This is a genomic window from Pseudomonas fluorescens (genome assembly GCF_002837185.1).
Taxonomy (GTDB): domain Bacteria; phylum Pseudomonadota; class Gammaproteobacteria; order Pseudomonadales; family Pseudomonadaceae; genus Aquipseudomonas; species Aquipseudomonas fluorescens_AM.
Genome location: NZ_KZ478015.1, coordinates 1 through 56,306 on the forward strand (window position 1 = coordinate 1; position 56,306 = coordinate 56,306).

A 56,306-nucleotide genomic window follows, 5' to 3' on the forward strand; every position below is an offset into this window, starting at 1 on the left:
GACCCGCAAATCCTGAGTCAGACGCGGATCAAAATGTGGGAGGGGGCTTGCCCCCTCCCACATTTGTTATGCCGCGTTGCTTAGAACGAGGCGTCTTTCAAACCGTCGAGGTAACGCTCGGCATCCAGGGCCGCCATGCAACCGGCGCCGGCCGAGGTGATGGCCTGGCGGTACACGTGGTCAGCCACGTCACCGGCAGCGAAGATACCTTCGATGTTGGTAGCCGTTGCATTGCCTTCACGGCCGCCCTGCACCACCAGGTAACCGTCTTTGGCTTCCAGCACGCCTTCGAACAACGACGTGTTCGGGGTGTGGCCGATGGCAATGAATACACCGTCGACTTTCAACTCGTCGAAGCTGCCGTCGTTGTTCTTCAGGCGAGCGCCGGTCACGCCCATGTTGTCACCCAGGACTTCGTCCAGCGTGGCGTTGAGCTTGAGGATGATCTTGCCTTCAGCGACACGGGCGTGCAGCTTGTCGATCAGGATCTTCTCGGCGCGGAAGGTTTCGCGGCGGTGCACCAGGGTCACGGTGCTGGCGATGTTGGCCAGGTACAGCGCCTCTTCCACAGCGGTGTTGCCGCCACCGACCACCGCCACCGGCTTGTTGCGATAGAAGAAACCGTCGCAGGTCGCGCAGGCGGAAACGCCCTTGCCCATGAACGCCTCTTCCGAGGGCAGGCCCAGGTAACGAGCGCTGGCGCCGGTGGCGATGATCAAGGCGTCACAGGTGTACACGCCGCTGTCGCCCGTCAGGCTGTAAGGCTTCTTGGAGAAATCGACCTTGTTGATGTGGTCGAACACGATCTCGGTTTCAAAGCGCTCGGCGTGTTCTTTCATACGCTCCATCAGCACCGGGCCGGTCAGGCCATGGACATCGCCCGGCCAGTTGTCGACTTCAGTGGTGGTGGTCAACTGACCGCCCGCCTGCATGCCGGTGATCAGCAGCGGCTTGAGGTTGGCCCGGGCAGCGTAGACGGCAGCGCTGTAACCGGCAGGGCCGGAACCGAGAATAATCACTCGCGAATGACGGGTATCAGACATGACTCACTCCTATCGACCGTCCGCACAACAAGACGGCTGGAATAAAAAAGGGACCACGAAGCACTTGGGGAAGGCTTGAACTCGCAGGCCCTGAAAATAATGGGTGCAGCGTATCGAGGGGGGCAAGATTAAGGAAATACGCAATAACAATCCAGCTCATAGGTGGTCTCTATGCAGTCGGCTCGGCCAATCGAGGTGATTGTTACCGCTGATGTCGCCGCTTTCCCCCGGAATACAAAGCCGGTAAGGTCGGCCCGTTCGTCACTATGCTCGGAGTTTTCCATGCCCGCCCCCGCTCTTTCCGGCCCGCAATACCTGCGCGAAGGCCTCAAACTGGTGCTGAGCCCCGGCCTGCGCCTGTTTGTGCTGCTGCCGCTGGCGATCAACCTGCTGCTGTTTGTGGGATTGATCTATTTTGCCGGGCACCAGTTCAGCTTATGGGTTGACCACCTGATGCCCACCCTGCCGAGTTGGCTGAGCTTTCTGAATTACCTGTTATGGCCCTTGTTTGTCGCGCTGGTGGTGCTGATGGTGTTCTTCACCTTCACCATGCTCGCCAACATCATCGCGGCGCCGTTCAATGGCTTTCTATCGGAGAAAGTCGAAGTGGTGGTGCGTGGCACCGACGACTTCCCCGCGTTCAGCTGGGCCGAATTGATCGCCATGGTCCCGCGCACCCTGGCCCGGGAAATGCGCAAGCTGGGCTATTTCCTGCCGCGGGCTGTCGGCCTGTTCATCCTGTCGTTCATTCCAGTGGTCAACCTGATTGCCGCGCCGTTGTGGCTGCTGTTCGGCGTGTGGATGATGGCGATCCAATACATCGACTACCCGGCCGACAACCACAAGCTGGGCTGGAACGAAATGCTCGCCTGGCTGCGCCAGAAACGCTGGCAGAGCATGAGCTTCGGCGGCATCGTCTACCTGGTGCTGCTGGTGCCGGTGGTCAACCTGCTGATGATGCCGGCGGCGGTCGCCGGGGCCACGTTGTTCTGGGTGCGCGAGCAAGGTGCCGAGGCGATGGCGGGCCAGCAGGTAGCCCGGTCATAAATCCATCATCCCGGTGACACAATGACGACATGGCCCGCAGCGACACTGTGGGTCATGACGACAGCCTCGCTTCACATCACCCTGATCACCGAAACCTTCCCGCCGGAAATCAACGGGGTGGCCAACACCCTTGGCCGCCTGTGCGACGGTTTGCGCGCGCGCGGCCATCAAATCGAACTGGTGCGCCCGCGCCAGGGTGCCGACCAGAGCCGGCCGAGTGACGATGAGTTGCTGCTGTGCCGTGGCTGGCCGCTGCCCGGGTATCCAGGCCTGCAATGGGGCCAATCGTCGATGCACAAGCTGCTGCGACGCTGGACCCGTCAGCGTCCGGATGTGTTGTACATCGCAACCGAGGGGCCGCTGGGCCTGTCGGCGTTACGCGCCGCGCGACGCCTGGGAATCAGTGTGGTCAGCGGCTTCCATACCAACTTTCAACAGTATTCGAACCAGTACGGCTTGAGCCTGTTGAGTCGCCTGGTCACCCATTATCTGCGCTGGTTTCATAACCGGTCGACCTTGACGCTGGTTCCCAGCGCGAGTCAACGCCTTGAGTTGGAACGTCGGCATTTCGAGCGTCTTGGGCTGCTGTCCCGGGGAGTCGATAGCCGCCTGTTCCACCCGGCGAAACGCGACTACAGCCTGCGCGAAAGCTGGGGCTTGGAGAGCGACGATATTGTGGTGCTGCACGTAGGACGCCTCGCCCAAGAGAAAAATCTGGGGCTGCTCAAACGCTGTTTCGATGCTTTGCAGAGCACTTACCCCTCGCGGCGGCTGAAGCTGGTCATTGTCGGCGACGGCCCGCAGCGCAGCCTCTTGCAGCGCGACTTGCCCGAAGCAGTGTTCTGCGGCGCCCAGCGCGGCGAGGAGCTGGCACGGCATTACGCCTCGGGCGATCTGTTCCTGTTTCCCAGCCTGACCGAAACGTTCGGCAATGTGGTGCTGGAAGCCATGGCGTCCGGGCTGGGTGTGGTGGCGTACGACCAGGCGGCCGCCACCCAGCATGTTCGCCACGGCTACAACGGGGTACTGGCGATGCCAGGGGATGAGAACGCATTTTGCGATGCGGCCGTGTGGCTGCTGGAGGAACGCGAGACCTTACGCCGAGCACGTTTGAATGCCCGACAACATGCCAGCCGTCAGGGGTGGCCGGCCATCATCGAGCAGTTCGAGCGTCAGTTACGCGGTGCGTGCAATGACGGGCAACCGGCCCCCGTCTTGTCGCCGCTTACACCAGGCTCGTCAACGCCTCACGACTGAAGGGCAGAATGTCCGCCTCACGCCCCTCGCGTACCTTCACTGCCCAATCCGGGTCCACCAGCAGCGCACGGCCCACGGCGACCAGATCGAACTCATCGTTATTCAAGCGTTCCAGCAGTTTCTCGAGGCTGGCCGGCTGCGCGACTTTGTCGGTATTGACCATGAACTGCAGGAATTCGCCGTCCAGGCCGACACTGCCCACGGTAATCGTCGGCTTGCCCGTCAACTGGCGGGTCCAGCCGGCCAGGTTGAGGTCGGAACCTTCGAACTCCGGTTCCCAGAACCGGCGCGTGGAGCAGTGGAAAATATCCACGCCGGCGTCGGACAACGGCTTGAGGAATTCACCCAACGCCTCGGGCGTTTGCACCAGGCGCGCCGTGTAGTCCTGCTGCTTCCACTGGGAAAAACGCAAGATGATCGGAAAATCCGGGCCAACCGCCGCGCGGGTAGCCTGGATCAGTTCGATGGCGAAACGTGACCGATTGGCCAGGCTGCCGCCGTATTCATCGGTGCGCTGGTTGCTGCCTTCCCAGAAGAACTGGTCGACCAGATAGCCGTGGGCGCCGTGGATTTCCACACCGTCCATGCCGATGCGCTGGGCGTCTCTGGCCGCCTGGGCGAAGGCATTGATCACGTCCTGGATGTCCTGGGTGGTCATGCCGTGGACAACGACGCTGCCCTCCTTGAGTTTTTCCATCGGGCCATAGGCAGGCACGCTGGCGTCAGGTTCGGTCCCGATACGGCGCACACTGCCCACATGCCACAACTGCGGAACAATCTTGCCGCCTTCGGCGTGCACCGCATCCACCACTTTCTTCCAGCCGGCCAACGCCGCTTCGCCGTAGAAGTGTGGAACGTTGGGGTAGCCGTTGGAGGCTTGATGCCCCACCACTGTGCCTTCGGTGATGATCAGGCCCACACCGGCGGCGGCGCGGCGGCGGTAGTACTCGATAACCTTGGAATTGGGTACACCGCCGGGTGAAAACGAACGCGTCATGGGCGCCATCACCACGCGGGTCGACAGTTGCAGTGCACCGAGCTGAAAAGGTTTGAACAAGGCTTGGACGGGCATGGAGCACTCCACATGAGGCGAATTTATGATGTGGATAATATGCACGCCAAAGCTTGCTGGGTAGCACTATTGATCTGAGTGATTAAGGCGATAAAAACAACCGAATACCTGTAGGAGCGAGCTTGCTCGCGAAGAGCCGGAGGGCAGCGCGTAAATCCAGAGTGTACGCGTCACCGTTGGCGATTTTCGCGAGCAGGCTCGCTCCTACAGAGGGGGGATTCAGGCCAGGGCTTTTTCGATGGCCTGAACGATTGAAGGATCTTCCGGCGGCGTACGCGGCGAGAAGCGCGCAAGCACACGGCCATCTTTGCCGAGCAGGAACTTCTCGAAATTCCAGGTGATATCGCCTGGAAATTCGGCGCCCTCGCCCGCCAGCAGGCGGTACAGCTGGTGACGATCAGGGCCATTCACCTCAAGCTTGCTGCCCAGGGGGAACGTCACCCCGTAATTGAGGCTGCAGAATGCCTGGATCTCCTGCTCGGTACCCGGCTCCTGGCCTGCAAACTGATTGCAGGGAAGGCCCAGCACGGTGAAACCCTGATCCTTGTATTGCTGGTAGAGGTTTTCCAGGGCCGCATACTGCGGGGTCAGACCGCATTTGGAGGCGACGTTGACCACCAGTACGACGTGGCCCTTCAAGGGCGCCAGCGGCAGCTCTTGTCCGTCCAACGCTTTGAGTTTCAGGTCGTGGAAAGCACTCATGACGAACTCCAGATATCCCATGTTCTTCGCATTGCGGCCGTTCGAGATTACAGACCACAGGCCTGCAATCATAGATGCCTATTGAAAAACTCGCCCGCCGGTTACTGAGCGGTTGGCCATGGCAAAATCGGGATCGCCGTCACCGCGTTCTGCGGGCTGCCTTCGATCAGGCGGTCGCTGTAGACCAGATACACCAGGGTATTGCGCTTCTTGTCGAGGAAACGCACCACCTGCATGGTCTTGAACACCAGCGAGGTGCGCTCCTTGAACACTTCGTCGCCGTCCTTGAGCTCGCCCTTGAAGTGGATCGGGCCCACCTGGCGACAGGCGATCGAGGCTTCGGCGCGGTCTTCGGCCAGGCCCAGGCCACCTTTCACGCCGCCGGTCTTGGCGCGCGACAGGTAACACGTCACGCCGTCGACCTTGGGGTCATCGAATGCTTCGACGACGATCCGGTCATTGGGGCCGACAATCTTGAACACCGTCGACACCTGTCCGACTTCTTCGGCCGAGGCCAGCAGTGGCATGGCCAACAGCAGGCCGAGCAATCCCTTCACTAAACGCATCGTGTATTCCTTTGGTTAAACCAGGATCAGGTTGTCGCGGTGAACCAGTTCCGGCTCGGCCATGTAACCCAAGAGTCCGACAATCGCGTCGGACGATTGTCCAATAATCTTCTGCGCTTCCAGGGCACTGTAGTTCGCCAGGCCGCGGGCGATCTCACGACCGTCCGGCGCCACGCAGACCACCATCTCGCCTCGGCGGAAGCTGCCTTGCACCCGCTTGACGCCCACCGGCAGCAAGCTCTTGTTACCCTGGGACAGCGCCGATACCGCGCCTTCGTCCAGCACCAGGGTGCCACGGGTTTGCAGGTGCCCGGCCAGCCACTGCTTGCGCGCCGCCAGCATGCCACGCTCCGGCGACAGCAGCGTACCGATGCGCTCGCCCGCCTTGAGGCGATCCAGCACGCGCTCCAGGCGCCCACCGACGATGATGGTGTGGGCGCCGGAACGCGCGGCCAGGCGCGCGGCGCGCAACTTGGTCTGCATGCCGCCACGGCCCAGGGCACCGCCGACGCTGCCGGCCACGGCGTCCAGCGCCGGGTCATCAGCCCGGGCTTCGTAGATAAGCTGGGCGTCGGGATTGTTGCGCGGGTCAGCGTCGAACATGCCGTCGCGGTCGGTGAGGATCACCAGCAGGTCGGCTTCCACCAGGTTGGCTACCAGCGCCGCGAGGGTGTCGTTGTCGCCGAAACGGATTTCGTCGGTGACCACGGTGTCGTTCTCGTTGATCACCGGGATGACCTTGAGCTCCACCAACGCACGCAAGGTACTGCGGGCGTTGAGGTAGCGCTTGCGGTCGGACAGGTCGTCATGGGTCAGCAGGATCTGCGCCGTGTGGCGGCCGTGCTCGGCAAAGCTGGACTCCCAGGCTTGCACCAGGCCCATCTGGCCGATGGCGGCGGCGGCTTGCAGTTCGTGCATCGCGCTGGGTCGCGCGGTCCAGCCGAGGCGGCTCATCCCGGCGGCAACCGCCCCGGACGAGACCAGCACCAACTCGACACCGGCCTCATGCAAGGCCACCATCTGCTCGACCCAGACGCTCATGGCTGCACGGTCCAGCCCCTTGCCATCCGCTGTCAGCAACGCACTGCCGATCTTCACGACCCAGCGCTGCGCACCTGTCACTTTGCTCCGCATCATCTTCAACCTTAGAGTGAGGGCCGCGCGACCCAGCGCCGCCCATAACGTTATACCCGGATACCAAAACGCCGCTCTATAAGGAGCGGCGTTCAAGTTTATCGCAACGAATCAGTCGCGCACGTAAATGATTTCCGGACCGTCTTCGTCATCCACGTCTTCTTCGTCCCAATCATCGTCACCGATGTCGTGGACCGACTTCACGCCGCTGCGGCGCAGGGCGCGCTGGTCGTCCAGGGCTTGCAGCTGGGCGCGGGCTTCGTCTTCGATCTGCTGGTCGAGTTCGGCCAGCTCGGCCTTGAATACCGGGTCGGCCGCCAGGCGGTCGGCGCGGTCTTCCAGGTAGCGCATGATGTCGCGGGTCAGGCGCTCGGTGCCTTCTTTGGCGATGGCCGAGATCACATAGACCGGACCTTCCCACTCCAGGCGGTCGACGATTTCCTTGACGCGCTCTTCATGCTCTTCCTCAAGGATCTGGTCGCACTTGTTCAGCACCAGCCAACGGTCACGCTCGGCCAGGGCCGGGCTGAACTTGGTCAGCTCGCTGACGATCACTTCGGCGGCGTCGGCTGCACTGGTGTCATCCAGTGGCGCCATGTCGACGAGGTGCAGCAGCAAACGGGTGCGCGACAAGTGCTTGAGGAAGCGAATCCCCAGGCCTGCGCCGTCGGAAGCACCTTCGATCAGGCCTGGGATGTCGGCGATCACAAAGCTCTTCCAGCGGTCGACGCTGACCACGCCCAGGTTCGGCACCAGGGTGGTGAACGGGTAGTCGGCAACTTTCGGCTTGGCGGCCGAGACCGAGCGAATGAAGGTACTTTTGCCGGCGTTCGGCAGGCCCAGCAGGCCTACGTCGGCGAGTACTTTCATTTCCAGCTTGAGGTCGCGCTGCTCGCCCGGCTTGCCTGGGGTGGTCTGGCGCGGTGCACGGTTGGTGCTGGACTTGAATCGGGTGTTACCCAGACCGTGCCAGCCGCCCTGCACCACCATCAGCTTCTGGCCGGCCTTGGTCAGGTCGCCGATCACTTCCTGGGTAGCGGAGTCGATAATCGTGGTACCGACCGGTACGCGCAGTACCAGGTCTTCGCCTTTTTTACCGGTGCAGTCGGTGCTGCCGCCGTTGGAGCCACGCTCGGCATCAAAGTGCCGGGTGTAACGGTAGTCGACCAGGGTGTTGAGGTTTTCGTCGGCCATCATGTAGATGGAACCGCCGTCACCGCCGTCACCGCCGTTTGGCCCACCGTTTTCAATGAACTTTTCGCGACGGAAACTCATGCAACCGTTACCGCCGTCGCCTGCTTTTACTCGGATGGAAACTTCATCAACGAACTTCATAACAAAACGCCTCTCGCCGCACGGACGAGCTTAAGAAACCAAGACATAAGACTCTTGCAAAAATGAGCGCAGCGACCTCAATCAGCGACCGCAAATCCAGCCCCGGAGCCCATCACAAACAGCTTTGCAAGAGACTCACCCCATAAACGAAAAAGCCCCGTCGCGAGACAGGGCTTTTCCAGCGATCGCGCAATTAAGCGGCGACAACGCTCACGTAACGGCGGTTGAACGCGCCTTTTACTTCAAACTTGATCACGCCTTCGATTTTAGCGAAGAGGGTGTGATCCTTACCCATGCCAACACCGTAACCGGCGTGGAATTGGGTGCCGCGCTGACGCACGATGATGTTGCCCGGAATGATTTTCTGGCCGCCATACATCTTCACGCCAAGGCGTTTGGCTTCTGAGTCGCGACCGTTACGGGTACTACCACCAGCTTTTTTGTGTGCCATGAGTCAATTCTCCTAGTGAGGAATTAGGCTGAAATTAAGCCTGAATACCGGTGATTTTGATCTCGGTGTACCACTGGCGGTGGCCCATACGCTTCATGTGGTGCTTACGACGACGGAACTTGATGATGCGGACTTTATCGTGACGACCTTGGGAGATCACTTCAGCCACAACGGTAGCGCCAGCAACAACTGGAGCGCCGATGTTCACGTCATCGCCATTGGCGACCAACAGAACGCGATCAAACGTCACGGATTCGCCAGTGGCGATTTCCAGTTTTTCGATCTTCAGGTATTCACCTGGGGCGACTTTGTATTGCTTGCCACCAGTAACAATTACTGCGTACGACATGGTATTTCTCCGATAATCCTGCTCACCCAGCGCTTTATAAGAAGAGGTATTGGCTGGCATGGCTGCATGGGATGGACGTCCCGAATGCAATTGCGTAAGGCAGGTGCTGCCCAGGAAGTTCAGGGTGCGCGATTGTACGCAAGGTAAATGGGTGTTGCAAGGGGCCGTCTATCGCGCCTTGACACTGCGGGGTCAGGGTCCTAGCATGCCGCGCAACCCTTCTGGAGCGACTGTCGCTGATGCAACCCCAAGCTTTCTACCGCGCGGTCGCGGACGATTTTAGCGCCGTCGACGGCATCATCAAGCAGCAGCTGACGTCAAAAGTGCCGCTGGTCTCCAAAATTGGCGACTATATTACGTCGGCCGGCGGTAAGCGTCTGCGTCCTTTATTAGTGTTGCTGTGCGGCAAGGCCCTGGGCCGCGAAGGCGATGACCTGCGCCTGCTGGCCGCCACCATCGAATTCCTGCACACCGCCACCCTGCTGCATGACGACGTGGTCGACATGTCCGGCATGCGCCGTGGCCGCGAGACCGCCAATGCCATGTGGGGCAACGCGCCGAGTGTACTGGTGGGCGACTTCCTGTACTCGCGCTCGTTCGAAATGATGGTTGAACTGGGCTCGATGCCGGTGATGAAGATTCTTTCACAGGCCACGCGCATCATCGCCGAAGGCGAAGTGCTGCAGCTGTCGAAGGTCCGCGACGCCAGCACCACCGAAGAAACCTACATGGAAGTGATTCGCGGCAAGACCGCGATGCTCTTCGAAGCCTCCACCCACAGCGCCGCGGCACTGTGCGGCGCCACCGCCGAACAGGCCGAAGCCCTGCGCACCTTTGGCGACCACCTGGGCGTGGCGTTCCAACTGGTGGACGACCTGCTCGACTACAAGGGCGACGCCGAGACCCTGGGCAAGAACGTCGGTGACGACCTGGCCGAGGGCAAGCCGACCCTGCCGCTGATCTACACCATGCGCGAAGGCACGCCGGAGCAGGCTGCACTGGTGCGCAAGGCAATCCAGAAAGGCGGGATCGAAGACCTGGAGGCTATCCGTGCCGCCGTGGAGGCGTCGGGCTCGCTGGAGTACACCGCACAACTGGCGCGTGACTACGTGGCCCGTGCGATCAAGTGCCTGGAAGCCTTGCCCGCCAGCGAATACCGGGATGCCCTGGTTGAGCTGAGTGAGTTTGCGGTCGCCCGCACTCACTAAAATCACCAGCGACGCAGGACAATGTGGGAGGGGGCTCGCCCCCGATAGCAGCAGGTCAGCCAACGTATAAGGTGGCTGACACGCCGCAATCGGGGGCAAGCCCCCTCCCACATTTGGATGTCATACAGCCTGCAAGACCACAAAACCCTATATAATGTGCGACTTTTAGCCATCCTGACTCCCAAGGAGCTTTAGTGAGCACGTTGCCACCCTGCCCGAAATGCAATTCCGAATACACCTACGAAGACGGCACCCAGTTGGTCTGCCCGGAATGCGCCCATGAATGGTCCGCCAATGGCGAGGCCGAAGTCGCGGGCGATGAAACCGTGAAGAAAGACTCTGTGGGCAACGTCCTGCAGGACGGCGACACCATCACCGTGATCAAGGACCTCAAGGTCAAGGGCACCTCACTGGTGGTCAAGGTCGGCACCAAGGTCAAGAATATCCGCCTGTGCGACGGCGACCACGATATCGACTGCAAGATTGACGGCATCGGTCCGATGAAGCTCAAGTCCGAGTTCGTGCGCAAAGTCTGAATCTGCTGCATCCATCCCGCGCCGGCCGCGGGATGGCGCTTGGCCCTCCTGTTGACCTGTCTCAAATACCCACACAAAAAAATCGCAAACCGCCAATAGATACTTGCTATTCTACGAATAAGAATTATTCTCATTGAAACCCATCAAGGAGAACGACCATGACTTATTTGATAGATGCCTGGCTGGACCGCCCCCATCCTTACCTGCGGATCCTGCATCGGGAAACCGGCGAAGTCTGTGCGGTGCTTGAAGAAGAAGCGCTGAATGAACTGCAGGACCAGGGCGACCTGGACGTGAATGGCCTGAGCTCCAGTGAGCCTGGTGTGCTGAAGGAAGTGGTAAGGAATCTGTTTTTGTTCTGCTATGCCCGAGCGTTGCGCCCGGCGACGGAGCTTAATGGCAAGTTCCATCCATGAAGAAACCGGCAAATCCCTGTTGGGGCGAACGTGTTCGCCCCAACAGGTAATCAACAACAGGTCTTACAGAACGTCGAGCAGCTCGACGTCGAATACCAGAACACTGTGCGGAGGAATGCTGCCAACACCTTGCGCGCCGTAAGCCAGTTCGCTCGGCACGTACAGGCGCCATTTGCTGCCGGCATTCATCAGTTGCAGGGCTTCGGTCCAGCCGGCGATCACGCCGCCGACCGGGAATTCTGCAGGCTGACCGCGCTCGTAGGAGCTGTCGAACACAGTGCCGTCGATCAGCGTGCCGTGGTAGTGAGTGCGCACTTGATCTTCACGGGTCGGCTTGGCGCCATCACCGGCAGTCAATACTTCAAATTGCAGGCCGGAAGCCAGTGTGGTGATGCCGTCACGCTTGGCGTTTTCAGCCAGGAATGCCAGGCCCGCGCCTGCTGCGGCTTCAGCCTTGGCAGCGGCTTCGGCCTGCATGATTTCGCGGATCACTTTGAAGCTGGCCGCCATCTGTTCCTGGTCAACACGGCTTGGCTTGCCGCCGAACGCGTCGGTCAGGCCGGCCAGGATCGCGTCCAGGCTGACGCCCGGCGGTGGGTTGTCGCGCAGTTGGTCGCCCAACTGACGGCCGATACCGTAGCTGACGCGGGTTTCGTCGGTGGACAGATTAACTTCGGACATGAAGAGGCTCCGCTGTAGGACAACGCTGTTTACTGCGCCATCCAGAACTAAAAGGGCCCGCAGACTAGCACACAAGACCGGCCCATGATCAGCCCCCTCCCCGGCTACCAGAGCGCCAGGTCGTAGGTCAGGTACAACCGGTAGTTGTCCCGGTCACTGGCATAAGTCGAGCGATAAGTGGCCTTACGCAACTCCACACCCAGGCCTTTGAACGTGCTGTCCTGGACCACATAGCGCAGATTCGTGTCGGACTCCCACTCACGCGCCTCCCGTCCCTTGAACTCGCCGTTTTGCCCTTTGTAGTAACGGGTCATGAAACTCAAGCCCGGCAGTACCGCCGCGAAGTCATAGTCGTAGCGCAGCATCCAGGTGTGTTCCCCGGCCTGAATGAACTTGCCCACGCCGGCGTTACTGAAGGAATACACGGTCGAGACGCTGGCATACGGCAACGCCGTCTCGCCGCTGACTTTCTGATAGCCAACACCCAGCGCCTGCGCGCCCAGGCGGTAAGTGAACAGACCGCTGAACATATCACTGTCGACCTCGCCGTTACGCGCTTCACCCGCTTGGTTGCTGATGAAGTAGCGCAAGTCACTGGTCAGCGTGCCGCTACCCAGCGGCTGCTTATGCACCAGGCCAAAGAATTGCTGGCGATAGAATTCGCGCATTTCACCGTAGTACCAGGTGGCGCTGAGCTTCGACGTAAAGGCATAAGTGGCGCCGGCAAAATCGAAGTCACTGCCCTTTTTTCCGCTGTAGCCCTGGGGATAAATATCCACACTGTCGGTGGAGTTACGCAGCTTGAATTGGTCCAGGTGCCCGGCGTGCAGGTACAGGTCGCGAAGGCCGGTGTATTGCACCTGGGTGCCCTGGAAGGTCTGCGGCAACAGGCGGCCATCGTTGTGCACCAGCAGCGGAATTTTCGGCAGTAACGTGCCGGTTTTCACCACCGCATCGCCCCAGCGCATTTTGGCCGTGACACCCAGGCTGGAAAATTCACTGGCCGCATGACCGTCGTCGTGCACGGGTAACAAGCCAGTACCGGCATGCGTCGGGCTGGAGTCCAGACGCAGGCCCGCCAGCCCCAAGGCATCCAGGCCAAAGCCCACGGCACCCTCGGTATAGCCTGACTGGAGGTTGAGCAGAAAACCCTGGGCCCATTCCTTGCGGTCTTCACCACCGTCGCGGTAACCGTCGTTGAAATAGACGTTACGCAAGGTCAATCGGCCATGGGAATCCTCCCAGAAACCCTGGGCCATCAAGGCCGGTGACAGGCTCGTCAGCAGCCCCGCCGAGACCATTCCTCCCTTCGTGAAAAACTCACGCATACACCCTTCCTCAATGCCATGTTGTGTTTTTTTATGGGCAGTTGCACCGCGCGCCAGGCTGGACGGCATGTCGCGTTGGAGAGGACACTAACGGCTCGTCGACAGCCCCACAACGTTATGCGAGAAGCGCATCAGGCTATGCGTGAAGCACCGGCCGCCCTTCCCAACCGACAGGAAAAACACGGTGAATCTCAAGCAACTCGAAGCCTTCAAGGCGATCATGTCCACGGGCTCGACCATCGGCGCCGCGACGCGCATGGGCCTCTCGCAATCGGCGGTCAGCCGCTTGCTGAGCCAGCTGGAAGAGCACTTGGGTTTTGCGTTGTTCCTGCGCAAGAAGGGCCGCCTGATGGCCACACCGGAAGCCGAGGAATTGCTCGCCGAAGTCGCCGGACTGGTGGATGGCATGCAGCGCATCCAGCGCCTGGCCGATGAAATGCGCGTAGGGCGCTCACGCAAAAGCCTGCTCAAGGTCGCAGTGCCCACCAGCATGACCCAGGAACTGTTGCCGCGCATCGTGGCGCAGTTTCTCAAGGGCCATGACGACACCGTCGTTGAGTTGTTGACCGGCTCCTACGACATGATCGAGCGTGCAGTGCTGGACCGTTCGGCCGACCTGGGTTTTGTGCGCCTGCCCACGCAAATCCCTGATTTCGATGTCGAGCCGGTGCTGCAAACCGAAGGTGTCTGTGTAATGCCCGCCGAGCATCCGTTGACCCGTCACGCCTGCATCGAAGTGCAGCACCTGCGCAACGTGCCGCTGGTGATGCTCGGCCGGCAACGGGCGCTGCGGGCCGAGCTGAACCAGGTGTTTCGTGCCGCCAACCTCACGCCGCAGGTGCGGGTCGAGGTGCACTCGGTCGGGGCTGCGTGCAGCTTCGTGGCCGAGGGCCTCGGGGTGTCGATCGTCAATGGTCTGCTGGCCAGCCACTTCCTGCATTTGCCCATCGTCATCCGCCCGTTTCGCCCGGCGCTGCCCTACGCATTCGGCCTGGCGTTTCGCGCCAATGAGCCCAGGTCGCAACGGGTGAACGCGTTTGCCGAACACCTCAAGCAGCGTCTGGCCGCACAAAACGCATAGCCCAACCCACCTCACGCATAACATTGTCGTCGTAAAAACTTTGCCCTAGTGTCCGCCCCACACGTGTCACCCCTATAACAATAACGGCGCACGCCGGGGCCACCAGCATGAGCGAATCCCAGAGCATCCCTACCCAAGCAGCGGTGGGAAATACCACGCAACGCAAGCAGATCAATCCCGCCATCATCCTGCTGAGCATCGTCCTGCTCGCAGTGGCGTTTACCTACGCGGTGAACTCGGGCACGTTCCAGCGCCAGAATGGCCTGGTGATACCGGGCTCTTACCAGGTCCTGGAAAAGCACGATTCCCTGGGCCAACTGTTCGCCCTGGAGCCGCGCAAAGCCGGCGATAGCGTGGCCCGCCCGGTGTCCCTGGTGGAAGGTTTCATGGCCATTCCCCAGGGCATCGAGAAGCGTGCTGCGCTGATTTTCATGGTGCTGTTCATCGGCGGCATGTTCGGCGTGCTGAACAAGGCCGGGGTGATCGACGCCGGGCTGGAGCGCATGCTGGGTCTGACGCGGGGCAATATCTATGTGCTGGTGCCGTGCCTGATGCTGGTGTTTTCCGCCGGCAGTACCTTCATGGGACTGGCCAAGGAATTTATCCTGATCGTGCCGTTGATGGTCGCCATGGCCAACCGGCTGGGGCTGTCGAACCTGATCGGGCTGGCCATCGTCACGATCTCGGTGAAGATCGGCTACCTGGCCTCAATCTCCAATCCGGTAGCGCTATCCGTCGCCCAGCCAATGGTCGGGCTACCGATCTTCAGTGGCCTGAGCATGCGCGTGCTTGCCTACTGCAGCTTCCTGCTGGTGGGAATCGCCTTCGTGCTGTGGAGCATTCGCAAGCACGGTTTCGATGCGACGGCGCAGATCACGTTCGAAAGTACACCGTTGCCCCTGCGCCATCTGATCAACCTGATCGTGCTGCTGACGGGTATCGCTTTGCTGGTCTACGCCTCCAACCGCTGGGGCTGGAAATACCATGAGCTGTCGGCGTTCTACCTGCTGCTGACGGTGGCCTTCAGTGTGATCGCCGGGCTCGGTGCGAGCGCTGCTGCCAGCGCCTTTGTCGATGGCATGAAGAAGGTGCTGATCGCCGGCGTCCTGATCGGCCTGGCCACCGCGGTGGAAATCATCCTCAGTACCGGCCAGGTACTGGACACCATCGTCAACAGCCTGGCCAACCTGGTGGGTGACCACGGTCCGATTGTGTCGGCCTACGGCATGTTCTTCGCGCAGTTGGGGCTGGATGTGCTGATCCCGTCCACCTCAGGCCAGGCGGCGGTGACCATGCCGATCTTCGGACCCTTGGGCCAGCTGTCCGGCGTCAGCCCACAGACCACGGTGTTCGCATTCTTGATGGGCAATGGCCTGACCAACATGATCACCCCTACCTCCAGCGGCCTGCTGGTTCTATTGGCCACCGCCAATGTCGGCTGGGGCCAATGGGCGCGCTACATCCTGCCGCTGTTCCTGATCTACGCCGTACTGGCGATGGCGTTGCTAGCCATTGCGGTGACGAGCGGGTACTGAATCGATGAGTGTTATCCCCATGCACATCCTGCGTAACCAAATGATCCCGATGCGTGACGGCATCCACCTGGCCACCGACATCTACTTGCCGGCGGCAGGCGGTGGACCGTTTCCGGTGGTGATCGAGCGCACGCCTTACGACAAGAGCAAACCCTCGCGCTCGGAAAAACAGCTCGACGGCCACCACCTCTCCCGCGAGCAAATGGCCGCACGGTTTACCGAGCAAGGCTTTGTCGCGATCTTCCAGGACTGCCGTGGCCGCTACGCCTCCGAAGGTAGGTTCATCAAGTACACCGCCGAGGGCGAAGACGGTTTCGACACCCTGGCCTGGATCGTCCAACAGCCCTGGTGCAACGGCAAGGTCGGCAGCATGGGCCTGTCCTACGCGGCCCACACGCAACTGGCGATGGCCTGCCTGCACCCACCGGGCCTGAGCAGCATGGTGCTGGACAGCGGCGGCTTCGCCAACGCCTACCAGTGCGGGATTCGCCAGGGCGGCGCCTTCGAGCTCAAACAGGCGACGTGGGCCTATCGCCAGGCCAAGGAAAGCCCGGCAGCCCTGGACGACCCGCTGATTCGCGAAGCGTTGGAGCAGGAGGATATTCATCAATGGTTCACACGTATGCCGTGGCAACCCGGGCAATCGCCCCTGCGCCATGTGCCGGAATATGAAGCCTACGTGCTGGAGCAGTGGGCCCAGGGCACCTTCAGCGAATATTGGCGACAGTCGGGAATTTACGCCGAAGGCCACTACGCGCAACTGCCCGATATCCCCGTGCTGTTCATGTCCAGCTGGTACGACGCCTACGTCAGCTCGACCCTGGCCAACTACCGCGCCTTCACACACAACCGTACGGCCCGCCAACGCCTGGTGATGGGCCCGTGGCTGCATGGCGACCGCAATATCAGCCACAGCGGCGATGTGGAATTCGGCCCGCAAGCTGCCTTTGACGGGCAGATCGATCAGGACTGGCTCAGTTGCCGCCTGGCCTGGTTCGAGCAATCGCTGAAGCCTTCGCCCCGCATCGCAACGGCCTGCGTGCAGGTGTTTGTGATGGGCGGCGGCAGCGGCCATCGCGACGAAAACGGGCGCCTGCACCATGGGGGCCGCTGGCTGCACACCACGCAATGGCCACTGCCCGGCAGCCAGACATTGACTCTCTACCTGAATGCACACAGGCAGTTGAGCCGCAAGGCACCTGTCGAGGCTGACGCCCACTTGAGTTACCGTGCCGACCCGGCCCATCCGGTCCCGACCATCGGCGGCGCGCTGACCTCCGGCGCCCCTGTGTTTGCCGGCGGTGCCTTCGACCAACGGGAGCGTCCCGACTTTTTCGGCACCCTGGGGGATAACCGTCCCCTGGCCCAGCGTGATGACGTGCTGGTGTTCCAGACCGATCCCCTCGACGACGACCTGATCGTCGCCGGTGACGTGCAGATCGAACTGTGGATCGACAGCGACACGCCCGACACTGATTTCACCGCCAAGCTGGTGGACGTGTATCCGCCCAGTGCCGACTACCCCGAGGGCTTTGCGATGAACATCACCGACGGCATCCGCCGCTGCCGTTATCGCGACTCATGGGAACAGCCGACGGCCCTGACGCCGGGTGAGCGAGTAAAGGTGCTGATCGAGCCGTTCGCCACCTGCAACCTATTCAAGCGCGGCCATCGGTTGCGCCTGGATATCGCCAGCAGCAACTTTCCGCGTTTTGACGTCAACCCCAACAGCGGCGAGCCTTCTGGCCAGGCCAGCCACCCTCGGATTGCCCACAATAGTGTGCATCTGAGCCACGCCGCCGCCTCCTGCCTCCGGCTTACCGTGGTGCCCAACACCGCGCTGTCCTGAGCCCACTGAGTCGCCATTGCCCAAGGGTGATGGCGACCCCACGTCACCGAGCAAGAAAAGCACTTCAGAATTTTCCCTTGCCGCCGATACAGCCCTACACATCTTGGCTGGCTCAAACAACAACACACCGTCCAGCAGACAGACATCACTCTTCAAGGAGCTTTCGATGAACAGCTGGTTCGGTAACATCAGCGTCAATCTCAAACTCGGCCTGGGCTTCGGCCTGGTGCTCGTTCTCACCTCGATCCTGGCACTCACCGGCTGGACCAGCCTGGGCGGCTTGATCGACCGCAGCAACTGGATGAGCGACATCACCCAGCTCAATGCGTCGTTGACCAAACTGCGCATCGTGCGCCTGCAATACATGCTGGCCAACGGCGATGAAGCCGTGGCGCAGAACGTGCAGACCAGTCTCGACGCCTTCGCTGCCCAGCAACAAAAACTGCTGGACAGTTTCAAGAGCCCGGAAAACCTCAAGCTGCTCAATGAGCAGAAAGCGGTCATCACGGCCTATCAGCAGTCCCTGAACAAAATGCGCGAGGCCTACCGCAACGGCAACGCTGCGCGCGAGGTCATGGGCGACAAGGCCGACATCGCCAACGCGCAGATCAACGCACTGGACGCCAGCGTGCAGCAGATGCCCGACAGCCCGGAGCGTTTCGCACAGTTCCAGGCCGTGACCAATGCCAAGGAAGAGTTCCTGCTGGCGCGTTACGACGTCCGTGGTTACACCAACAACGTCAACGCAGAAAACGAAGCCCGTGCCGCCGCACAAATCGAGAAAGCCATCGCCGGCTTGAAAAGCCTCACTGCCGTCTTCGGCAGCAGCCAACAGACCGCGCTGGGCTCGCTGGAAACCGCACTGGGTGCCTATCGCAGCGCTGTACAAAGCTATAAAGCCGCCAACGCCAACATCGTGACCGCCCGCGCCGAAATGACCACCCAAGGCGCCGACATCGTCACCATCAGCGACAAGCTCTACGACATCCAGCTGGAACGCCGCGACGCCGAAAGCGCCCAGGCCCGCAGCCTGCAATTGATCAGCACGTTGCTGGCCCTGCTGGTGGGCATCATCGCGGCCCTGGTCATCACCCGCCAGATCACCCGCCCGCTGCAAGACACCCTGGCTGTCGTCGAGCGCATTGCCTCCGGCGACCTCAGCCACAATATCCAGGTTACCCGCCGTGATGAACTGGGCGTGCTGCAACAAGGCATCCAGCGCATGGGCACCACCTTGCGTGAACTGATCAGCGGGATTCGTGACGGCGTGACCCAGATCGCCAGCGCTGCCGAGGAGCTGTCAGCCGTTACCGAGCAGACCAGCGCCGGGGTCAACAGCCAGAAGATCGAGACCGACCAGGTCGCCACGGCGATGCACGAAATGACCGCCACCGTGCAGGAAGTGGCGCGTAACGCCGAACAGGCTTCCCTTGCAGCAGCCGAGGCCGATGGGCAAGCCCGCGCGGGCGACAAGGTGGTGGCAGAAGCCATCGCTCAGATCGAGCGCCTGGCCGCCGAAGTGGCACGCTCCACTGACGCCATGGCTCACTTGCAGCAAGAGAGCAACAAGATCGGCAGCGTAATGGACGTGATCAAGGCCGTCGCCGAGCAAACCAACCTGCTGGCCCTTAACGCGGCGATTGAAGCGGCACGGGCCGGTGAAGCCGGTCGCGGGTTTGCCGTGGTGGCCGACGAAGTGCGCGGGCTGGCCCAGCGTACGCAAAAATCCACCGAGGAAATCGAAGGCCTGGTTGCCGGTTTGCAGAACGGCACCCAGCAAGTGGCCAACGTGATGAACAATAGCCGCAGCCTCACCGACAGCAGCGTGGACCTCACGCGCAAGGCCGGTGTGTCGCTGGAAAACATCACCCGAACGGTGTCGAACATCCAGTCGATGAACCAGCAGATTGCAGCGGCCGCCGAACAGCAGAGCGCCGTGGCCGAAGAGATCAGCCGCAGCATCGTGAATGTGCGTGATGTGTCCGAGCAGACCGCTACGGCCAGTGATGAGACGGCCAAGTCGAGCGTAGAGCTGGCGCGGCTGGGTAGCCAGTTGCAACAGATGGTCAGCCATTTCCGGGTGTAAACAACAGAAAAGCTCGCCCCGGACGCAGCCCCAGTCACTGACTGGGGCTGCCATTCATTCAATCCTCCCCTTCCTCGACAAACACCACCCGATTCCCAAACGGGTCCTTGATGCTCATCTCCCGCGAGCCCCAAGGCGTGTCCTCTACATCAGGCTTTGCGTAACGGTAGTCCTTGGCCTGCAATTGCTGCTGGTAAGCGTCTATTCCTTGGGCCTGTATCCGCACCGCAGCGCCCGGCGACGCATCGCCATGATGCTCGGACAGATGCAACACGCACTCACCCAGCGACACCTGCAGGTACAACGGAAAATTGGCCTCGAAGCGATGCTGCCAATCGACCTTGAACCCCAGGAAGCCGATATAGAATTCCAGCGCCTTGGCCTCGTCGAACATCCGCAGAATGGGGGTGACTTTTCCTAAGTGCATCGCAATCGCTCCATGTTCGAAAGCAGCCACTATAGTGGTGAAAAGCCTCGACGCAAATCCCCGTTACGCGCCAGGAACCGGCCCGCTCGTTGGCCGTTCGCCTGCCCTGCGCTGTAGCTCAACACCCCGTTGACCCACACCCCCTCTATCCCTTCGGCTGCACGCTGCGGCGTCTTGAAATCCGCCATATCGCGCACCCGCAACGGGTCGAACAACACCAGGTCGGCCCAGTGCCCTTCACGGATTTCGCCGCGCTCTGCCAGGCCGAAGCGTGCCGCAGAGAGCCCGGTCATTTTGTGCACTGCGGTGTGCAGCGGGAACAGTCCGACATCGCGACTGAAATGTCCCAGCACCCGCGGGAACGCGCCCCACAATCGGGGATGGGGAAACGGGTCTTCCGGCAACCCGTCGGAACCCACCATTGACAGCGGATGCGCAAGGATACGGCGCACATCCGCCTCATCCATTCCGTAATACACCGCACCGGCTGGTTGCAGGCGGCGAGCGGCGTCCATCAGCGCAATGCCCCACTCGGCGGCAATGTCCTGCAAGTCACGTCCACCCATTTCAGGATGGGGTGTGGACCAGGTGATGGTGATGCGGAACGCGTCAGTGACCTGCTTGAGGTCCAGCGTCGACGAACTGGCGGCATAGGGATAACAATCACAGCCCACCGGATGGGTTTTCGCCGCGGCCTCAAGCGACGCCAACAATTGCGGGCTGCGTCCCCAGTTCCCCGCACCGGCGCACTTGAGGTGAGAAATAATCACGGGCGCCCTGGCACGTCGGCCGATCAGAAACGCTTCGTCCATCGCGTCCAATACCGGCTCGAACTCACTGCGCAAATGCGTGGTGTACACCGCGCCATAAGCCGTCAGCTCTTCGCTCAGTTGCAGCACCTCATCGGTCTCTGCATTGACTGCGCTGGCGTAGGCAAGGCCAGTGGATAAACCCAGGGCACCGGCGTCGAGACTCTCCTGCAACTGCATGCGCATGGCCGCGATTTCATGCGCTGTGGCCGTGCGGTGCAGGTCGTCCATATGATTACTGCGCAGTGCCGTGTGGCCGATCAGTGCGGCGACATTGACTGCGGGGTGGGCGCGTTCAACCGCCGCGCGATAATCGATAAAGCGCGGGTAGGCAAAAGCCTCGGCATTGCCCAACAGGTTCATCGGATCGGGTGGATTGCCACGCAGGCTCACAGGTGAAGCGCTGATGCCACAGTTGCCGACAATCACCGTGGTCACGCCCTGGCTGAGCTTGGGCAGCATCTGCGGGTGGCGGATCACCACGGTGTCGTCGTGGGTGTGCACATCGACAAAGCCCGGCGCCAGTACATAGCCGGTGGCGTCAACTTCATGCACGGCCGTCGCCGCCGACAGGTCGCCGATCGTCTCGATACGCCCGTTGCGCAACCCCACGTCGGCGAGGTACCCAGGCGTGTCACTGCCATCAATGATCAGCGCCTGGCGAATCAGCGTGTCGTACGTCATTTCAGTCTCCAAGCGGCAGGCTGTCAGGGCCGCCGCGATAATCGTCCAGGGCGAGTTTGATCCGGCGCAGGCGTTCCTGGTTGGCGTCGGGCATGGCCAGCGCCAGCTCGGTGGCCAGCAGGTCGATGGCCAGCAGCATGCCGTAGCGCGCAGCCGTAGGCTTGTAGATAAAATGGGTTTCAGCCGGTTGCAGCGGCAGCAGCACGTCCGCCAGCCCGGCCAGCGGCGAATCGGCCAGGGTGATGGCGACAACGCGCGCGTCGTAGTTGCGCGCCAGTGTCACCACATCCAACAGTTCGGGGGTAAGTCCGCTCAGCGAGCAGACGATCAGCGCCTGTTCCGGTCCCAGGGTCGCGGCCGTCACTCGCATCATCACCGGGTCGTGGCAGGCCGCAATCGGATAGCCCAGGCGCACCAGCCGCACCTGCAATTCATCGCTGCACAGGCTTGACGGGCCGCCCATGCCGAACGCGTGGATCATCCGCGCCTTGCCCAGCAGGCTCACCGCATCGACAAAGCTGTGCTGATTGAAGCCAGCCAGGTGCTGGCGCAACGTCGCTTCGATATCACCGAGAATCTGCCGATGAAACGCCGACTGTTCCGGCAGCCCGGCCGGGTCCAGGAAGCGGCTGCCAACCCCGCTGGCCTGGGCCAACTGCAGCCGCAGGTCACGCAAATCGCGACAACCGACACTGCGGGCAAAGCGCGACAAGGTGGCGGTACTGACCTCGGCCCGTTGCGACAGTTCTTCCAGGCTGGCCGACGCGGCAAAGCCCACGTCGTCGAGCATCAGCCTGGCGATACGCCCTTCGCCGGCGCTGAAGGAATCCTGGCGGGCGCGGATCTGGTAGAGGATGTCCATGGCGGTTCCCGGTTACAAAAGGCAGGACAGACCGTAGGTCAGACCGAAGGCCACCACCGAAATCAGGGTTTCCAGCACGGTCCAGGTCTTGAAGGTCTGGATCACCGTCATATTGAAGTATTCCTTGATCAGCCAGAAGCCGCCGTCGTTGACGTGGGAAAAGATCACCGAACCCGCACCGGTCGCCAATACCAGCAATTCAGGGTGTGGATAACCCATGCCCAGGGCGACCGGGGCCACAACACCGGACGCCGTGGTCATCGCCACCGTGGCCGAGCCCGTGGCGATACGCATCAGCGCGGCGAACAACCAGCCCATCACCAGTGGCGACAGCTGGAACGCGTGGGCCAGGCCGAGGATTTCGTTTGTGACGCCGGCATCCACCAGGATGCGATTCAAGCCACCGCCCGCCCCCACCAGCAGCGTGATGCTTGCCGTGGGCGCCAGGCATTCATTGGTGAACTTGAGGATCGACTCACGGTTGAAGCCCTGGGCCAGGCCCAGCGTCCAGAAACTTACCAGGGTCGCCACCAGCAGCGCGATCACCGAGTTGCCGATAAATAACAGGAACTGGTTGAAGCCGGTGCCAGGCGTGGAAATCACATTGGCCCAACCGCCAATCATCATCAGCACGACCGGCAACAGGATGGTGCCCATGGTCAGCGCGAAGCTCGGCAAACGGGTACGCGGTTCGCGCTCGATAAACTGGCGTTCCAGCGGGTTTTCCGCCGGCAGGTGAATGTGCGGCACGATGAACCTGGCATAGACCGGGCCGGCGATGATCGCCGTAGGAATACCGATCAGGATCGCATACAGCACGGTCTGCCCGACCGAGGCGTTATACGCCAGCACCGCCATCATCGCCGCCGGGTGCGGCGGCACCAGCGCATGCACCACCGACAGGCCGGCGACCATCGGCAGGCCGACCATCAGGATCGACACGCCCACGCGCCGCGCCACGGTAAAGGCGATCGGCACCAGCAAAACGAATCCCACCTCGAAAAACAGCGGCAGCCCCACCAGGAACGCGATGCAGACCATGGCCCAGTGGGCGTTGCGCTCGCCGAAACGGTTGATCAACGTACGTGCCACCTGCTCCGCGCCACCGGACTCGGCCATCATCTTGCCGAGCATGGTGCCCAGCGCCACGACCAGGGCGATATGCCCCAGGGTCTTGCCGACGCCCGCCTCGTAAGAGCCCATGATGGTGTCCGCCGGCATCCCGGCCATCAGCGCCAGGCCGATGGACACCAGAGTGATGACGATAAACGGATTGAGCCGGTAACGTGCAATCAGCACGATCAAAGCAATGATGGCGATGGCGGCGTATGCCAATAGCCCGAAGCCCGGTGATGCGGCCATGCGGTACTCCTCGGAAAGGGTCACGTCGAATAGGTTGTGAAACTCATAAATCATTACCAAGGTGAGTTTTCAATTTTTATGAAAGTAATTACCGCGCAGGGATAAGCGCTGTCGCAGTGGGATATGCCCGACGCGGCCGCATGAAAATTCAGGGGCTGTTCTTACATGACCTTCGGATAAGGGCTGGAAACTCAACGTGCGCGGTCGAGTCATACACTGCACACCCATCGATGCCAGGAACACACTGATGATTCGCACGACACTCGCCGCCGGCGCCCTGCTTCTTGCCCTCTGCGGCACTGCTGCCGCCGCCGATAACCCGGCGCTGAATAAATGCATGGACAGCGCAGACACCACCGCCGACATGGTCGGCTGCAACGTCAAGGAGGCCAAGGTGCAGGATGCGCGGCTGAATAAGGCTTACAAGACCGCGCTGGCCGCCCAGGAGGGCAACCGCAAGCAGCAACTGCAGGATCTGCAACGCCTGTGGATCAAATACCGCGACGCCAATTGCGCCTTTGCGGGCAGCGCCACCGGCGGCACCATTGATCAGGTCAACGGTTCCGGCTGTGTGCTGGACATGACCCAGACCCGTGCGCAGGAACTCGAAAACCTGGTCGGGCCATAGGCTGCTGCAGGTCAGTCGTGCTGAACCCTGGCGCGCTTGAGCAGTTTCTTGCAGCGCTCCGAGAGGTGCAGCACGCGCAAATGCTTGCCCGCTTTGCTGTAGCGCTCGCGCAGGGTCATCAGCGCGGCGATCGCTGAATAATCGACGAAGCTCAGGTGACGGCAATCGAGCGTCACCTGGGCTGGGTCGTTGGCCGGGTCGAATTGATTCAGGAACGGCGTGGTCGAGGCAAAGAACAAGGTGCCGTGCAGGCGATACAGTTTGCTGCCGTCGGCTTCCAGGTGTTCATCGGCATACAGCTCGCGGGCCTGTTGCCAGGCGAAATTCAGCGCAGCGATCACGATACCGCACAGCACAGCGGTCGCCAGGTCGGTGAACACGGTGATGACCGTCACCGCGATGATCACCAGCACGTCATTGAGCGGCACCTTGTTGATCACCCGCAACGACGCCCAGGCGAACGTCTGCTGGGACACCACGAACATCACCCCCACCAGGGCCGCCAGCGGAATCCGCTCGATCAGCGGCGACAGAAACAGAATGAACAGCAGGATCATCACCCCGGCAAACACGCCGGAGAATCGCCCACGTCCGCCGGAACTGAGGTTGATCACGGTTTGCCCGATCATCGCGCAACCGCCCATGCCGCCGAACAGGCCCGAGACCATATTCGCAGCGCCCAGGGCCACGCTTTCGCGGTCGGGGTAGCCACGGGTTTCGGTGATTTCGTCGGTGAGGTTGAGGGTCAGCAGGGTTTCCAGCAGGCCGACCATTGCCATCAGGAACGCATAGGGCGCGATGATCCCAAGGGTTTCCAGGGTCCAGGGGAGCTGCGGCAGCGCGAAGGTCGGCAGGCCGCCTGCGATGTGCGCCATATCGCCGAGGGTGCGGGTGGGCAAGCCGAGCAGGTACACGGCCAGGCCTACGCCGAGGATCGCCACCAGGGCGGGCGGCACGGCGCGGGTCAGGCGTGGCAGCAGGTAGACGATGGCCATGGTGACCGCGACCAGCCCGACCATCACGTACAGCGGTGTACCGCTGAGCCAGGCTTCACCGCTTTTGAAGTGCTCCAACTGCGCCAGCGCAATGATAATCGCCAGGCCGTTGACGAACCCCAGCATCACCGGGTGGGGCACCATGCGCACCAGCTTGCCCAGGCGCAGCAGGCCGAAGGCGACCATGATCAACCCGCCCAGCAACACGGTCGCCAGCAGATACTCCACGCCGTGTTGCACCACCAGCGCCACGATCACCACCGCCATGGAACCGGCCGCACCGGACACCATGCCGGGCCGGCCGCCGAACAACGCGGTGAGGGTGCAAATGATAAAAGCGCCGTAGAGCCCCATCAACGGGTTGAGATGGGCCACCAGGGCGAAGGCGATGCATTCGGGCAGCAATGCAAATGACGTGGTGAGGCCGGCCAGGGCGTCGGCGCGCAGACGGGTGAGGTTCATGGAGTACCAGGGAGTTGCGGGGGATAAGGCGGGGAATGGTACGGAATTGAGCGGCGCGGGGCTAGCCTTTGGGACCGAGGCGCGGCCATCGGGGGCAAGCCCCCTCCCACCTTTGAACTGTGAATACATTCAGAGTGTGGGAGGGGGCTTGCCCCCGATTGGCCTCACCTCGGTATCAAGCGAACATCACACCATCTCGTTGCGAATCCACTCCACCACCGACGTACGCTTGGGCACCCAGCCCAGCCGTTCACGGGCCTGTTTGCCGCGTACCCGGCTGTTGGAGCCCAGCCCGTAGTTGGCCATTTCATACCCCCACTCGGCCTCAGCCTCAGCCAATGGCCAATCCTGCGGCTCACCGAGGTTCAGCGCCTGGGCAATCGCAGTGGTCATGTCGATAAAGGCCGCTTCGCTGCTTTCCACGAAGTAGAACGTGCCCGGCACATTCTTCGTCAGCGCCAGCAGGTACAGCGCAACCACGTCTTCGATATGCACGTTGGACCAGATGTTCTGCCCCGGCCCCACATGGCGTACCACACCACTTTTGCGGGCCTGCTTGAGCAAGCGCGGCAATTGCACGCTGTCACGCTTCACGCCCAGGCTGTGACCGTAGATCAGGGTGTTACAGATCACCGCCGAATTCACACCCTCCCTGGCGGCGGCCAGGATCAGGTTATCGATCGCCACGCGAGCGGCCTTGTCGGCGGTCGGCTCCGGCAGATGGTCCTCGAAGTAAATGACATCACTGGCCTTGCCGCCCGACGCGTCGCCGACGATGCTCGAGCCGCTGGTGTGCAGGAACGGCTTGTGGGAGCCTTTCAAGGCAGCCAGCAGGGTTTCGACGCCAGCGCGGTGGTCGCTGCTGGCGGCATTGATCACTGCATCGGCGTGCTGCGCCTGTTCGGTCAATATCACCGCGTCATCGAGGGTGCCGATCACTGGGGTAATGCCCAGTGCCGTCATTTCAGCGGCTTGCTCGGCGCTGCGCACCAGACCGGTGACGGCGTGCCCGGCCTTGACCAGACCGGTGGCGATGGAGCCGCCGATAAAACCGGCGGCGCCGGTAACGAATACATTCATGGAGAGTGCTCCTGGCTGGGTAAGTGATGAGCCCAGTATCCAGCAGCCCCCGGCGGCGAATAACCCCGCGTTGCCCAATTCACTCTTGCGCGGCAGTCACGAATCAGCCGGCGTAACGTGCCAGCTTGGCCTGGATAAAGTCCAGGAAGCATTGGATACGCAACGCCAGTTGGGAGTTGCGGTAGTACACCGCATGGATCGGCTGGCGGTAGCCACTGTTGAAGGTGTCCAGGAGTGGGACCAGGCGCCCGGCATCGATGTCTTGATGGGTCATGAAGTTGGACAGGCAGCAAATGCCCTGCCCCTGCAATGCCAGGTGGCGCACGGTTTCACCACTGGACGCGGCAACGCCCGGCTGGATCAGCCAGCGGTCACCTTCGGCATGGCGCAGCGGCCAATGGTTGAGGGTGTCGGTGTGGCTGAAACCCAGCAGCGTGTGCTCGGCCAATTCGGCGACCGTGGTCGGCGTGCCGTGTTGCCTGAGGTATTCGGCGCTGGCCAGAATGTGCAGCGGCGTGCTGCCCAGGGCACGGGCATGCAGGGTGGAGTCGGCCAGGGTGCCGATACGAATCGCAATGTCGGTGCTTTGCTCAAGCAGGTCGATGATCAGGTCGTCGCTGTTCAGCTCCAATTGGATGTCCGGGTACAGACGACGAAATTCGCCAATATAGGGCATGATTGCGTGCAGCATGAACGGCACGGCCGCATTGATACGCAGTCGCCCGGCCGGTTTTTTCTGGCGTGACGACAGACGCTCTTCCAGCGCCTCCATTTGCGCCAGGATCACCTTGGCCTGCTCGAAGAAGTACCGGCCCTCCTCGGTCAGGTCCATGCGCCGCGTGGTGCGGTTGATCAGGGTGGTGTCGAGCTTGGCCTCCAGGCGCGACAAGGTACGGCTGACCGCCGACGGCGTCTGCCCGACCTGCTCGGCGGCGGCGGAAATCGAGCCGCACTCGATTACGCTGACAAAGATCTGGAGTTCATCGGATCGGGCTTTCACGGGCTGTCCTGGTTATCGGCTCGGGCTCATTATTGACCACTGAGCAACAAATGGCCTCCCAATAGCGCCATGCCGCCGAAAAATCCCCGCTTGAACCACAGCGCGCTGATGCGCTGGCGCACCACCTGGCCCAACCACATCCCCAGCAATGCCGGCACCAGCGCCAACAACGATGCGCCGATTTCACCGCCACCGAGCGCGCCGCGCCAGGCCAGCCCGCCGGCCAGGGCCAGGGTCGATACGCTGAACGACAGCCCCAGCGCCTGCACCAGTTGATCGCGGCTCAAGCTTAATGCCTGCAGGTAGGGCACTGCGGGAATCACGAACACGCCGGTGGCTGCAGTGATGACGCCTGTGACAACCCCGCACAACGGGCCCAGCCAGCGCTCGGTTCGGGGTTGCACCGTGAAGGTCGGCAGGAATAATCCACTCAGCGCATACACCAGTAACGCCGCGCCCAACGCGCGTACCACCCACGGCCCACCGTCCATGCCCAGCCACAGCGTGCCCAGCCCGGCGCCGAGGACAATCAGCAGCAACATCGGCCACAGGCGCTTGAGCAAGGTACTCAGGTGACCGCCCAACGCCAGTTGCCAGAGATTGGTGACCGTCGAAGGGATGATCAGTAACGCCGCAGCCTGTGCCGGCAACATAGCCAGGCCGAGCATGCCCATGGCCACCGTGGGCAGGCCGAGACCAATCACGCCCTTGACCGTACCGGCCAGCAGGAACGTGGCGATCACCAGCAATGTCAGGGCTGGGCCGAGGGTTTGGTAGAACGTCAGGACAGTCATCATGCCGAAAGTGTGCAGTTTTGCCGAGCGGTTGAAAATTCGCCATATACTGAGGCAGCCTCTTGTTTTGGATGAGGCTGAGGAAATCTTGAGCCATGCACTTTGACCTGATCGACCTGCGCCTCTACCTGCACATCCTCGACACCGGCAACATCACCGCCGGCGCCGCCCGCAGCCATTTATCCCTGGCCGCCGCCAGTGCGCGCATTCGGGCGATGGAGGCCTCGATGGGCATCGAACTCCTGGAGCGTGGCCGCCGTGGCGTCGCTCCGACACCTGCCGGCAAAGCCCTGGGCCGACACGCCCGCCTGCTGCTGCAACAGGCCGAGCATCTGCAACAAGACCTGGCGGAATACGCCAAGGGCGTCAAAGGCCAGGTGCGCCTGCTGTGCAATACCACCGCGCTGAGCGAATATTTGCCGGAGCTGCTGGCCGACTTTCTGCGCGAACATCCCAACCTCGATATCGACCTGCAGGAGTTGCCCAGCCTGCGCATTATCCAGGCCTTGCGCCAAGGCACAGCCGACCTGGGAATTATCTCCGATGCAGTGGATACCCACGGCTTGCAGACACTGGCATTTCGCGACGATCCGTTGGTGCTGATCATGCCCCTCGACCATCCGTTGAAAACCGCGAATTTCATCGACAGCCTGCAATACGACTACGTAGGTCTGCCAGCCAATAGCGCGCTGGCGGTGTACCTGGAGGAACAGGCCTTGCACGCAGGCTATCGCCTGCAAACGCGCATCCGCGCCGAGGGTTTCGATGGGGTGATCCGCATGGTCGCCCGGGGCGCGGGCCTGGGCATCGTGCCCCAGGCCGCCCTGGACCGCAGGCCGCAGGAAGGTCGCATCAAGGCCCAGCCCCTCAAGGAGGACTGGGCCTGTCGCCAACTGTTGCTCTGCGCGCGCTCGTTCGAACACCTGCCGGGTTATGCCAGGGCCTTGTTCGATGCCTTGGCCCTGCCCTTGCGGAAAAACCCGTAATACACCGCGCTCAGGATCAGCAGGAACGGCACGCCAAACACCAGGGTCATCTTGAACGCGTCAGTGAAATACGTGGTGATCATCACCGCGCCCATCAGCACCAGCCCCAGCAAGGTGCTGTACGGAAACAGGCGCAGCTCGAAGGACAGCTTCGGCCCGCCATGACGCTTGCGGTAGCGCCGGAAAAACAGGTGCGTGAGGAAGATCATGAACCAGGTGAAAATCGCCCCGAACATCGAGATCGCCATCATCAGCGTGAACGAACTTTCCGGGTACACCACGTTGAGCAGGGTCGCCAATGCGATACCGGAGCTGGACAGCAGCAAAGCATTGAGCGGGATGCCGCTGTTGCTCAACGCGCCCATGGACCTGGGCGCAAAACCTGCGCGGGACAGGCTGAACATCATGCGCGTGGTGATGTAGAGCTGGCTGTTCATCGCCGACAGCGCCGCGATCAGAATCACGAAATTCATCACCCCGGTGGCGCCGGGAATACCGATGGTCTGCATCACCGTGACGAACGGGCTCTGGGCCTGACCCGCCTGGTTCCACGGCACGATGGCGAGCATCAATGCCAGGGTCAGCAGGTAGAAGACCACCAGGCGCACAATGGTCGCGCGAAAGGCTTTCTTCACTGCCCGCTCCGGATCGGCTGCTTCACCGGCAGCCACTGCGATCATCTCCACACTCAAGTAGCTGAAGATCGACACGATCACCGCGATCCACATACCGCTCACCCCATGGGGAAAAAACCCCTCATGAGCGGTGTAGTTCTGCACGCCATACTCCGGGTTGCCCGAGCCGAACACTACGTACACCGCCAGGATGATGAAGCCGACAATCGCGCTGATCTTGAGGGTGGAGAACCCGTATTCGAAGTTGCCAAACGTCTTCACGCTGATCGCATTGAGCAGGATCAACACGCTGGAGAACGACACGATCCATACCCATTCCGGCACGTTGGCGAACCAGTACTTCATGTACATCGCCACCGCCGTCACCTCGGCCCCGACTGCCAGCACGATCGCCGCCCAGTAGGCATAACGCACCAGGAAACCGGCCAGCGGGCCGATGTAAAACTCGGCATAGGCGCCAAAAGAGCCGGAGGTGGAATGGGCCACCGTCATCTCTGCCAGGCACCCCATCAATATCAGCGTAATCAACGCACCGATGGCGTAGCTGAGCAACACACTGGGCCCGGCATAGCCAATGGCGTAGGCGCTGCCCATGAACAGCCCGGTACCAATGGCGCCGCCGATGGCGATCATGCTCATTTGCGCGGAAGTGAGCTGGCGTTTGAGGCCCAGTTCGCGGTGGGTGATTTCTGCAAAGCCGTTGTCTGGCGTGGTCACGTGGCGTGCCCCTTTATTATTGTGATTGCTGCTGTTGTCACAGATCCCCTGTGGGAGGGGGCTTGCCCCCGATGGCGGTGTATCAGTAACAGATAAAACACTGACACCCTGCTATCGGGGGCAAGCCCCCTCCCACATTGGTTTTGTGGTGCTATCAGGTCACGCTGTTACGCACCTTGAATTGCGGCTGGTCCCAGGTGGTGTTGTCGAGAATGTCACCGAGGATTTCCACCGCGTCCCAGACGTCGGTGAAGCTGGTGTACAGCGGGGTAAAACCGAATCGCATGATGCGCGGCTCACGGTAGTCACCGATCACGCCCCGGGCGATCAGCGCCTGGATCACCGCATACCCTTCAGGGTGTTCGAAACTCACATGACTGCCGCGCCTGGCGTGTTCACGGGGGGTGATCAGCTTCAAGCCATGGACGGCGCAGCGTGCTTCGACTCGCTCGATAAACAGATCGGTCAACGCCAGGGATTTAGCGCGCAGGCTGGCCATATCCGTCTGTTCAAATATCTCCAGCCCGCATTCCACCATGGCAAGCGAGGTGATCGGCTGGGTGCCGCACAGGTAGCGGGCGATGCCGGCGCTCGGCGCGTAGTTCGATTCCATCGCAAATTGACGGGTATGCCCGAACCAGCCCGACAGCGGCTGGCGCACCAGGTCCACCAACGCCGGGCTGACCCACACGAACGCCTGGGAGCCCGGGCCGCCATTGAGGTATTTGTAGGTGCAGCCAATCGCATAATCGGCCCCGGCCGCGTGCAGGTCGATGGGCACCGCACCGGCCGAATGCGCCAGGTCCCAGAGGCTCAACGCGCCGCACTCATGGCTCAAGGCGGTGAGTGCGTGCATGTCATACATATAGCCGGTCTTGTAGTTGACATGGGTGAGCATCACCACCGCCACATCCTGGTCGATGGCGCGGGGCAGTTCGTCCGGGCTGTTGACCAAGCGCAGGGTGTAACCCTGTTGCAGCAGCTCGGCGAGGCCCTCGGCGATGTACAGGTCGGTGGGAAAATTGCTCGCTTCGCTGACGATCACCTTGCGCGCCGGTACACGCTCGCGCTGTACGCTCAGCGCGGCGCTGAGCACCTTGAACAGGTTGATGGACGTGGTGTCGGTAACCGCCACTTCGCCCTCGCCTGCGCCGATCAGCGGTGCCAGGCGATTGCCCAGGCGCAGGGACAGGTCCGCCCAACCGGCGCTGTTCCAGCTGCGAATCAGGCCGTTGCCCCACTCTTGGGCGATCACCTGTTGCGCCCGCGCCAGCGAGGCCACCGGACGCGCGCCGAGGGAGTTGCCGTCAAGGTAGATGACGCCCTCAGGCAGGGCGAACTGAGCGCGCAAAGGCGCCAGCGGGTCCTGGGCGTCGAGGGCTTGGCAATGGCTTAGGGTGGTCATGGTCTGTCCTGGTTTTTATAAGAGAAGATGGAGCAAATAATGAACGAAGCTTTAGAGAATTTTCGTGCAAAGTGGTAGGTGAAGCGCTATTTAAGCTGTAGGAAATTCGAATTTAACTCCCAAACACGCGGATTTATTCAAACCATGATTCTTGACGCCACCGACCTGCGCCTCCTGCATTTCCTGCAACAGGACGGCCGTATCAGCAACCAGGAACTGGCGGAAAAAGTCGCGCTGTCGCCCTCGGCCTGCCTGCGCCGTTTGCGCCTGCTGGAAAGCGAAGGCGTCATCAGCGGCTATCGGGCGGTGCTCAATGCCGAGCAGTTGGGCATTGAGCTTGAGGCCATCGTGCACCTGTCCTTGCGCCAGGATGTGCAAGACTGGCATGAGACATTCATCGAGAAGGTGCAGGGTTGGCCGGAGGTGGCCAGTGCCTATGTGGTCACCGGCGCCAGCAACTATGTGCTGCGGGTACAGGCGCGCAACCTCAAGCATTTCTCGGACTTTATCGTGAACCAACTCAACCGCACGGCGGGGGTCATGGATATACGTTCGGAGATTGTGCTGCAGAAGATCAAGGATCGGGATGAGGTGCTGGATCTGGTGGTGCGCAAATAACCAAATCCAACACCGGTGCAATGTGGGAGGGGGCTTGCCCCCTCCCACATTTTTTAACCGTGTTCAGTCTTCGAGCGCGCGTACGCGCTGCATGCGCTGCTGCTCCGCGGGGGCAACAGCCACCTGCAACTCAAAGTCAAAATCAATCTGCGCCAATCGCCCCTGCACGCCGAACTCCTGTGCCAGCTGCGGATCGTCACTGAAGCGGATCTGGGCGATCAACTCATCACGTGTGGCATAGGCAAAATCATCGTGCAGGTACGGGTCATCCGACAGGTTGATCTGCGTGGTCAGGTGCCGATGGCCGGGTGCCGAGATGAAGAAGTGAATGTGCGCCGGACGCTGCCCATGACGCCCCAACTGATCGAGCAACTGCTGGGTCGGCCCGGTCGGGGGGCAGCCGTAGCCCGACGGCACGATGCTGCGAAAACGATAGTGGCCCTGGGCGTCGGTCTCGATGCGGCGGCGCAGGTTAAACTCCGATTGCGTCGGGTCAAACCACGAATAGGTGCCGCCGGTATTGGCCTGCCACACATCGACAATCGCCCCCGCCAGCGGTTTGCCCTGGGTGTCGCGCACCTGCCCGCGCATGAACAGCGGCACGGCGTCGTCGTTGCCATCATCCAGTCGCGCTTCGTATTTGCACAGCGGTGCACCGGCCACATACAGCGGGCCTTCGATGGTGCGCGGCGTGCCACCGGATTTGCCGGCCTCGATGTCGGCGGCATCCATCAACAGGTCCAGATAATGCTCCAGGCCCAACCCGGCGGCGAGCAAGCCGGCTTCCTGGTTTTTCCCCAGTTCGTTGAGGTAGTTGACCGCCGTCCAGAACTCTTGCGGGGTCACGTCCAGGTCTTCGATGATATTCACGGTGTCGCGCAGGATCCGATAGATCAGCGCCTTGGTGCGCGGGTTGCCGCCTTCACTGCGGTGACCGCTGGCTTCTTCGAGAAACTGCTGGGCGTGGGCAGTCTGGGACAGTCGGATGGACATGGTGCAATCCTCATCTTGTAATTATTGGGTGCAAAACAGGCTCAGCGGTCGTCCGCGTGGATCGACGACGGATGCCGACACAGCGCATTGACTTCGATGGCCATATAGGGGAACAACGGCAGTTGCATCAGCAGGTCGTGCAGCGCCTGCACACTCTCGACATCGAACACGCTGTAGTTGGCGTAGTGCCCGGCAATGCGCCACAAGTGGCGCCATTTCCCCTCTTGTTGCAGGCGCTGCGCCAGGGCCTTCTCTTCGGCCTTGAGACTGGCGGCGCGCTCGGCGGGCATGTCGAGCGGCAGGTTCACGGTCATCTTTACGTGGAACAACATGGCAGGCGCCTCTTAGTGTTTGTCACGACGCAGGAACGCCAGGCGTTCTTCGTCGATCGCCAGGCCCAGGCCCGGTGCGGTGGAGACATGCAGGTGGAAATCACGGTACACAGGCGGCTCGGTGAGGATGTCTTCGGTGAGCAGCAACGGACCGAACAGTTCGGTGCCCCACGCCAGCGTGTTCAGCGTGACAAAGGCATGTGCCGAAGCCAGGGTGCCGATGCCGCCTTCGAGCATGGTGCCGCCGTAGAGGCCGATGCCCGCCGCTTGAGCAATCGCCGCCGTCCGCAGCACCGCACGCGGGCCGCCGTTCTTGGCGATTTTCAAGGCAAACACCGAGGCCGCGCCTTCGCGGGCCAGGTTGAACGCATCCTCGACGCATTCAATCGATTCATCGGCCATGATCGGCGCCGGGCTCGACAGGTTCAGCCGCGCCATGCCGCCTCGATTGTTGCGCGAGATCGGCTGTTCGATCAGGTCGATTCCGTTGTCCGCCAGCACCCGGCAGGCGCGCAGGGCCACGGCCTCGTCCCAGGCCTGGTTGACATCGACACGCACGCTGGCGCGATCACCCAGCGCGCGCTTGATCGCGATCACGTGGGCCAGGTCACGGTCGACTTCACCGGCGCCGATCTTCAGTTTGAAAAGGCGATGGCGGCGCAGGTCGAGCATCTTCTCGGCCTCGGCAATGTCCTGTGCGGTATTGCCGCTGGCCAGGGTCCAGGCCACCGGCAAGGCATCGCGCACACGGCCGCCGAGCAGTTCGCTGACCGGCAGGTTCAAGCGCTTGCCGAGGGCGTCGAGCAACGCGCTCTCGATACCCGATTTGGCAAACGTATTGCCGCGGATGCAGCGTTCCAGACGCACCATGGCGGCGTTGATATTGCTTGCGTCCTGGCCGATCAGCAGCGGTGCGAAGTGCCGGTCGATGTTGACTTTGATGCTCTCGGGGCTTTCGTTACCGTAACTCAGGCCACCGATGGTGGTGGATTCACCGAGGCCTTCAATGCCATCGGCGCAACGCAGGCGGATGATCACCAGGGTCTGGTGTTGCATCGTATGCATCGCCAGCGTGTGCGGGCGAATGGTGGGAAGGTCGACGATGATGGTCTCGATCGACTCGATGGGGCAAATCGGCATGGCAATACCCGTTGGGTTCTTTATAGGTTTGCGTCGATTCTGTGCTGCGTGGCTGGTGGGTTCCAATATAGAATTGGTCTGGTTCGATACCTTGAAGGTATTAAAGGAGGCAACATGGAACTGCGTCACCTGCGCTATTTCCAGGTTCTGGGCCAAACCCTCAACTTCACCCGCGCTGCCGAACGCCTGCACATCGCCCAGCCGCCGTTGAGCCGGCAGATTCAACAACTGGAAGACGAATTGGGCGTGGTGCTGCTCGAGCGCGGTCGACCGCTGCGGCTGACCGAGGCCGGGCGGTTTTTCTATGAGCACGCCAATGGGCTGCTCGAGCAGTTGGGCAAGGTCTGCGACAACACCCGGCGCATCGGCCTGGGCCAGAAGACCTGGCTGGGCATCGGCTTTGCGCCGTCGACCTTGTACGGCGTGCTGCCGGAACTGATTCGGCGACTGCGCACCCATGAGGCGCTGGAGTTGGAGCTGGGGTTGTCGGAGATGACTACTTTGCAGCAGGTCGAAGCCCTCAAGGCCGGGCGCATTGATGTGGGTTTCGGGCGAATTCCCATCGACGACCCGGCCATCGTCCAGCGCGTACTGGTGCAAGACCGCCTGGTGGCGGTGCTGCCCAGCGGTCACCCGTTGCTGGGCGCACCCGCCAGCCTTGCGCAGTTGGCCGCCGAGCCCTTTGTGCTGTATCCGGGCAATCCACGCCCCAGTTATGCCGACCATGTCATCGCCTTGTTCGACGCCCACGGCTTGAGCCTCAAAGTCGCGCAGTGGACCAACGAATTGCAGACCGCCCTGGGCCTGGTGGGCGCAGGCATGGGCGTGACACTGGTGCCGGCGTCGGTGCAGGTGCTGCATCGGGCGGATATCGGTTACGCGCCGGTGGTGGAAGCCACCGCGACCTCGCCGATCATTCTCAGCCGGCGGGTGAATGATCAGTCGCCGGGGCTCAGTCATTGCCTGCAACTGGTTGAAGAACTGATCTGAATGCTCTTAAACACTGCAACTCCCTTGTGGGAGGGGGCTTGCTCCCGATAGCTGTGGATCAGGCAACTTATTCATTGACTGACACACCGCTATCGGGAACAAGCCCCCTCCCACATTTTAATCGCCATGGATTCAAAGACTGCGCAGGCGCTTGCGCTGTAAGGTCTGGCTCGGCGTCTCATCAAATGACTTGCGATACTCCGCCGAAAACCGCCCCAGGTGAGTAAAGCCCCAGCCCAGGGCGATCTCGGCGATGGTCCGCGGGGCGCCATGCTCAAGCATTTCCTGGCGCACGGCGCTCAGCCGGTACTTCTTCAGATAGGCCATCGGCGACAGTGCAAAATATTTGCGAAAGGCATCGAACAGTTTGAACCGCGACACCCCTGCGGCCGCTTCCAGGTCTTCCAGGTGCACGGCTTCGCGGGCGTTTTCGTGGATGTACTGGCGTGCACGGATCAAATAGTGGGGTAGTTTCAAGCCCAGTACATCGCGCAGTTCTTCGGAGTAATTGTTCGGCTGGGCCAGGATCAGCCCCTTGATCAACGAGCTTTCCAAATCACGGGTAAACGCGGCCTGCTCGTACAACTCACTGCCGTGCTCCAGTTCGGCAATGAAGTAACGCGCCATGCGCCACCACGACGCCGAAGCGCCGTCCACCGCGTCCATCACCGACTCAAAGCGCAACGGCGCCTCGATGGGGCGCTGCAGTAAACCTTCCAGTGACTCACTCATTGCTGCGCGGGTAATCACTACCTGCAACTTGCGGCAGTCGCCGGAAATCGCCAGCACCTGATGCTCGTTGGGCGAGATGATGACGCCCTGCTCGCGATTGGAGCGCAGCCGTTCTCCGTTCTTGCTCAGCTCCTGCTCGCCCACCAGGGGCAGGCTCAGGCTGTAACTGCTGAAGTGCTCGGCATCTTCGATGTCGATGGTCACGTCCGTGCCGTATTCGATCACTCCCAGGGTGGTCGCGCGGGACTTGAAGCTATTGGCACTGTGGTGAAAACGCAGGCGTTCGGGTGTGGCGGTGACCAGGCGATGGGGCCCGCAGATGCCGGACATCCAGCTACGTGCGCCTTCCAGGTCGAAGCGTTGAATCGTTTGGCTGCTCATCAGGTGCACCCACGGCGGTTAGGCGTTTGCGCGCTCTGACGGCGCGTCGTTAGGGTTGGACAGCAAGTAATGCGCCATGCCGGCGAAATGGCTACCGGGTGGATAGCAATCGCCGACTAAGTGGATAAGCAGCCGGGTTTTTCGCCCGATGCCCTGCAAGACAGTAGCGCATCCCGTCACCGCCCCGCACCGGGTTGGGTATTTGCTGCCCAATTATCCGGCCTGCCTTCCCCCATTAAGCGGATAGCCCACGCCCTGCACCACTGCCTCTAATGCATCACCGATCAGCCCCAATCAAAAAGGTGCCTCCCATGAGTGGTGCAAGAAACGTCGAACAGTGGAAAACCTTTATCGACAGTTGCCTGGACTTTCGCCCGGCGGATGAAGTGTTCCGCATCGCCCGCGACATGTTCACCGAACCCGAACTGTTCGACCTGGAGATGGAACTGATCTTCGAGAAGAACTGGATCTATGCCTGCCACGAAAGCGAATTGGCCAATCACCACGACTTCGTGACGATGCGCGCCGGGCGCCAGCCGATGATCATCACCCGCGACGGCGAAGGGCGGCTCAACGCGCTGATCAATGCCTGCCAGCATCGCGGCACCACCCTCACCCGCGTGGGCAAGGGCAACCAATCCACGTTCACCTGCCCGTTCCACGCCTGGTGTTACAAAAGCGATGGCCGGCTGGTGAAGGTCAAGGCGCCGGGGGAATACCCGGAAGGTTTCGACAAAGCCACGCGGGGTCTGAAAAAGGCGCGCATCGACAGCTACAAGGGCTTTGTGTTTATCAGCCTCGACGTGAACGGCACCGACAGCCTGGAGGACTTCCTGGGCGACGCCAAAGTGTTCTTCGACATGATGGTGGCGCAGTCGGCAACCGGCGAGCTGGAGGTGCTGCCGGGCAAGTCCGCCTACACCTACGACGGCAACTGGAAACTGCAAAACGAAAACGGCCTGGACGGTTATCACGTCAGCACCGTGCACTACAACTACGTGGCCACGGTGCAGCATCGCCAGCAGGTCAATAGCGAAAATGGCGCAAGTGCCGGCACTACCCTGGACTACAGCAAGCTCGGCGCCGGCGACGCCAACACCGATGACGGCTGGTTTGCCTTCAACAACGGCCACAGCCTGTTGTTCAGCGACATGCCCAACCCCAGCGTGCGCTCCGGCTACGCCACCATCATGCCGCGCCTGGTAGCAGAACACGGCCGGCAGAAAGCCGAATGGATGATGCACCGCCTGCGCAACCTGAATATCTACCCGAGCCTGTTCTTTCTCGACCAGATCAGTTCCCAACTGCGCATCATTCGCCCGCTGGCGTGGAACAAGACCGAGATCATCAGCCAGTGCCTGGGGGTGAAGAACGAGTCCGACGCCGACCGCGAAAACCGTATTCGCCAGTTCGAAGATTTCTTTAATGTCTCAGGCATGGGCACGCCGGATGACCTGGTGGAGTTTCGCGAGGCCCAGCGCGGCTTCCAGGGCCGCCTGGAGCGCTGGAGCGATATCTCACGCGGCAGCCATCGCTGGGAGACCGGGCCGACACCGAACAGCGAAGCCATCGGCATTCAGCCCGCCATGACCGGCACCGAATTCACCCACGAAGGCCTTTACGTCAACCAACACCGCAACTGGCAGCAGTTTTTGCTCAAGGGCCTGGACCGGCAGGCGCTGCAACTGCGGGAGGTGAAGTGATGAATGCGCAATTGCAGTACCGGATCGAGCAATTCTTCTACCGTAAATCCGAACTGTGCGACGCCCAGGACTGGGATGCCTATGTGCAGTTATTCGACCCGCAGAGCGAGTTCCACCTGCCGCAATGGGACTCGGAACATGTCTACACCCAGGACCCCAAGCGCGAAATGTCGTTGATCTATTACGCCAACCGCTCGGGGCTGGAGGACCGCGTATTCCGCCTGCGCACCGGCAAGGCGGCCTCGGCCACGCCGATGCCGCGCACGCTGCACTTGATCAATAACGTGCGCGTCGCCGAACAGGCCGACGGCACGCTGGCGGTGAAGCTGAACTGGCACACATTGTTCTATCGGCTGGCGACGTCCGAGCAGTTTTATGGGCACGCGACCTACCGTCTCAAGCCGGATGGCGACAGCTGGTTGATCACCCGCAAGCACGCGCTGCTGCTCAACGACACCATCAACTCGGTGCTGGACTTCTACCACCTGTAACGGTGGCGCATCGCCCTGTAGGAGCGAGCGTGCTCGCGAAAAACTCAAGTACACCGCGTGCATCCAGGCTGGATGGCGTCATCGTTGACGTTCTTCGCGAGCAAGCTCGCTCCTACAAGGTTCATACCTATCCACGGAGTCATGTGAATGAACCACAAAGTGGCCTTCAGTTTTGCCGATGGCAAGACCCTGTTCTTCCCGGTGGGCGCCCATGAAATCCTGCTGGATGCCGCCCTGCGCAATGGCATCAAGATCCCGCTGGACTGTCGCGAAGGCGTGTGCGGTACCTGTCAGGGGCGTTGCGAATCCGGCGCTTACACCCAGGACTATGTCGACGAAGAAGCGCTGTCGAGCCTCGACCTGCAACAGCGCAAAATGCTCAGTTGCCAGACGCGGGTGAAGTCCGATGCGACCTTCTACTTCGACTTCGATTCAAGCCTGTGCAACGCGCCGGGGCCGGTGCAGGTGCGCGGTACGGTGAGCGAGGTACGGTTGGTGTCGGCCAGTACGGCAATCCTGCAGCTTAAAATGGACGCACCGCTGGATTTTCTGCCCGGCCAATATGCGCGGTTATCGGTCCCCGGCACTGACAGCTGGCGTTCCTATTCCTTCGCCAACCTGCCAGGCAATCAGTTGCAGTTTCTGGTGCGCCTGCTGCCCGACGGGGTGATGAGCAACTACGTGCGCGAGCGCTGCCAGGTGGGTGACGAGGTCGTGATGGAGGCGCCGCTGGGGGCGTTCTACCTGCGGCACGTCAGCCAACCGCTGGTGCTGGTCGCCGGCGGTACCGGGTTGTCGGCACTGCTGGGCATGCTCGATCAGTTGGCGGCCGGCGGCTGCGACCACCCTGTGCACCTCTACTACGGCGTGCGCGGTGCAGAAGACTTGTGCGAAGCGGCGCGCATCCGCAGCTACGCGGCGAAGATCGCCGATTTTCGCTACACCGAAGTCCTCAGCGACGCCTCAGCGCAATGGACGGGCAAGCGCGGCTACCTCACCGAGCATTTCGACCTGGCCCACTTGCGTGACAGATCGGTGGACATGTATGTCTGTGGTCCCCCGCCGATGGTCGAATCGATCCAACAATGGCTGGCGGATCAGGCACTTGATGGCGTCCAGCTGTATTACGAAAAGTTTACGCAGAGTAATATCTGACCCTCAGCACTTCTGAGGGGCTGATGCGCCTGCACTCACCCTTAAGAAAAACAAGTAGAAGGGAACGTTAATGGCGGATGACATGGTAAACCCGGTGGGCCTCAAGCGCGGCCTGAAGAACCGGCACATTCAACTGATCGCCTTGGGAGGGGCGATTGGCACGGGACTGTTCCTCGGCTCGGCCGGGGTGCTCAAGTCGGCGGGGCCGTCGATGATCCTGGGTTACGCGATAGCCGGCTTCATCGCCTTCCTGATCATGCGCCAGCTCGGCGAGATGATTGTCGAAGAGCCGGTGGCCGGCTCCTTCAGCCACTTTGCGCATAAATACTGGGGCGGTTACGCGGGCTTTCTCGCAGGCTGGAACTACTGGGTGCTGTACGTGCTGGTGGGCATGGCCGAACTGACGGCGGTGGGCAAATACATCCAGTTCTGGTGGCCACAAATCCCGACCTGGGTCAGCGCGCTGGTGTTTTTCGTCGCGGTCAACCTGATCAACACCCTGAACGTGAAGTTCTTCGGTGAAGCCGAATTCTGGTTTGCGATCATCAAGGTGGTGGCGATTGTCGGCATGATCGTGCTCGGCTGCTACCTGCTGTTCAGCGGTACCGGCGGCCCGCAGGCGTCGGTCAGCAACCTGTGGAGCCACGGCGGTTTCTTCCCCAACGGTGGCATGGGGCTGTTGATGTCGATGGCGTTCATCATGTTCTCGTTCGGTGGCCTGGAGCTGGTGGGCATCACCGCCGCCGAGGCCAGCGAGCCGCGCAAGGTGATCCCGAAGGCGATCAACCAGGTGGTGTACCGGATCCTGATTTTCTACGTCGGCGCCCTCACCGTGCTGCTGTCGCTGTACCCATGGGATCAACTGCTGCAAACCCTCGGCGCGTCGGGCGATCCCTACAGCGGTAGCCCGTTCGTGCAGATCTTCTCGCTGATCGGCAATGACACCGCTGCGCACATCCTCAACTTCGTGGTGCTGACCGCGGCGTTGTCGGTATACAACAGCGGCGTGTACTGCAACAGCCGCATGCTGTTCGGCCTGGCCGAGCAAGGCGACGCGCCCAAGGCGTTGATGAAGCTCAACAAGCAAGGTGTGCCGTTGCGGGCGCTGGCGATTTCGGCGCTGGTGACGATGCTGTGCGTGGTGGTCAACTACGTCGCGCCGCAGAGTGCCCTGGAGTTGCTGTTCGCGCTGGTGGTTGCCTCGCTGATGATCAACTGGGCGCTGATCAGCATCACCCACATCAAGTTCCGCAAGGCCATGGGCGAGCAAGGCGTGACGCCGTCGTTCAAGACCTTCTGGTTCCCGTTCAGCAACTACCTGTGCCTGGCGTTCATGCTGATGATCATCAGCGTGATGCTGGCGATTCCAGGGATTCGCGAGTCGGTGTATGCGATGCCGGTGTGGGTGGGGATTATCTATGTGGCGTATCGGTTGCGCGTCCGAAACGCGAAGGTCGTGACAGCGCAGTAACCCATGTGGGAGGGGGCTTGCCCCCGATTGCAGTGGGTCAGCCACTGATATGTCTACTGGCCCACCGCTATCGGGGGCAAGCCCCCTCCCACATTTTTAACTGCATTCCAAATGAACAGCCCCGGTAGTCCGGGGCTTTTTTGTTCAGAGGGTAGAACGCACCCGCCACAACTCGGGGAACAGCACCGTGTCGAGCATCTTGCGCAGATACCCCACACCTTCAGTGCCGCCGGTTCCCGGCTGGAAGCCGATGATCCGTTCCACCGTGGTCACATGCCGGAAGCGCCACTGGCGGAACGAATCCTCCAGGTCGATGAACTTCTCGGCCAACTGATACAAGTCCCAATAACGGCTCGGGTCGCGGTATACCTCACGCCACGCAGCCTCCACCGATTCATCGTGAACCGTTGCCGCCGTCGGGTCGCGCTCGGCCCGTTTCGGATCTATCGCCAGACCGGCCTTGACCATCAGGTTGATCGCTTCGTCATACAGCGACGGCGTGGCAATCGCCACCTGCAATTGCTCCAGCAACGCCGGGCGATGGGCATGGGGCCGCAACAGCGCCGGGCTCTTGTTGCCGAGGATAAATTCAATCTCGCGGTACTGGAACGACTGGAACCCCGACGACTGCCCGAGGAACGGGCGGATCGCCTTGTATTCCGACGGTGTCATGGTCGCCAGCACCGCCCAGGCGTGTACCAACTGGTCGAAGATCCTCGAGACCCGCGCCAGCATCTTGAAGGCTGGCGGCAACTCACCGAGGCGCACGTGTTCGCGGGCCGCCTTGAGTTCGTGCAGCATCAGTTTCATCCACAGCTCCGAGGTCTGGTGCTGGATGATGAACAGCATTTCGTTATGGTCCGGCGACAGCGGGTGCTGGGCGCTGAGGACTTTGCCCAGGTCCAGGTAGTCGCCGTAGCTCATGGACTCGGAAAAATTCAGCTCGGCGTTGTGCCATTCTTCCGGGGACTGGTGGTCGGCAGGCTTATATTCTGGCGAGAAGGGACACTGGCTCATCGCGTGGGCTCCTTGAGCGGGCGCAGAATTGCGCGGACAGGGCTGGCGTCCAGGTTGGCAAAACGCAGCGGCAGCGCGATCAGCTCATAGTCGCCCTCCGGTACATCGTCGAGCACGATGCCTTCAAGGATCGCCATGCCATGGCGCGCCACGGCGTTGTGCGAGTCCATGGTCTTGGACTGTTGCGGGTCCAGGGAGGGCGTGTCGATACCGATCAGGCGCACGCCGAGGCTGGCGAGCAGCTCGATGGTTTGCGGGGCGATGGCGGTGAAATCTGAATCCCATTGCGTCAGTGGCGCTTGTGGATAAGTGCGCAGCAGCACGCGCTCGGGCAGGTTATCCACACGCCCTTGCAGTTGATGCGGTTGCACCAGGGCGCCACTGCCCAGGCAGTGCAACACGCGGCACGGGCCCATGTACACGTCCAACGACACCTCGCCAATCGGCGCGCCGTCGGCGCTGTAATGCAGCGGTGCATCCACATGGGCGCCGGTATGTGGCGACAGCGTCACGCGCCCCACATTCACCGGGCACTCCGGCCCGAACTGCCACACGCGCTCTTCCTGGAACGGCGTATCGCCCGGCCAGGTCGGGGTCGCCGCACTCAAGGGCGGGCTGATGTCCCACCACGTTTTTATTGGGTTCATTTTCAAGGCTCTCACTCATTCCTGGGTGAATGATACGAGGGCCGCACGTGAATTTTCTTGCGAATTCTGGCGCCGCAAGGGAATTCTTTCGCAGTTACTGCGAGAAAACGCTTGGTTTGCGCGCAGAAACACCTCTCAACACAGGGGTGCGGCCACCAGCAATCAATGTGGGAGGGGGCTTGCCCCTCCCACATTGACCGCGCTTCGTACTGGGCTGCGCTTCTGGGCATACCGATGTCGAGTCCAGACCACCAGCCCCCGCTGTGACGCTATAGGGTTCGACTCTTATTCCCATGCCTCGGAGTCATCATGTCCAAACCCATCACCGTACTGCGCGACACCCATCCCTTGCCGGTCCTGGATGCCTGCAAATGGGAAAAGCTCGAAGGCGACCCGCACACCGTCAACCTCAACGCCTACACCAGTGATGACGGCAGCAAGATCATGGGCACCTGGATCTGCACGCCGGGCAAGTGGTACGTGGAATACGTGAAATGGGAATACTGCCACTTCCAGGAAGGCTATTGCGTGATCACACCCGAAGGCATGGCGCCGATCCATCTGCGTGCTGGGGATATCTTCGTGGTGGAACCCGGGATGAAGGGCACGTGGGAGGTGGTCGAGACGGTGCGTAAGTATTTTGTGTTTGCCTGAACTGCCAAACCTGAGGCGAGGGAGATTGCTCCCTCGCCACAGTCTTTATTTGAGCTTTCGATAACTGTTGATGATCGCCGAGAAGTCCTTGCCCCCTTCCCCACGCTGGCTCATCGATTGATACAACTGCTGGGCCACCGCACCGAGGATCACCGGCTGGTGTGCCTGGCGCGCCGCTTCAGTGGCAAGCCCCAAATCCTTGAGCATCAGGTCGGCACCGAAACCACCGGTATAGCCGCGCGATGACGGTGCCGTTTCAATCACACCCGGCCACGGGTTGTAGGTGTCGGAACTCCAGCAACGCCCGGTAGAGCTGTTGATGATGCCCGCCAGCACTTGGGTATCGATGCCCAAGGCATCGCCCAGGGCCATGGCCTCACTGACGCCGACCATGCTGATCCCGAGCAGCAGGTTGTTGCAGATCTTGGCAATTTGCCCGGTGCCCACATCGCCGCAGTGCACGATGTTGCGGCCCATCTGCGCCAGTACCGGTTGCAGGGTGGCGAACAGTTCCGGGTTGGCGCCGACCATAAAGGTCAGCGTCCCGGCTTGCGCGCCGCCGGTGCCACCGGAGACCGGCGCATCGGCCACTGCCACGCCCTGTTTTGCCGCCGCTACTGCTACATCGCGGATGGTCTGTGGGTCGATGGTGCTGCAATCCACCGCGGGCACGCCTTTGGCGATACCGGCCAAAACGCCATCTTCATTCAACCAGACGCTGCGCACATGGAGGGCGGCCGGCAGCATGGTAATCACCAGTTCAGCGTCTTTCGCCGCATCACGGGGCGAACTGCTGATGGTGCCGCCCAGTTCGGCCAACTCCTTGAGCACGGTCTGGTTCAGGTCGAACAGGTTCAGTGCGTGCCCGGCCTTGATCAGGTTGCGGGCCATGGGCGCGCCCATGTTGCCCAGGCCGATAAATGCAATCTTCATGGTCGTCTCCCAGGTTTCAGCGCAGGTTGATGGTGGTGTTGACGCCATCGTTGACCGTGTCGTCATCGAACCAGCGGCTGGTGACGGTCTTGGTCTGGGTGTAGAACTGCACCACCTGCTTGCCGTACGGGCCCAGGTCACCCAGCTTGGAACCACGGGAGCCGGTGAAGCTGAAGAACGGTACCGGCACCGGGATCGGAATGTTGATACCGACCTGGCCTACATCGATCTCACTCTGGAACTTACGCGCCGCCGCGCCGCTCTGGGTGAACAGGCCGGTGCCGTTGCCGAACGGGTTGGCGTTGACCAGTGCAATGGCTTGATCGAGGGTGTCGACCTCCAGCACCACCAGCACCGGGCCGAAGATTTCCTGGGTGTAGATTTGCATGTCGGTGGTCACGCCCGAGAACAGCGTCGGGCCAACGAAGTTACCTTGCTCGAAGCCCGGCACCTTGATGTCGCGCCCGTCCAGCTCCAGCGTGGCCCCTTCTTTCACGCCGCTTTCGATCAGCTCCAGGATGCGTGCCTTGGCACGTTTGGAGATCACCGGGCCGACATCCGTACCCGCCTCGCTGCCCGCATTGACCTTGAGTTTTTGCGCCAGCGCCTTGAGATCCGGCAGCCATTGCTTGGACGCGCCCACCAGCACCACCACCGAGGTGGCCATGCAACGCTGGCCTGCCGCGCCAAAACCGGCACCGACCAGGGCATTCAGAGTGTGCTCACGGTTAGCATCCGGCAGCACCACCGCATGGTTCTTGGCGCCCATCATCGATTGCACACGCTTGCCGTGTTTGCCGGCCAGGTCATAAACGTGAGTGCCCACAGCGGTTGAGCCGACGAAAGACACCGCCTTGATATCTTTGTGGGTGCACAGCGCATCCACCACGTCCTTGCCACCGTGCACCACGTTGAGTACGCCAGCCGGTACGCCAGCTTCCAGCGCCAGCTCCACCAGCAGCATGGTCGACAGCGGGTCCTGCTCGGACGGCTTGAGCACGAAGGTGTTACCGCAGGCGATGGCCATCGGGAACATCCACAGCGGAATCATTGCCGGGAAATTGAACGGCGTGATGCCGGCGCAGACGCCGATGGGCTGGCGCAGGGTGTAGGTATCCACGCCACCGGCGACGTTCTCGGCGAACTCGCCCATTTGCAGGGTGCCGATGGAACAGGCGTGCTCGACCACTTCCAGGCCACGGAAAATATCGCCCTCGGCATCGGCAATGGTTTTACCCTGCTCGTTGCTGAGGACCACGGCAATGCGCTTGGAATGTTCGCGGATCAAGGCTTGCAGCTTGAGCATGATGCGCATGCGCGCGCCAATCGGCGTCAGCTTCCAGGTCTGGAAGGCGCGCTGGGCCGCGTCGATGGCCGCGTTGACCTCATCGGCCGTGGCGAACGGGACCCTGGCCAACACTTGCTGGGTAGCCGGGTTGACGATGTCTTGCCATTCGGTGGTCTTGGACTCGACCCACTCGCCGTTGATCAGCAACTTGACCTGTTGTATGGAAATATCGGCAGATGCGTTCATGAGGGTCTCCGGAATCTTGTTGTTATGCAGAGAGTGAATCGCCTTGAAGAAGGAGGCGTTCGGGCTGTTTTTGGAGTATAGATGTGCAAATCTCTAATAAGAACGCACATAAAAGCCGGTCCTATATGCAAAAAAACATCACATCACTGGGCTCCCTGAACTGGGATGACCTGAAGTTTTTTCTCGAAGTGGCCCGCACCCGCAAGGCCAGTGTCGCCGCCAAGCGCCTGGCAGTGGACTACACCACTGTGTCACGGCGCATCAGCTCACTGGAAGTGTCGCTTGGCACCCTGCTGTTCGAAAAATCCCGGACCAACGGTTTTGTCCTCACCGCCGAGGGCCAGCGTTTGCTGGGTTACGCCGAGTCCATCGAAAGCACCCTGCACATGGCGTGCGAACAAGTCTCCGGCTCCGGCGTGGCGCTGTCCGGGCATGTGCGCATGGGTTGTACCGAAGGCTTCGGCAGCTTTTTCGTCACCCCGCAACTGAGCCACTTCGTCGACACCTATCCGGCGATCTCGGTGGACATCCTGCCCCTGCCGCACTTCATCAGCCTGTCCAAGCGCGAAGCCGACATCGTCATCGCCCTGGAACGCCCGGAACACGGCCCGTACGTGTGCTGCAAGCTGTGCGATTACAAATTGCAGTTGTACGCCACACAGGACTACCTCGACCAACACCCGCCGATCCAACGCCCGACGGACCTGGCCGAGCATCCGTTTATCAGCTACGTGGATGACCTGGCGTTCAGCTCGGAGCTGCTGTACCTGGCGAACGTAGTACCGGGCGCCAGCGCCAGCCTGCGCAGTACCAGTGTCATCGCGCAGTATGTGGCGGCGCAGCAGGGGCGTTCGATGGCGATATTGCCGTGCTTTCTGGCGGCGCAGGACCCGCGACTGCTGCCGGTGCTGGAGGAGCAGATCGCGATTACGCGGCAGTTCTGGATGTATTGCCGGGAGGATTTGAGGAAGCTCAAGCGGATTACGTTGCTGTGGGATTACATCCGGGAAGTGACAGAGCAGAATCAGGGGTTGTTGATGGGGGAGACGCGGGAGATGCGGTTTGCAGACTGAATGCGCCGCGCGGATAAATGTGGGAGGGGGCTTGCCCCCGATGGCGGCGTGTCAGTTGCCAGATGTATTGGCTGAGACACTGCTATCGGGGGCAAGCCCCCTCCCACATTTGAATGGGTTTCAGATTGAGGACGGTGAAGGCACTTAGTCCGCGATGACCACAATCGACACGCGTCGATTTTCGGTGCGCCCCGCCGCCGTTGTGTTCGCGGCCACCGGCTCGCTGCTGCCCAGGCCGCGCAGTTGGATGTTTTGTTCTTTCATGCCCACGCTGGTCAGCACCTTGCCCACACTTTCAGCACGGCGCAGGGACAAGGCCTGGTTGTAGAGTTCCTTGCCGGAAGCGTCGGTGTGGCCGTCGACGCGCACGCGTTCGATGCCGGCGCCCACCAAGGCCTTGCCTATGCGTTCGACGATGTCGGTGCTGGGCTTGTTGAGGGTTTCGACGTCGCTGCCAAACAGCACTTTGCCAGACAAGCCGAAGGCCCAGCCTTCGTCAGTCAGCTCGAAACCCTGCTGCTTGAGCACGGCCACTTGTGCCGGGCTCAGGCCTTTGGGCGGTGCGGTCTGGCAGCCGCCGAGGGCCAGGCAGGCGAGAAGCAAGCTGATGAATAGAACGCGTGAGTTAGAGAACAAAGGGTTAACTCCTGTGCTGGACGTTGACGACAGGGTGGGCGGGCTCCGCCGTTTGCTGACTGCCCGACGACAGCCGTTTAGCTTGGTACATCGCCACATCGGCGGCATTGAGCAGGGTGCCGGGCGTGGCGCCATGATCGGGATAAATGGCGATGCCGATACTGAGGGAGGTCAAGACCTGGGTGTTGCCGGGCAGCGGGATCGGTTGGTCCATGCTGGCAATGATCTTGTCGGCAATGCGTTGCGCATCGTCGACTTTGTGCAGCGGCGCCAGCAGGACGGCGAATTCATCGCCGCCCAGGCGGGCCACCAGGTCATCTTCGCGCAGCTGTGCACGCACGCGCTCGGCAACGGCCACCAGTACGGCATCGCCGGCGGCGTGGCCGAAGTTGTCGTTGATGTCTTTGAAACGATCGCTGTCGAGAAACAACACCCCCACCCGTTCGTTGACCTTGGCGGCGCTGCGCAAGGCACGAATCAACCGGCCTTCAAAGAACGCACGGTTGGGCAGGCCGGTGAGGCTGTCGTGGCTGGCCTGGTGCGCGAGGGTTTCGTTTTCGCTTTGCAGATGATTTTGCCAGGCCTCCATCTCGCCCAGCAGGGCATTGAAGTCACTGCCCAGGCTGTCGAGTTCGGCAATCTGGGCCGGGGGCACGCGGCGGTCGAAGTCGCGTTCGCTGCGGGCGGCGTGGGCCACGGCAGCAAGGCTTTGCAGCGGCCCGGTGATGCCGTTCAACAGACGCCGCGCCAGATGCAGCGCCACCCAGGCGCTGAGCGCGGTGCAGATCACAATGCCCGCCAGGCCGCTGAGCAGGAAGCGCAACAGGCTGCCGCCATGACCGGTCAGGTGGATGCTGCCCACCGTTTGCCCCTGGTGAAGGATCGGCTGGCTGATGGGTTGCTCGAGCAACGCATGCGCCAGTTTGAGTTCAACCTGCGACAACATCCCGGTGTTAGGCCGCACCCATTGCGCCAGCAGCTTGCCACTGGCATCGAAGACTTCGGCCTGGGCCACCTCTTCGGTTGAAGCAATCAGGCTCAAGGCTTCAGTGGCGGCGGCGCTGTCGTCGAACACCACGGCCGCTTCCACGGTGTAATTGATCGAGCGTGCGATCAGGTGCAGGTTGTGTTCGGCATACACCCGCAGCGCCAGCACGCCGAGCAGGGTCAGGGACACACTGGCCAGCGCCACCGCCACCAGGGCCAGGATCATGTGCCCTCTGCCGATGACCGACCTCAGGGTCGGTCGCGCCTTGGCCCGCTTCATGGCGCCGGCGCTCGACGGCGCGACAGTTGCAGCACGCTGGGGTGAATACGTACGCCGCTGCGGGCGACGGAGTCCAGGTTCACCTCGAACGACACTTGCGCATCACTCACCCGCAGGCAGAACAGGCTGCCCACGGTGCATTGGTCGCCGCCTTCGCTGATGCTGAGCACCGGATGGCCGATCAATGAAGCAAACAACGCGGTGCGTTCGTCAGCGCTGAGTTTGCCGATGTAGACGGCGTCGCAGGCACTGACGATGTCCGGATGATTGGCCAGCAGGCGTCGCACTGCCACCGGTCGGCCGGTGGCCTGGGTAGTGCCTTTGATCAGGTCGTCGGTGTACTGGGTGGGCCCGACGATGCACAAGCGCAGTTGCGCAGGCTCCACCGGCCAACGGGCATAACTGAGAATCCCGAGCACGACCTGGGTGACCGCCTGGGCGCGCTGCTCGGCCAGGCTGGGCGTTTGAGCCCAGGCCTGCGGAGCGAGCAGGCATAGCAACGCCACCTGCAACAGGCGTCTCCAGCTCAAACTACGCTCTGTGAGCGAGACAGCCACGTTCATGCAGCAATTCTCTCAAGAAATTTCAGGGTGATGCCGCAACGATAGCACAGCAGCGGAAAACCCCATGACGCGAGGCTTTTCACAGTGCTGAGTATTTTTTCAGAAAAATCAGACATCTGAATCAAAAATATCGCATGACCGTTCAGTCAGTTTCTTCGGGTGAAGCGTCCAGCTCCAGCATCAGCCCGCTCAAGCGTTTGACCCGCCGCCGTACCGCTTCCTCAAAGACGCCGGCACGCGGTTCGATCAGGCTGAACCAGCGTTTGGCGCGGGTGATACCGGTGTAGATCAGTTCTTTGGTCAGCACCGGATTCAACGCGTCCGGCAGGATCAGCGCGGTATGGGTGAACTCCGACCCCTGGGATTTGTGCACGGTCATGGCATAGACGGTTTCCACATCGTTGAGCCGACTGGGCAGCACGAAGCGCACGCCACCCTGGCCGTCATTGCGCGGGAAGGCCACGCGCAGCACCTGAGGGCCGCCGTCGCTCTCGGGCAATTTCAAGGCGATACCGATGTCCCCGTTCATCAGGCCCAGGCCATAGTCGTTACGGGTCATCAGCACCGGACGCCCTTCATACCACTGCTCGTCGCCCTCGATCAGCCGCACCTTGCGCAAGGCCGCGGTAATGCGCAGGTTCAATCCTTCAACGCCCCAAGGACCTTTGCGCACGGCGCAAAGCAACTGAAACGCGTCGAAGGCTTGCAGCAGTTGCTGCGCCCAATGGGTCCAGGCGTGATCGTCACGCAGGGTCTGCGGTGCAGGGCGCGCCGACTGCAGCAGGTTCAGGTAAAAGCGATAACCCTGGGCACCTTCGCCCTGCCCGTCCAGTACCAGGCGCTCAAGCGCGTGATCTTGCTCGCCCTTGAGGCTGAGACAGAACAGGTCGTCATGACTGCGCGCGGCCAACAGCGTGCGCGCCTGTTCAGCGTTCTGCTGGTTGACCCAGCGCGCCAGCTGGCCGATGCCGCTGCCCTCGCCGAAGCGCCGCGAGTGGCGCAGCATCACCACCTGCTGGGCCAGCGGATGACTGCCGTCGAGGTCTTCAAGCAAGCCGCTGTTGCTGAGGTCTTCGGCGCTGACCGCTTGCAGCCATTGGCGCGTGGCCGGGCTGTACCAGCCAGCCTCGGCATCGCGACACAGATCACCGAGCACCGCGCCCGCCTCCACCGACGCAAGCTGGTCCTTGTCACCCAGCAGCACCAGGCGAGCATGGGGTGGCAAAGCGTCAAGCAGATTGGCCATCATTTCCAGATCGATCATCGACGCTTCGTCCACCACCAGCACATCCAGCGGTAACGGGTTGCCGATGTGATGACGGAAGTGCCGAGTGCCCGGGCGGCTGCCCAGCAAACGGTGAACGGTGGTGACCTGGGTCGGGATTTTTTCGCGCACGCTATCGGGCACTTTCAGCGACAGCACTTGCTGGCTGATGGATTCGGTCAGACGCGCGGCGGCTTTACCGGTGGGCGCGGCCAGGCGGATGCGCAGGGGATTGCCGCTTTCCACGGCAGGCGCCTGCAACAGCGCGAGCAGGCGCACCACGGTGGTGGTCTTGCCGGTGCCGGGGCCGCCGGTGACGATACTGAATGCGCCCCGGGTGGCCAGGGCACAGGCGAGTTTTTGCCAGTCGATCACGCCATCGGGCGCCGGTTGATCGAACAAACCATTCAGGCGCTGCGGCAAATCGGCGGCGACGCTCTCGTGGCTGGCCAGCCGCAGGCGCAAGGCACTGTCGATGCGCCGTTCATAAGCCCAGTAGCGGCGCAGATAGAGGCGTGTTCCGGACAGCACCAACGGGCGGCTCCGCGCCGACTCACTGTCATCGAACGCCGGCGCGACCAAACGGCTGGTGGCCAGGACATGACACCAGTGGGCGCCGTCCAACCCCTCGAGCAATTGCGACGGCAGCAGCATCGCGCCGGTCTGCAGGTCGCCTTCGGGCGGCAGCGACAGGGCAAAGTCCGGCGCCTGCAGGGTTTCGAACAGGTCGAGGCATACGTGGCCGTGACCCAATTGGTGACTGGTCAATGCCGCCGCCAGCAGCACCAGGGGATCGGCCTGTGGATCAAGCTCGTGCAAGAAGCCGACGAAGGCTCTGTCCAGGGCCCGCAACCAGCCACGGTCGACCCAGCGCTCCAGCAGTCGCACCAGGTCGGCGGCGCGACTGAGCGGCGACAGTTCCTCCAGCAGCAGCGGCGACAGGCTCATAGCAGCACTCCTTGTTCCCAGGCGGGCTCGGCTTTTGGCGGGATAGGCTTGCCCTGGAACAACAGGTCCAGCCCTTCGATCAGCTCACGCGGCGGCCGGGTGAAGTACGCGCCCTGGGTCGCCGACTGCGTTCCGCGCAGGAACAGGTAGAGGGCGCCGCCGACGTGGCGTTCGTAGTCGTAATCCGGCAGGCGCGCCTTGAGTTGGCGATGCAGGGCCAGCAGGTAAAGTACGTATTGCAGGTCGTACCGATGCTCGAGGATCGACTGTTCCATGGCTTCCATGGTGTAGGCCGAATCGTCAGGCCCGAGCCAGTTGGATTTGTAGTCAGCCACGTAATAACGGCCATCGTGCTCGAAGGTCAGGTCGATAAAGCCTTTGAACATGCCGTTGAGCAACACCGGCTCGGCCGCCACGCGTGAGACGCCGTGGTGGGTGTACTGGCACACCAATTTGTCGAGGGCGAGCACGTCGACTTTATGGCTGGCGAACCAGAATTCCATTTCGATCTGGTAGTGCTGCAGCGCGCTGAGGCTGACCCGGTCGGCGTACAGGGGCAGCGGCGCGTGCAACAAGTGGCCAAGCCAAGCGCTGAGGGTGACGATCCAGCCTTCCCAATTGCGCCGATTGCAACGCGCTCCGACGGCCTTTTCAATGGCCTCGGGGCTGACGTTGAAAGCCTCTTCACCGGCCCACTCCAACAAGCCGTGAAGGAAAGTGCCTGGATTCGGACCGCGTGGGAATCGATGAATATCACCGCCGGACGCCACCACTTCACGCGGTGCGTCGGGATCCAGGCGTTCGTCATCGAACAGTTTCTGCGCCTGCGGGCTTTCAGGCGCCTCAAGACTGGCGGCGCTCATGCTGTCGCCAATGCGCAAGGCGCTGTAGGACGCAATCCACCAGTTCTCCGCCGCCTTGCGTTTGGGCAACAGCGCAGCCAGCAAGGTCGCTTCGTTGCGCGGAGGGTGGAACACGATGTCTTGCGCTGCGGGCACCTGGCCATAGCTGATGGCCGGGCAACCCTGCTGCACATCCAGCAACCAGCGCGCCAGGCCGGCGGACTCACCCAACAGCGCACCGGCGCCCAGCAGATAGCCCAACGCCGACAGGTGCAGCACGGAGCTGCTGCTATTGCCCCGCTTGAAGTCGGCGATGCCCAGCCAGCAGGCATGTTTGGCGCGGGTCAGGGCGACGTACAGCAAGCGCAGGTCTTCGGCCAGGCGCTCATCGTCGGCCTGGGCGATCAACTCAGCGGTAGGCCGCAGGCTGACGTGGGATTTGCCCTGCGCGTCGTGGTAGTGCAGCGGCAAGCGCGTGCCGTCCACCGGTTTGGTCGAGCAGATGAAGGGCAGGAACACCAGGTCGTATTCCAGGCCCTTGGATTTGTGGATCGTCACCACCTTGACCAACTGCTCGTCACTTTCCAGGCGCAGGATCTGCTCTTCACCGGCCTGGCCCGACAGCGCCAGGTGCTCGGCAAGGTGGCGAATCAGCGCCTGCTCGCCGTCCAGTTCCGACGCGGCCTGTTGCAGCAGCTCACTGAGGTGCAGCAGGTTGGTCAGCACACGCTCGCCATCGCTCCGGGCGATCAGGGTTTGCGGCAGCTTGAAGTCATGCAGCAGGCGACGCAGCATCGGCAGCACGCCTTGGGCGCGCCAGATCGAGCGGTAACCCCGGAACTGCATCACGCGGCTTTCCCACGCCAGTTCATCCTGGTTCAGACGCTCCAGTTCCGTCAGTGACAGGTTCAAGGTGACGCAGGCCAGGGCCGCGCGCAGCGGGCGCTCGACGTCCGGCTCGGCGCAGGCCTTGAGCCAGGCCAGCAGGTCGTGGGCTTCCTGGGCGGCGAAGACCGAGTCCTTGTCCGACAGGTACACGCTGCGCACGCCCCGTGCCGCCAACTCGGCGCGCACGGCCTGGGCTTCCTTGCCGTCTCGCACGAGGATGGCGATGTCTGCCGGCAGCACGCCTGTGAAGGTGTCATCCGTTGCAAAGCCTGCGGTGCCCTGCTGGCCACCCTTGAGCAACTCGACAATGTGCGTGGCGCAAGCGGCGGCCAGTTGTTGGCGATACAGCACATTGGAAATCGGTTGGTCGGAGGCTAAATGCCAAAAGTTCATTGCCGGCAGCGTCTGGCCGTCGACCTGCAGCTGCTCTTTGCGGCCTTGGGACAGCACCGAGTGGAACGGCACCGGGTTACGGCCGTCGGGCTCACGAAACAGGAACGCGCCGCGGCCGGTTTCCGCGCGCTGGAACAGGTGGTTTACCGCTTCGACCATTGCATGGCTGGAGCGGAAGTTGGTGCCCAACGTATGGTGGCGACCGGTGGTGGACTGCCGGGCGCGCAGGTAGGTGTAGATGTCCGCGCCCCGAAAGGCGTAGATCGCCTGTTTGGGGTCGCCGATCAGGAACAGGCCGCTGTCCAGATGGTTTTCTTCGATGCGGTAAATACTGTCGAAGATGCTGTATTGCACCGGATCGGTGTCCTGGAATTCATCGATCAAGGCCACCGGGAATTGCTCGCGGATCACGCTGGCGAGGCGCTCGCCGCCGTCAGCCTGGAGCGCGGCGTTGAGGCGGATCAGCATGTCGTCGAAGCCCATTTCAGCGCGACGCCGCTTCTCTTCTTCGAAGCGCTTGCCCACCCAGGCGGCGGCGTGTTGCAACACCGCGGCGTCCGGGGTCGGCAGTGCGTCAAGGGCCGCTTTCAGACCGGCCATGGCGTCGATGCCGGGATGCCGTGGCGGCTCGCCTTTCCAGGCTTCGGCCATACCCTCGGGGGTCAGCCGGGTAAAGCCGGTGCCAATATCCAGTTGCTCCAGGGTTTCGTCGGCGGCCCAGGCACTGATTTTTTCAAACCAGGGCTCGAAATAACGCGCCTGCATTTTGCGTCCATCGACCGCTTTGGCGGCCACGGCTTGCAGGCACAGATCACGCAGCTCGACGGCCCATTGTTGCCAAGGCGCCTTGATGCTGGCCAATGCCTCGCGACGCTCTTGCAGGCAGGCAGAGATTATTTCGGCGGGCTCGCGGCTGTCTTCGGCGGGCCGCTCACTGCCGAACAACGCCCGCACCCGTGGCATCAAGGCGGCCGGTCCGCCCCAGTTGTTACGCACCCAGTTGAGCGCGTCGTCACGCATCGGGTAGCAGAACAGGCGCCAGTAGTCGCGCAGCACTTCACCGAGCAAGTCGCTGTGGTCGGTTTCCAGGGTCTGGGTAAACAGGCTGCCGCTGTCGAA

Annotated in this window: 51 protein-coding genes and 2 pseudogenes (1 of these 53 running past the window's edge); 20 read left to right on the plus strand and 33 right to left on the minus strand. The window is 61.8% G+C overall.

Features of this window, described 5'->3' with window-relative positions:
* Positions 1 to 80: 80 nt before the first annotated feature.
* The gene (trxB, locus tag CIB54_RS21920) at positions 81 to 1,043 is read right to left on the minus strand and encodes a thioredoxin-disulfide reductase (protein WP_003194076.1); all 963 of its coding nucleotides are present in this window, start codon (positions 1,041 to 1,043) and stop codon (positions 81 to 83) included.
* 282 nt (positions 1,044 to 1,325) lie between these two features.
* Between trxB and cysZ the strand changes: the two genes are divergently transcribed.
* Together cysZ and CIB54_RS21935 are read left to right on the plus strand one after the other, a co-directional pair.
* Complete coding sequence (gene cysZ / locus CIB54_RS21930; protein ID WP_065951193.1) at positions 1,326 to 2,090, plus strand: sulfate transporter CysZ; 765 nt, start codon at positions 1,326 to 1,328, stop codon at positions 2,088 to 2,090.
* A gap of 54 nt (positions 2,091 to 2,144) precedes the next feature.
* On the plus strand, positions 2,145 to 3,347 hold the full coding sequence (locus tag CIB54_RS21935; protein WP_101220942.1) for a glycosyltransferase family 4 protein: 1,203 nt from the start codon (positions 2,145 to 2,147) through the stop codon (positions 3,345 to 3,347).
* On the opposite strand, the gene CIB54_RS21940 is transcribed toward CIB54_RS21935, so the two are convergent.
* The 7 genes from CIB54_RS21940 to rplU all read right to left on the minus strand — a co-directional run bounded on the left by CIB54_RS21940 (position 3,316) and on the right by rplU (position 8,956).
* Positions 3,316 to 4,419 (minus strand): NADH:flavin oxidoreductase, encoded by a 1,104-nt coding sequence (locus tag CIB54_RS21940; RefSeq protein WP_101220943.1) that lies wholly within the window; start codon positions 4,417 to 4,419, stop codon positions 3,316 to 3,318. The two genes, CIB54_RS21935 and CIB54_RS21940, sit on opposite strands and share 32 nt — an antisense overlap.
* Before the next feature lie 219 nt (positions 4,420 to 4,638).
* A complete protein-coding gene (locus tag CIB54_RS21945) occupies positions 4,639 to 5,121 on the minus strand; it encodes a glutathione peroxidase (RefSeq protein WP_065951190.1) in 483 nt (160 codons plus the stop codon).
* Between the two features lie 101 nt (positions 5,122 to 5,222).
* Positions 5,223 to 5,687 carry a CreA family protein gene (locus CIB54_RS21950; RefSeq protein ID WP_065951189.1) on the minus strand — a complete coding sequence of 155 codons (465 nt, stop codon included), beginning with the start codon at positions 5,685 to 5,687 and terminating at the stop codon, positions 5,223 to 5,225.
* A gap of 15 nt (positions 5,688 to 5,702) precedes the next feature.
* A complete protein-coding gene (proB, locus tag CIB54_RS21955; RefSeq protein WP_065951188.1) occupies positions 5,703 to 6,821 on the minus strand; it encodes a glutamate 5-kinase in 1,119 nt (372 codons plus the stop codon).
* A gap of 111 nt (positions 6,822 to 6,932) precedes the next feature.
* The gene (gene cgtA / locus CIB54_RS21960) at positions 6,933 to 8,156 is read right to left on the minus strand and encodes an Obg family GTPase CgtA (RefSeq protein WP_065883536.1); all 1,224 of its coding nucleotides are present in this window, start codon (positions 8,154 to 8,156) and stop codon (positions 6,933 to 6,935) included.
* 193 nt (positions 8,157 to 8,349) lie between these two features.
* Entirely contained in the window at positions 8,350 to 8,607 is a 258-nt protein-coding gene (gene rpmA / locus CIB54_RS21965) for a 50S ribosomal protein L27 (protein WP_003176049.1), read from the minus strand.
* A gap of 34 nt (positions 8,608 to 8,641) precedes the next feature.
* The gene (gene rplU, locus CIB54_RS21970) at positions 8,642 to 8,956 is read right to left on the minus strand and encodes a 50S ribosomal protein L21 (protein ID WP_003176051.1); all 315 of its coding nucleotides are present in this window, start codon (positions 8,954 to 8,956) and stop codon (positions 8,642 to 8,644) included.
* A 239-nt stretch (positions 8,957 to 9,195) separates the two neighbouring features.
* On the opposite strand from rplU, the gene CIB54_RS21975 reads away from it, so the two are divergent.
* From CIB54_RS21975 to CIB54_RS21985, 3 genes are all read left to right on the plus strand, one after another.
* Positions 9,196 to 10,164, plus strand: a complete 969-nt coding sequence (locus tag CIB54_RS21975) for a polyprenyl synthetase family protein (RefSeq protein ID WP_057724030.1) — start codon at positions 9,196 to 9,198, stop codon at positions 10,162 to 10,164.
* 194 nt (positions 10,165 to 10,358) lie between these two features.
* Positions 10,359 to 10,700 (plus strand): zinc ribbon domain-containing protein YjdM, encoded by a 342-nt coding sequence (locus CIB54_RS21980; protein WP_005791320.1) that lies wholly within the window; start codon positions 10,359 to 10,361, stop codon positions 10,698 to 10,700.
* Between the two features lie 158 nt (positions 10,701 to 10,858).
* Complete coding sequence (locus CIB54_RS21985; protein ID WP_003194088.1) at positions 10,859 to 11,116, plus strand: PA4570 family protein; 258 nt, start codon at positions 10,859 to 10,861, stop codon at positions 11,114 to 11,116.
* A 63-nt stretch (positions 11,117 to 11,179) separates the two neighbouring features.
* Here the strand turns inward: CIB54_RS21985 and CIB54_RS21990 are convergent, their stop codons facing one another.
* Positions 11,180 to 11,797 (minus strand): BamJ family beta-barrel-assembly machinery protein, encoded by a 618-nt coding sequence (locus CIB54_RS21990; protein WP_065951187.1) that lies wholly within the window; start codon positions 11,795 to 11,797, stop codon positions 11,180 to 11,182.
* A gap of 104 nt (positions 11,798 to 11,901) precedes the next feature.
* On the minus strand, positions 11,902 to 13,125 hold the full coding sequence (locus CIB54_RS21995; RefSeq protein ID WP_420094165.1) for an OprD family porin: 1,224 nt from the start codon (positions 13,123 to 13,125) through the stop codon (positions 11,902 to 11,904).
* A 184-nt stretch (positions 13,126 to 13,309) separates the two neighbouring features.
* Between CIB54_RS21995 and CIB54_RS22000 the strand changes: the two genes are divergently transcribed.
* The 5 genes and pseudogenes from CIB54_RS22000 to CIB54_RS28055 form a co-directional block, all read left to right on the plus strand.
* A complete protein-coding gene (locus tag CIB54_RS22000) occupies positions 13,310 to 14,206 on the plus strand; it encodes a LysR family transcriptional regulator (RefSeq protein ID WP_101220945.1) in 897 nt (298 codons plus the stop codon).
* A gap of 107 nt (positions 14,207 to 14,313) precedes the next feature.
* Positions 14,314 to 15,741, plus strand: coding sequence for a YfcC family protein (locus CIB54_RS22005; protein ID WP_101220946.1), 1,428 nt, complete (start codon positions 14,314 to 14,316; stop codon positions 15,739 to 15,741).
* Between the two features lie 19 nt (positions 15,742 to 15,760).
* Positions 15,761 to 17,590: a CocE/NonD family hydrolase gene (locus CIB54_RS22010; protein WP_101220947.1), complete on the plus strand. Its 1,830-nt coding sequence runs from the start codon at positions 15,761 to 15,763 to the stop codon at positions 17,588 to 17,590.
* Between the two features lie 166 nt (positions 17,591 to 17,756).
* Positions 17,757 to 18,773: pseudogene (locus CIB54_RS28050) on the plus strand (methyl-accepting chemotaxis protein); the annotation flags it as partial.
* Positions 18,774 to 19,082: 309 nt separating this feature from the next.
* Positions 19,083 to 19,676: pseudogene (locus CIB54_RS28055) on the plus strand (methyl-accepting chemotaxis protein); the annotation flags it as partial.
* 58 nt (positions 19,677 to 19,734) lie between these two features.
* On the opposite strand, the gene CIB54_RS22020 reads toward CIB54_RS28055, so the two are convergent.
* Genes CIB54_RS22020 through CIB54_RS22035 form a run of 4 tightly spaced genes read right to left on the minus strand, consistent with a single transcriptional unit; the run spans position 19,735 to position 23,820 of the window.
* The gene (locus CIB54_RS22020) at positions 19,735 to 20,103 is read right to left on the minus strand and encodes a glyoxalase superfamily protein (RefSeq protein ID WP_101220949.1); all 369 of its coding nucleotides are present in this window, start codon (positions 20,101 to 20,103) and stop codon (positions 19,735 to 19,737) included.
* Between the two features lie 29 nt (positions 20,104 to 20,132).
* Positions 20,133 to 21,596: an N-acyl-D-amino-acid deacylase family protein gene (locus tag CIB54_RS22025; protein ID WP_101220950.1), complete on the minus strand. Its 1,464-nt coding sequence runs from the start codon at positions 21,594 to 21,596 to the stop codon at positions 20,133 to 20,135.
* Position 21,597: 1 nt separating this feature from the next.
* On the minus strand, positions 21,598 to 22,458 hold the full coding sequence (locus CIB54_RS22030; protein ID WP_065951179.1) for a MurR/RpiR family transcriptional regulator: 861 nt from the start codon (positions 22,456 to 22,458) through the stop codon (positions 21,598 to 21,600).
* A gap of 12 nt (positions 22,459 to 22,470) precedes the next feature.
* The gene (locus CIB54_RS22035; protein WP_175413282.1) at positions 22,471 to 23,820 is read right to left on the minus strand and encodes a GntT/GntP/DsdX family permease; all 1,350 of its coding nucleotides are present in this window, start codon (positions 23,818 to 23,820) and stop codon (positions 22,471 to 22,473) included.
* A gap of 247 nt (positions 23,821 to 24,067) precedes the next feature.
* Between CIB54_RS22035 and CIB54_RS22040 the strand changes: the two genes are divergently transcribed.
* Positions 24,068 to 24,448: a lysozyme inhibitor LprI family protein gene (locus CIB54_RS22040; protein WP_065951177.1), complete on the plus strand. Its 381-nt coding sequence runs from the start codon at positions 24,068 to 24,070 to the stop codon at positions 24,446 to 24,448.
* Between the two features lie 11 nt (positions 24,449 to 24,459).
* Here the strand turns inward: CIB54_RS22040 and CIB54_RS22045 are convergent, their stop codons facing one another.
* From CIB54_RS22045 to CIB54_RS22060, 4 genes are all read right to left on the minus strand, one after another.
* Positions 24,460 to 25,905: a SulP family inorganic anion transporter gene (locus CIB54_RS22045; RefSeq protein ID WP_065951176.1), complete on the minus strand. Its 1,446-nt coding sequence runs from the start codon at positions 25,903 to 25,905 to the stop codon at positions 24,460 to 24,462.
* A gap of 186 nt (positions 25,906 to 26,091) precedes the next feature.
* Entirely contained in the window at positions 26,092 to 26,985 is an 894-nt protein-coding gene (locus tag CIB54_RS22050; RefSeq protein ID WP_065951175.1) for an NAD-dependent epimerase/dehydratase family protein, read from the minus strand.
* Between the two features lie 103 nt (positions 26,986 to 27,088).
* Positions 27,089 to 27,985: a LysR family transcriptional regulator gene (locus CIB54_RS22055; protein WP_101220951.1), complete on the minus strand. Its 897-nt coding sequence runs from the start codon at positions 27,983 to 27,985 to the stop codon at positions 27,089 to 27,091.
* Between the two features lie 29 nt (positions 27,986 to 28,014).
* Positions 28,015 to 28,782: a sulfite exporter TauE/SafE family protein gene (locus CIB54_RS22060; protein WP_101220952.1), complete on the minus strand. Its 768-nt coding sequence runs from the start codon at positions 28,780 to 28,782 to the stop codon at positions 28,015 to 28,017.
* 92 nt (positions 28,783 to 28,874) lie between these two features.
* On the opposite strand from CIB54_RS22060, the gene CIB54_RS22065 reads away from it, so the two are divergent.
* The gene (locus CIB54_RS22065; protein ID WP_101220953.1) at positions 28,875 to 29,765 is read left to right on the plus strand and encodes a LysR substrate-binding domain-containing protein; all 891 of its coding nucleotides are present in this window, start codon (positions 28,875 to 28,877) and stop codon (positions 29,763 to 29,765) included.
* On the opposite strand, the gene CIB54_RS22070 is transcribed toward CIB54_RS22065, so the two are convergent.
* Positions 29,711 to 31,117: an amino acid permease gene (locus CIB54_RS22070; protein WP_101220954.1), complete on the minus strand. Its 1,407-nt coding sequence runs from the start codon at positions 31,115 to 31,117 to the stop codon at positions 29,711 to 29,713. The genes CIB54_RS22065 and CIB54_RS22070 overlap by 55 nt on opposite strands.
* 154 nt (positions 31,118 to 31,271) lie before the next feature.
* Positions 31,272 to 32,522, minus strand: a complete 1,251-nt coding sequence (kynU, locus tag CIB54_RS22075) for a kynureninase (protein ID WP_065951170.1) — start codon at positions 32,520 to 32,522, stop codon at positions 31,272 to 31,274.
* A 144-nt stretch (positions 32,523 to 32,666) separates the two neighbouring features.
* Between kynU and CIB54_RS22080 the strand changes: the two genes are divergently transcribed.
* Positions 32,667 to 33,140 (plus strand): Lrp/AsnC family transcriptional regulator, encoded by a 474-nt coding sequence (locus tag CIB54_RS22080; protein ID WP_065951169.1) that lies wholly within the window; start codon positions 32,667 to 32,669, stop codon positions 33,138 to 33,140.
* A gap of 63 nt (positions 33,141 to 33,203) precedes the next feature.
* Here the strand turns inward: CIB54_RS22080 and catA are convergent, their stop codons facing one another.
* Genes catA through CIB54_RS22095 form a run of 3 tightly spaced genes read right to left on the minus strand, consistent with a single transcriptional unit; the run spans position 33,204 to position 35,605 of the window.
* Positions 33,204 to 34,133: a catechol 1,2-dioxygenase gene (catA, locus tag CIB54_RS22085; protein WP_101220955.1), complete on the minus strand. Its 930-nt coding sequence runs from the start codon at positions 34,131 to 34,133 to the stop codon at positions 33,204 to 33,206.
* Between the two features lie 41 nt (positions 34,134 to 34,174).
* Entirely contained in the window at positions 34,175 to 34,465 is a 291-nt protein-coding gene (gene catC, locus CIB54_RS22090; protein ID WP_065951167.1) for a muconolactone Delta-isomerase, read from the minus strand.
* Positions 34,466 to 34,477: 12 nt separating this feature from the next.
* The gene (locus CIB54_RS22095) at positions 34,478 to 35,605 is read right to left on the minus strand and encodes a muconate cycloisomerase family protein (RefSeq protein ID WP_101220956.1); all 1,128 of its coding nucleotides are present in this window, start codon (positions 35,603 to 35,605) and stop codon (positions 34,478 to 34,480) included.
* 114 nt (positions 35,606 to 35,719) lie between these two features.
* Here CIB54_RS22095 and CIB54_RS22100 point away from each other — a divergent pair, with 114 nt between their 5' ends.
* Positions 35,720 to 36,595, plus strand: a complete 876-nt coding sequence (locus CIB54_RS22100) for a LysR family transcriptional regulator (protein WP_101220957.1) — start codon at positions 35,720 to 35,722, stop codon at positions 36,593 to 36,595.
* A 132-nt stretch (positions 36,596 to 36,727) separates the two neighbouring features.
* Here the strand turns inward: CIB54_RS22100 and CIB54_RS22105 are convergent, their stop codons facing one another.
* On the minus strand, positions 36,728 to 37,708 hold the full coding sequence (locus CIB54_RS22105; protein WP_101220958.1) for an AraC family transcriptional regulator: 981 nt from the start codon (positions 37,706 to 37,708) through the stop codon (positions 36,728 to 36,730).
* A gap of 311 nt (positions 37,709 to 38,019) precedes the next feature.
* Between CIB54_RS22105 and antA the strand changes: the two genes are divergently transcribed.
* From antA to CIB54_RS22125, 4 genes are all read left to right on the plus strand, one after another.
* On the plus strand, positions 38,020 to 39,411 hold the full coding sequence (gene antA, locus CIB54_RS22110) for an anthranilate 1,2-dioxygenase large subunit (RefSeq protein WP_101220959.1): 1,392 nt from the start codon (positions 38,020 to 38,022) through the stop codon (positions 39,409 to 39,411).
* Complete coding sequence (gene antB, locus CIB54_RS22115) at positions 39,411 to 39,902, plus strand: anthranilate 1,2-dioxygenase small subunit (RefSeq protein ID WP_065951162.1); 492 nt, start codon at positions 39,411 to 39,413, stop codon at positions 39,900 to 39,902. The genes antA and antB overlap by 1 nt, the downstream gene beginning before the upstream one ends.
* 147 nt (positions 39,903 to 40,049) lie before the next feature.
* A complete protein-coding gene (gene antC / locus CIB54_RS22120; RefSeq protein WP_101220960.1) occupies positions 40,050 to 41,057 on the plus strand; it encodes an anthranilate 1,2-dioxygenase electron transfer component AntC in 1,008 nt (335 codons plus the stop codon).
* 70 nt (positions 41,058 to 41,127) lie between these two features.
* Positions 41,128 to 42,528, plus strand: a complete 1,401-nt coding sequence (locus CIB54_RS22125) for an amino acid permease (RefSeq protein ID WP_065951160.1) — start codon at positions 41,128 to 41,130, stop codon at positions 42,526 to 42,528.
* 144 nt (positions 42,529 to 42,672) lie between these two features.
* On the opposite strand, the gene kynA is transcribed toward CIB54_RS22125, so the two are convergent.
* Positions 42,673 to 43,545, minus strand: a complete 873-nt coding sequence (gene kynA, locus CIB54_RS22130) for a tryptophan 2,3-dioxygenase (RefSeq protein WP_065951159.1) — start codon at positions 43,543 to 43,545, stop codon at positions 42,673 to 42,675.
* Positions 43,542 to 44,192 (minus strand): arylformamidase, encoded by a 651-nt coding sequence (gene kynB / locus CIB54_RS22135; protein ID WP_101220961.1) that lies wholly within the window; start codon positions 44,190 to 44,192, stop codon positions 43,542 to 43,544. Before kynB ends, kynA begins: the two co-directional genes overlap by 4 nt.
* A 309-nt stretch (positions 44,193 to 44,501) precedes the next feature.
* Here kynB and CIB54_RS22140 point away from each other — a divergent pair, with 309 nt between their 5' ends.
* Positions 44,502 to 44,846: a cupin domain-containing protein gene (locus tag CIB54_RS22140; protein WP_101220962.1), complete on the plus strand. Its 345-nt coding sequence runs from the start codon at positions 44,502 to 44,504 to the stop codon at positions 44,844 to 44,846.
* Between the two features lie 45 nt (positions 44,847 to 44,891).
* Here the strand turns inward: CIB54_RS22140 and mmsB are convergent, their stop codons facing one another.
* Together mmsB and CIB54_RS22150 are read right to left on the minus strand one after the other, a co-directional pair.
* On the minus strand, positions 44,892 to 45,779 hold the full coding sequence (gene mmsB, locus CIB54_RS22145) for a 3-hydroxyisobutyrate dehydrogenase (RefSeq protein ID WP_101220963.1): 888 nt from the start codon (positions 45,777 to 45,779) through the stop codon (positions 44,892 to 44,894).
* A 16-nt stretch (positions 45,780 to 45,795) separates the two neighbouring features.
* Positions 45,796 to 47,313, minus strand: coding sequence for a CoA-acylating methylmalonate-semialdehyde dehydrogenase (locus CIB54_RS22150; protein ID WP_065951155.1), 1,518 nt, complete (start codon positions 47,311 to 47,313; stop codon positions 45,796 to 45,798).
* Between the two features lie 125 nt (positions 47,314 to 47,438).
* Here CIB54_RS22150 and CIB54_RS22155 point away from each other — a divergent pair, with 125 nt between their 5' ends.
* Complete coding sequence (locus tag CIB54_RS22155) at positions 47,439 to 48,386, plus strand: LysR family transcriptional regulator (RefSeq protein WP_065951154.1); 948 nt, start codon at positions 47,439 to 47,441, stop codon at positions 48,384 to 48,386.
* Positions 48,387 to 48,530: 144 nt separating this feature from the next.
* On the opposite strand, the gene CIB54_RS22160 is transcribed toward CIB54_RS22155, so the two are convergent.
* The 5 genes from CIB54_RS22160 to recB form a co-directional block, all read right to left on the minus strand.
* Positions 48,531 to 49,022, minus strand: a complete 492-nt coding sequence (locus tag CIB54_RS22160) for an outer membrane lipoprotein YfiB (protein ID WP_101220964.1) — start codon at positions 49,020 to 49,022, stop codon at positions 48,531 to 48,533.
* A 4-nt stretch (positions 49,023 to 49,026) separates the two neighbouring features.
* Positions 49,027 to 50,289 carry a diguanylate cyclase DgcN/YfiN gene (locus CIB54_RS22165; protein WP_065951151.1) on the minus strand — a complete coding sequence of 421 codons (1,263 nt, stop codon included), beginning with the start codon at positions 50,287 to 50,289 and terminating at the stop codon, positions 49,027 to 49,029.
* The gene (locus CIB54_RS22170) at positions 50,286 to 50,852 is read right to left on the minus strand and encodes a regulatory sequestration protein YfiR (RefSeq protein ID WP_065951150.1); all 567 of its coding nucleotides are present in this window, start codon (positions 50,850 to 50,852) and stop codon (positions 50,286 to 50,288) included. The genes CIB54_RS22165 and CIB54_RS22170 overlap by 4 nt, the downstream gene beginning before the upstream one ends.
* Before the next feature lie 142 nt (positions 50,853 to 50,994).
* Positions 50,995 to 53,064 (minus strand): exodeoxyribonuclease V subunit alpha, encoded by a 2,070-nt coding sequence (gene recD, locus CIB54_RS22175; protein ID WP_101220965.1) that lies wholly within the window; start codon positions 53,062 to 53,064, stop codon positions 50,995 to 50,997.
* Positions 53,061 to 56,306: the 3' portion of an exodeoxyribonuclease V subunit beta gene (gene recB / locus CIB54_RS22180; protein WP_101220966.1), read on the minus strand. 426 nt of this gene lie beyond the right edge of the window; 3,246 of the gene's 3,672 nt are visible here — the last part of the coding sequence; the start codon falls outside the window, past its right edge; its stop codon occupies positions 53,061 to 53,063. Before recB ends, recD begins: the two co-directional genes overlap by 4 nt.

What these genes read in the sequence shown, in the direction of transcription:
- trxB (WP_003194076.1), bottom strand. Translation starts at nt 1,043, where the DNA reads ATGTCTGATACCCGTCATTCGCGAGTGATTATTCTCGGTTCCGGCCCT.
- cysZ (WP_065951193.1), top strand. Translation starts at nt 1,326, where the DNA reads ATGCCCGCCCCCGCTCTTTCCGGCCCGCAATACCTGCGCGAAGGCCTC.
- CIB54_RS21935 (WP_101220942.1), top strand. Translation starts at nt 2,145, where the DNA reads ATGACGACAGCCTCGCTTCACATCACCCTGATCACCGAAACCTTCCCG.
- CIB54_RS21940 (WP_101220943.1), bottom strand. Translation starts at nt 4,419, where the DNA reads ATGCCCGTCCAAGCCTTGTTCAAACCTTTTCAGCTCGGTGCACTGCAA.
- CIB54_RS21945 (WP_065951190.1), bottom strand. Translation starts at nt 5,121, where the DNA reads ATGAGTGCTTTCCACGACCTGAAACTCAAAGCGTTGGACGGACAAGAG.
- CIB54_RS21950 (WP_065951189.1), bottom strand. Translation starts at nt 5,687, where the DNA reads ATGCGTTTAGTGAAGGGATTGCTCGGCCTGCTGTTGGCCATGCCACTG.
- proB (WP_065951188.1), bottom strand. Translation starts at nt 6,821, where the DNA reads ATGCGGAGCAAAGTGACAGGTGCGCAGCGCTGGGTCGTGAAGATCGGC.
- cgtA (WP_065883536.1), bottom strand. Translation starts at nt 8,156, where the DNA reads ATGAAGTTCGTTGATGAAGTTTCCATCCGAGTAAAAGCAGGCGACGGC.
- rpmA (WP_003176049.1), bottom strand. Translation starts at nt 8,607, where the DNA reads ATGGCACACAAAAAAGCTGGTGGTAGTACCCGTAACGGTCGCGACTCA.
- rplU (WP_003176051.1), bottom strand. Translation starts at nt 8,956, where the DNA reads ATGTCGTACGCAGTAATTGTTACTGGTGGCAAGCAATACAAAGTCGCC.
- CIB54_RS21975 (WP_057724030.1), top strand. Translation starts at nt 9,196, where the DNA reads ATGCAACCCCAAGCTTTCTACCGCGCGGTCGCGGACGATTTTAGCGCC.
- CIB54_RS21985 (WP_003194088.1), top strand. Translation starts at nt 10,859, where the DNA reads ATGACTTATTTGATAGATGCCTGGCTGGACCGCCCCCATCCTTACCTG.
- CIB54_RS21990 (WP_065951187.1), bottom strand. Translation starts at nt 11,797, where the DNA reads ATGTCCGAAGTTAATCTGTCCACCGACGAAACCCGCGTCAGCTACGGT.
- CIB54_RS21995 (WP_420094165.1), bottom strand. Translation starts at nt 13,125, where the DNA reads ATGCGTGAGTTTTTCACGAAGGGAGGAATGGTCTCGGCGGGGCTGCTG.
- CIB54_RS22005 (WP_101220946.1), top strand. Translation starts at nt 14,314, where the DNA reads ATGAGCGAATCCCAGAGCATCCCTACCCAAGCAGCGGTGGGAAATACC.
- CIB54_RS22010 (WP_101220947.1), top strand. Translation starts at nt 15,761, where the DNA reads ATGCACATCCTGCGTAACCAAATGATCCCGATGCGTGACGGCATCCAC.
- CIB54_RS22020 (WP_101220949.1), bottom strand. Translation starts at nt 20,103, where the DNA reads ATGCACTTAGGAAAAGTCACCCCCATTCTGCGGATGTTCGACGAGGCC.
- CIB54_RS22025 (WP_101220950.1), bottom strand. Translation starts at nt 21,596, where the DNA reads ATGACGTACGACACGCTGATTCGCCAGGCGCTGATCATTGATGGCAGT.
- CIB54_RS22030 (WP_065951179.1), bottom strand. Translation starts at nt 22,458, where the DNA reads ATGGACATCCTCTACCAGATCCGCGCCCGCCAGGATTCCTTCAGCGCC.
- CIB54_RS22035 (WP_175413282.1), bottom strand. Translation starts at nt 23,820, where the DNA reads ATGGCCGCATCACCGGGCTTCGGGCTATTGGCATACGCCGCCATCGCC.
- CIB54_RS22040 (WP_065951177.1), top strand. Translation starts at nt 24,068, where the DNA reads ATGATTCGCACGACACTCGCCGCCGGCGCCCTGCTTCTTGCCCTCTGC.
- CIB54_RS22045 (WP_065951176.1), bottom strand. Translation starts at nt 25,905, where the DNA reads ATGAACCTCACCCGTCTGCGCGCCGACGCCCTGGCCGGCCTCACCACG.
- CIB54_RS22050 (WP_065951175.1), bottom strand. Translation starts at nt 26,985, where the DNA reads ATGAATGTATTCGTTACCGGCGCCGCCGGTTTTATCGGCGGCTCCATC.
- CIB54_RS22060 (WP_101220952.1), bottom strand. Translation starts at nt 28,782, where the DNA reads ATGATGACTGTCCTGACGTTCTACCAAACCCTCGGCCCAGCCCTGACA.
- CIB54_RS22065 (WP_101220953.1), top strand. Translation starts at nt 28,875, where the DNA reads ATGCACTTTGACCTGATCGACCTGCGCCTCTACCTGCACATCCTCGAC.
- kynU (WP_065951170.1), bottom strand. Translation starts at nt 32,522, where the DNA reads ATGACCACCCTAAGCCATTGCCAAGCCCTCGACGCCCAGGACCCGCTG.
- CIB54_RS22080 (WP_065951169.1), top strand. Translation starts at nt 32,667, where the DNA reads ATGATTCTTGACGCCACCGACCTGCGCCTCCTGCATTTCCTGCAACAG.
- catA (WP_101220955.1), bottom strand. Translation starts at nt 34,133, where the DNA reads ATGTCCATCCGACTGTCCCAGACTGCCCACGCCCAGCAGTTTCTCGAA.
- catC (WP_065951167.1), bottom strand. Translation starts at nt 34,465, where the DNA reads ATGTTGTTCCACGTAAAGATGACCGTGAACCTGCCGCTCGACATGCCC.
- CIB54_RS22095 (WP_101220956.1), bottom strand. Translation starts at nt 35,605, where the DNA reads ATGCCGATTTGCCCCATCGAGTCGATCGAGACCATCATCGTCGACCTT.
- CIB54_RS22100 (WP_101220957.1), top strand. Translation starts at nt 35,720, where the DNA reads ATGGAACTGCGTCACCTGCGCTATTTCCAGGTTCTGGGCCAAACCCTC.
- CIB54_RS22105 (WP_101220958.1), bottom strand. Translation starts at nt 37,708, where the DNA reads ATGAGCAGCCAAACGATTCAACGCTTCGACCTGGAAGGCGCACGTAGC.
- antA (WP_101220959.1), top strand. Translation starts at nt 38,020, where the DNA reads ATGAGTGGTGCAAGAAACGTCGAACAGTGGAAAACCTTTATCGACAGT.
- antB (WP_065951162.1), top strand. Translation starts at nt 39,411, where the DNA reads ATGAATGCGCAATTGCAGTACCGGATCGAGCAATTCTTCTACCGTAAA.
- antC (WP_101220960.1), top strand. Translation starts at nt 40,050, where the DNA reads ATGAACCACAAAGTGGCCTTCAGTTTTGCCGATGGCAAGACCCTGTTC.
- CIB54_RS22125 (WP_065951160.1), top strand. Translation starts at nt 41,128, where the DNA reads ATGGCGGATGACATGGTAAACCCGGTGGGCCTCAAGCGCGGCCTGAAG.
- kynA (WP_065951159.1), bottom strand. Translation starts at nt 43,545, where the DNA reads ATGAGCCAGTGTCCCTTCTCGCCAGAATATAAGCCTGCCGACCACCAG.
- kynB (WP_101220961.1), bottom strand. Translation starts at nt 44,192, where the DNA reads ATGAACCCAATAAAAACGTGGTGGGACATCAGCCCGCCCTTGAGTGCG.
- CIB54_RS22140 (WP_101220962.1), top strand. Translation starts at nt 44,502, where the DNA reads ATGTCCAAACCCATCACCGTACTGCGCGACACCCATCCCTTGCCGGTC.
- mmsB (WP_101220963.1), bottom strand. Translation starts at nt 45,779, where the DNA reads ATGAAGATTGCATTTATCGGCCTGGGCAACATGGGCGCGCCCATGGCC.
- CIB54_RS22150 (WP_065951155.1), bottom strand. Translation starts at nt 47,313, where the DNA reads ATGAACGCATCTGCCGATATTTCCATACAACAGGTCAAGTTGCTGATC.
- CIB54_RS22155 (WP_065951154.1), top strand. Translation starts at nt 47,439, where the DNA reads ATGCAAAAAAACATCACATCACTGGGCTCCCTGAACTGGGATGACCTG.
- CIB54_RS22165 (WP_065951151.1), bottom strand. Translation starts at nt 50,289, where the DNA reads ATGAAGCGGGCCAAGGCGCGACCGACCCTGAGGTCGGTCATCGGCAGA.
- CIB54_RS22170 (WP_065951150.1), bottom strand. Translation starts at nt 50,852, where the DNA reads ATGAACGTGGCTGTCTCGCTCACAGAGCGTAGTTTGAGCTGGAGACGC.
- recD (WP_101220965.1), bottom strand. Translation starts at nt 53,064, where the DNA reads ATGAGCCTGTCGCCGCTGCTGCTGGAGGAACTGTCGCCGCTCAGTCGC.